The sequence below is a fragment of the Pseudomonas glycinis genome (genome assembly GCF_054871425.1).
Genome location: NZ_JBTYHF010000007.1, coordinates 113,098 through 170,768, shown reverse-complemented (window position 1 = coordinate 170,768; position 57,671 = coordinate 113,098). Strand labels below are relative to the sequence as shown.

At 60.2% G+C, this 57,671-nt stretch carries 46 protein-coding genes, 1 tRNA gene and 2 pseudogenes (2 of these 49 only partly in view); 27 read left to right on the top strand and 22 right to left on the bottom strand.

The features are described from left to right. The 5 genes from ACYSTU_RS18025 to tpx form a co-directional block, all read right to left on the bottom strand. A protein-coding gene (locus ACYSTU_RS18025) for an efflux transporter outer membrane subunit (protein WP_110603396.1) crosses the window boundary here: on the bottom strand, positions 1–183 show its 5' end (the start). Its footprint begins 1,290 nt before the window's first position; only the first 183 of its 1,473 coding nucleotides appear in the window; its start codon is at positions 181–183; its stop codon lies beyond the left edge, outside the window. Then, positions 180–3,287 carry an efflux RND transporter permease subunit gene (locus ACYSTU_RS18020; RefSeq protein WP_125916193.1) on the bottom strand — a complete coding sequence of 1,036 codons (3,108 nt, stop codon included), beginning with the start codon at positions 3,285–3,287 and terminating at the stop codon, positions 180–182. The genes ACYSTU_RS18025 and ACYSTU_RS18020 overlap by 4 nt, the downstream gene beginning before the upstream one ends. A gap of 112 nt (positions 3,288–3,399) precedes the next feature. Then, a complete protein-coding gene (locus ACYSTU_RS18015; protein ID WP_425643467.1) occupies positions 3,400–6,492 on the bottom strand; it encodes an MdtB/MuxB family multidrug efflux RND transporter permease subunit in 3,093 nt (1,030 codons plus the stop codon). Further along, positions 6,489–7,793, bottom strand: a complete 1,305-nt coding sequence (locus tag ACYSTU_RS18010) for an MdtA/MuxA family multidrug efflux RND transporter periplasmic adaptor subunit (protein WP_499000550.1) — start codon at positions 7,791–7,793, stop codon at positions 6,489–6,491. The genes ACYSTU_RS18015 and ACYSTU_RS18010 overlap by 4 nt, the downstream gene beginning before the upstream one ends. A gap of 174 nt (positions 7,794–7,967) precedes the next feature. Beyond that, positions 7,968–8,468, bottom strand: coding sequence for a thiol peroxidase (gene tpx / locus ACYSTU_RS18005; RefSeq protein ID WP_016774621.1), 501 nt, complete (start codon positions 8,466–8,468; stop codon positions 7,968–7,970). Between the two features lie 514 nt (positions 8,469–8,982). On the opposite strand from tpx, the gene ACYSTU_RS18000 reads away from it, so the two are divergent. The 10 genes from ACYSTU_RS18000 to ACYSTU_RS17955 all read left to right on the top strand — a co-directional run bounded on the left by ACYSTU_RS18000 (position 8,983) and on the right by ACYSTU_RS17955 (position 21,845). Beyond that, a complete protein-coding gene (locus ACYSTU_RS18000; protein WP_499000547.1) occupies positions 8,983–9,933 on the top strand; it encodes a SphA family protein in 951 nt (316 codons plus the stop codon). Positions 9,934–9,955: 22 nt separating this feature from the next. Beyond that, positions 9,956–10,936, top strand: coding sequence for an AAA family ATPase (locus ACYSTU_RS17995; RefSeq protein ID WP_262138866.1), 981 nt, complete (start codon positions 9,956–9,958; stop codon positions 10,934–10,936). Next, positions 10,933–11,868 carry a DUF58 domain-containing protein gene (locus ACYSTU_RS17990; RefSeq protein ID WP_206420333.1) on the top strand — a complete coding sequence of 312 codons (936 nt, stop codon included), beginning with the start codon at positions 10,933–10,935 and terminating at the stop codon, positions 11,866–11,868. Before ACYSTU_RS17995 ends, ACYSTU_RS17990 begins: the two co-directional genes overlap by 4 nt. After that, entirely contained in the window at positions 11,865–12,464 is a 600-nt protein-coding gene (locus ACYSTU_RS17985; protein ID WP_499000543.1) for a DUF4381 domain-containing protein, read from the top strand. The genes ACYSTU_RS17990 and ACYSTU_RS17985 overlap by 4 nt, the downstream gene beginning before the upstream one ends. Further along, complete coding sequence (locus tag ACYSTU_RS17980) at positions 12,451–13,443, top strand: vWA domain-containing protein (RefSeq protein ID WP_136493413.1); 993 nt, start codon at positions 12,451–12,453, stop codon at positions 13,441–13,443. The genes ACYSTU_RS17985 and ACYSTU_RS17980 overlap by 14 nt, the downstream gene beginning before the upstream one ends. A gap of 1 nt (position 13,444) precedes the next feature. Next, positions 13,445–15,025, top strand: coding sequence for a VWA domain-containing protein (locus ACYSTU_RS17975; RefSeq protein ID WP_499000540.1), 1,581 nt, complete (start codon positions 13,445–13,447; stop codon positions 15,023–15,025). Further along, entirely contained in the window at positions 15,022–16,428 is a 1,407-nt protein-coding gene (locus ACYSTU_RS17970) for a BatD family protein (RefSeq protein WP_499000537.1), read from the top strand. Before ACYSTU_RS17975 ends, ACYSTU_RS17970 begins: the two co-directional genes overlap by 4 nt. After that, positions 16,425–17,447: an HAD family hydrolase gene (locus tag ACYSTU_RS17965; RefSeq protein ID WP_016774613.1), complete on the top strand. Its 1,023-nt coding sequence runs from the start codon at positions 16,425–16,427 to the stop codon at positions 17,445–17,447. Before ACYSTU_RS17970 ends, ACYSTU_RS17965 begins: the two co-directional genes overlap by 4 nt. Positions 17,448–17,517: 70 nt before the next feature. Then, positions 17,518–19,092 (top strand): arylsulfatase, encoded by a 1,575-nt coding sequence (locus ACYSTU_RS17960; protein ID WP_016774612.1) that lies wholly within the window; start codon positions 17,518–17,520, stop codon positions 19,090–19,092. A 248-nt stretch (positions 19,093–19,340) separates the two neighbouring features. Beyond that, entirely contained in the window at positions 19,341–21,845 is a 2,505-nt protein-coding gene (locus tag ACYSTU_RS17955; RefSeq protein WP_499000532.1) for a spermidine synthase, read from the top strand. Between the two features lie 471 nt (positions 21,846–22,316). Here the strand turns inward: ACYSTU_RS17955 and ACYSTU_RS17950 are convergent, their stop codons facing one another. Next, positions 22,317–22,994 carry a DUF3313 domain-containing protein gene (locus tag ACYSTU_RS17950; RefSeq protein ID WP_024012860.1) on the bottom strand — a complete coding sequence of 226 codons (678 nt, stop codon included), beginning with the start codon at positions 22,992–22,994 and terminating at the stop codon, positions 22,317–22,319. Between the two features lie 211 nt (positions 22,995–23,205). On the opposite strand from ACYSTU_RS17950, the gene ACYSTU_RS17945 reads away from it, so the two are divergent. Further along, complete coding sequence (locus ACYSTU_RS17945; RefSeq protein ID WP_264365315.1) at positions 23,206–25,572, top strand: tetratricopeptide repeat protein; 2,367 nt, start codon at positions 23,206–23,208, stop codon at positions 25,570–25,572. Positions 25,573–25,836: 264 nt separating this feature from the next. On the opposite strand, the gene ACYSTU_RS17940 is transcribed toward ACYSTU_RS17945, so the two are convergent. Together ACYSTU_RS17940 and ACYSTU_RS17935 are read right to left on the bottom strand one after the other, a co-directional pair. Then, complete coding sequence (locus ACYSTU_RS17940; RefSeq protein ID WP_264365316.1) at positions 25,837–26,811, bottom strand: hypothetical protein; 975 nt, start codon at positions 26,809–26,811, stop codon at positions 25,837–25,839. Positions 26,812–27,043: 232 nt separating this feature from the next. Next, a complete protein-coding gene (locus ACYSTU_RS17935) occupies positions 27,044–27,535 on the bottom strand; it encodes a hypothetical protein (RefSeq protein WP_122881014.1) in 492 nt (163 codons plus the stop codon). A 197-nt stretch (positions 27,536–27,732) separates the two neighbouring features. On the opposite strand from ACYSTU_RS17935, the gene ACYSTU_RS17930 reads away from it, so the two are divergent. Further along, complete coding sequence (locus tag ACYSTU_RS17930; protein ID WP_499000527.1) at positions 27,733–28,425, top strand: aspartate/glutamate racemase family protein; 693 nt, start codon at positions 27,733–27,735, stop codon at positions 28,423–28,425. 583 nt (positions 28,426–29,008) lie between these two features. Next, positions 29,009–29,368 carry a DUF6124 family protein gene (locus tag ACYSTU_RS17925; RefSeq protein WP_123442567.1) on the top strand — a complete coding sequence of 120 codons (360 nt, stop codon included), beginning with the start codon at positions 29,009–29,011 and terminating at the stop codon, positions 29,366–29,368. Between the two features lie 1,017 nt (positions 29,369–30,385). Here ACYSTU_RS17925 and ACYSTU_RS17920 read toward each other — a convergent pair. The 10 genes from ACYSTU_RS17920 to ACYSTU_RS17875 form a co-directional block, all read right to left on the bottom strand. Beyond that, positions 30,386–31,366 (bottom strand): substrate-binding domain-containing protein, encoded by a 981-nt coding sequence (locus ACYSTU_RS17920; RefSeq protein ID WP_217878082.1) that lies wholly within the window; start codon positions 31,364–31,366, stop codon positions 30,386–30,388. A gap of 166 nt (positions 31,367–31,532) precedes the next feature. Next, positions 31,533–32,480, bottom strand: coding sequence for a peptidylprolyl isomerase (locus ACYSTU_RS17915; protein ID WP_499000522.1), 948 nt, complete (start codon positions 32,478–32,480; stop codon positions 31,533–31,535). Then, entirely contained in the window at positions 32,477–32,947 is a 471-nt protein-coding gene (locus ACYSTU_RS17910) for a YbjN domain-containing protein (RefSeq protein ID WP_499000520.1), read from the bottom strand. The genes ACYSTU_RS17915 and ACYSTU_RS17910 overlap by 4 nt, the downstream gene beginning before the upstream one ends. A gap of 17 nt (positions 32,948–32,964) precedes the next feature. Then, entirely contained in the window at positions 32,965–33,594 is a 630-nt protein-coding gene (locus ACYSTU_RS17905) for a DNA repair protein (protein ID WP_110599522.1), read from the bottom strand. A gap of 17 nt (positions 33,595–33,611) precedes the next feature. Next, positions 33,612–35,309 (bottom strand): putative porin, encoded by a 1,698-nt coding sequence (locus ACYSTU_RS17900; RefSeq protein WP_499000518.1) that lies wholly within the window; start codon positions 35,307–35,309, stop codon positions 33,612–33,614. 39 nt (positions 35,310–35,348) lie between these two features. Beyond that, positions 35,349–36,053, bottom strand: a complete 705-nt coding sequence (locus ACYSTU_RS17895) for an energy transducer TonB family protein (RefSeq protein WP_499000516.1) — start codon at positions 36,051–36,053, stop codon at positions 35,349–35,351. Positions 36,054–36,056: 3 nt separating this feature from the next. Then, positions 36,057–36,482, bottom strand: a complete 426-nt coding sequence (locus ACYSTU_RS17890) for an ExbD/TolR family protein (RefSeq protein ID WP_003201710.1) — start codon at positions 36,480–36,482, stop codon at positions 36,057–36,059. Positions 36,483–36,493: 11 nt separating this feature from the next. Next, positions 36,494–38,293 (bottom strand): DUF2341 domain-containing protein, encoded by a 1,800-nt coding sequence (locus ACYSTU_RS17885; RefSeq protein ID WP_499000511.1) that lies wholly within the window; start codon positions 38,291–38,293, stop codon positions 36,494–36,496. A 12-nt stretch (positions 38,294–38,305) separates the two neighbouring features. Then, entirely contained in the window at positions 38,306–39,904 is a 1,599-nt protein-coding gene (locus ACYSTU_RS17880; protein ID WP_499000508.1) for a ShlB/FhaC/HecB family hemolysin secretion/activation protein, read from the bottom strand. A 54-nt stretch (positions 39,905–39,958) separates the two neighbouring features. After that, positions 39,959–40,570 (bottom strand): transposase, encoded by a 612-nt coding sequence (locus tag ACYSTU_RS17875; RefSeq protein WP_073474621.1) that lies wholly within the window; start codon positions 40,568–40,570, stop codon positions 39,959–39,961. Positions 40,571–40,947: 377 nt separating this feature from the next. On the opposite strand from ACYSTU_RS17875, the gene ACYSTU_RS17870 reads away from it, so the two are divergent. From ACYSTU_RS17870 to ACYSTU_RS17855, 4 genes are all read left to right on the top strand, one after another. Next, entirely contained in the window at positions 40,948–42,570 is a 1,623-nt protein-coding gene (locus tag ACYSTU_RS17870) for an NADP-dependent glyceraldehyde-3-phosphate dehydrogenase (RefSeq protein WP_499000503.1), read from the top strand. Between the two features lie 103 nt (positions 42,571–42,673). Next, positions 42,674–43,030: a DUF3302 domain-containing protein gene (locus tag ACYSTU_RS17865; RefSeq protein ID WP_110599509.1), complete on the top strand. Its 357-nt coding sequence runs from the start codon at positions 42,674–42,676 to the stop codon at positions 43,028–43,030. Positions 43,031–43,032: 2 nt separating this feature from the next. Continuing rightward, positions 43,033–43,992 (top strand): HlyD family secretion protein, encoded by a 960-nt coding sequence (locus tag ACYSTU_RS17860; protein WP_016774598.1) that lies wholly within the window; start codon positions 43,033–43,035, stop codon positions 43,990–43,992. Positions 43,993–44,049: 57 nt separating this feature from the next. Continuing rightward, a complete protein-coding gene (locus tag ACYSTU_RS17855; RefSeq protein WP_499000911.1) occupies positions 44,050–45,090 on the top strand; it encodes an FUSC family protein in 1,041 nt (346 codons plus the stop codon). 3 nt (positions 45,091–45,093) lie between these two features. Here the strand turns inward: ACYSTU_RS17855 and ACYSTU_RS17850 are convergent, their stop codons facing one another. Further along, positions 45,094–45,987: a DMT family transporter gene (locus tag ACYSTU_RS17850; RefSeq protein ID WP_499000499.1), complete on the bottom strand. Its 894-nt coding sequence runs from the start codon at positions 45,985–45,987 to the stop codon at positions 45,094–45,096. 148 nt (positions 45,988–46,135) lie between these two features. On the opposite strand from ACYSTU_RS17850, the gene ACYSTU_RS17845 reads away from it, so the two are divergent. Together ACYSTU_RS17845 and ACYSTU_RS17840 are read left to right on the top strand one after the other, a co-directional pair. Next, positions 46,136–46,573 carry an Lrp/AsnC family transcriptional regulator gene (locus tag ACYSTU_RS17845; RefSeq protein ID WP_056785725.1) on the top strand — a complete coding sequence of 146 codons (438 nt, stop codon included), beginning with the start codon at positions 46,136–46,138 and terminating at the stop codon, positions 46,571–46,573. Between the two features lie 58 nt (positions 46,574–46,631). Next, positions 46,632–46,961, top strand: a complete 330-nt coding sequence (locus tag ACYSTU_RS17840; protein WP_125916168.1) for a YceK/YidQ family lipoprotein — start codon at positions 46,632–46,634, stop codon at positions 46,959–46,961. A gap of 65 nt (positions 46,962–47,026) precedes the next feature. On the opposite strand, the gene ACYSTU_RS17835 is transcribed toward ACYSTU_RS17840, so the two are convergent. Beyond that, the gene (locus ACYSTU_RS17835; RefSeq protein ID WP_499000494.1) at positions 47,027–47,698 is read right to left on the bottom strand and encodes a Bax inhibitor-1/YccA family protein; all 672 of its coding nucleotides are present in this window, start codon (positions 47,696–47,698) and stop codon (positions 47,027–47,029) included. A gap of 123 nt (positions 47,699–47,821) precedes the next feature. On the opposite strand from ACYSTU_RS17835, the gene ACYSTU_RS17830 reads away from it, so the two are divergent. Both ACYSTU_RS17830 and ACYSTU_RS17825 read left to right on the top strand, forming a co-directional pair. Further along, a tRNA-Ser gene (locus tag ACYSTU_RS17830) sits at positions 47,822–47,909 on the top strand. Positions 47,910–48,281: 372 nt separating this feature from the next. Next, entirely contained in the window at positions 48,282–48,533 is a 252-nt protein-coding gene (locus ACYSTU_RS17825; RefSeq protein WP_425643452.1) for a DUF2790 domain-containing protein, read from the top strand. Positions 48,534–48,609: 76 nt separating this feature from the next. Here the strand turns inward: ACYSTU_RS17825 and ACYSTU_RS17820 are convergent, their stop codons facing one another. Next, positions 48,610–49,536, bottom strand: coding sequence for a LysR family transcriptional regulator (locus ACYSTU_RS17820; protein ID WP_425643451.1), 927 nt, complete (start codon positions 49,534–49,536; stop codon positions 48,610–48,612). A 221-nt stretch (positions 49,537–49,757) separates the two neighbouring features. On the opposite strand from ACYSTU_RS17820, the pseudogene ACYSTU_RS17815 reads away from it, so the two are divergent. The 4 genes and pseudogenes from ACYSTU_RS17815 to ACYSTU_RS17800 all read left to right on the top strand — a co-directional run. Next, positions 49,758–51,194, top strand: a pseudogene (locus tag ACYSTU_RS17815) (NAD-dependent succinate-semialdehyde dehydrogenase). An 11-nt stretch (positions 51,195–51,205) separates the two neighbouring features. Further along, positions 51,206–51,538, top strand: coding sequence for a carboxymuconolactone decarboxylase family protein (locus tag ACYSTU_RS17810; protein ID WP_150649336.1), 333 nt, complete (start codon positions 51,206–51,208; stop codon positions 51,536–51,538). Continuing rightward, a complete protein-coding gene (locus ACYSTU_RS17805) occupies positions 51,539–52,018 on the top strand; it encodes an alcohol dehydrogenase catalytic domain-containing protein (protein ID WP_425643449.1) in 480 nt (159 codons plus the stop codon). It abuts the gene before it with no gap. 18 nt (positions 52,019–52,036) lie between these two features. After that, positions 52,037–52,540: pseudogene (locus ACYSTU_RS17800) on the top strand (zinc-binding dehydrogenase); the annotation flags it as partial. A 192-nt stretch (positions 52,541–52,732) separates the two neighbouring features. Here the strand turns inward: ACYSTU_RS17800 and ACYSTU_RS17795 are convergent. Continuing rightward, positions 52,733–53,629, bottom strand: a complete 897-nt coding sequence (locus ACYSTU_RS17795; RefSeq protein WP_425643448.1) for a LysR family transcriptional regulator — start codon at positions 53,627–53,629, stop codon at positions 52,733–52,735. A gap of 140 nt (positions 53,630–53,769) precedes the next feature. Between ACYSTU_RS17795 and ACYSTU_RS17790 the strand changes: the two genes are divergently transcribed. Both ACYSTU_RS17790 and ACYSTU_RS17785 read left to right on the top strand, forming a co-directional pair. After that, a complete protein-coding gene (locus ACYSTU_RS17790) occupies positions 53,770–54,759 on the top strand; it encodes a zinc-dependent alcohol dehydrogenase family protein (protein ID WP_425643447.1) in 990 nt (329 codons plus the stop codon). 2,077 nt (positions 54,760–56,836) lie between these two features. Beyond that, positions 56,837–57,671 carry the 5' portion of a fimbrial protein gene (locus ACYSTU_RS17785; protein WP_425643446.1) on the top strand. The gene runs 137 nt beyond the window's last position, so the window shows 835 of its 972 coding nt (coding positions 1–835); its start codon is at positions 56,837–56,839; the stop codon falls past the right edge of the window.

Sequence of the window (57,671 nt, the reverse complement as noted above, 5' to 3'; positions counted from 1 at the left end):
CGAGTCGCTGGGATTGGCCTGACGCCAGCCTTCGGCTTCCTTGAACTGAGCGATTTCGGCAGTTTGCGGCCGCTGGTAGTCCGGGCCGACTGCGCAAGCGCTGAGCAGCGCCACGCACAGTGACAGGCTCAACAGGCGCGAGCCGCGAACGGTGGCCAATTGGAGAAGCGAACGGTCAGTCATAGCGGAGTTTCCAGAGCGGCGTCAGTGCGCACGCCACGCCATTTGTTGAAGCGATGGCGCAGCTTGTCGAGATATAGGTAAACCACCGGGGTGGTGTAAAGGGTCAGGACCTGGCTGAACACCAGGCCGCCAATGATGGTCAGTCCCAGCGGCTGGCGCATTTCCGCACCCTCGGCACGGCCGAGCAGCAACGGCAAGGCGCCGAGGATCGCCGCCAGCGTGGTCATCAGAATCGGTCGCAGGCGTTGCAGACAGGCGCTGCGGATCGACTCCAGCGGCGACAGGCCCTGATGACGCTCCAATTGCAGCGCCAGATCGATCATCAGAATGGCGTTCTTTTTCACCACGCCGATCAGCAGGAATATCCCCAGCAGGGAAATCAGGCTGAACTCGCCCCCCAGTGCATAAATCGACAGCAACGCGCCGACCCCGGCCGAGGGCAAAGTCGAAAGAATGGTCAGCGGGTGGATGTAGCTTTCATACAGCACACCGAGCACCAGATACACCGCCAGCAACGCACCGAGGATCATGAACGGCTGGCTCTTCTGCGTGGCCGCGAAGGCGTCAGCGGTGCCGGCCATTTTCGCGATCACATCCTCCGGCAGGCCGACCTTGGCGATCGCCCGTTCAATGGCGGCACTGCCCTGCTCCACGGTCACGCCTTCGGCCATGTCAAAGGAAATGCTTTCGGACGCGAACTGGCCTTCATGACTGACCCGGTCGTTTTCCAGGCTGTTTTCGTAATGGGCGAACGTCGACAGCGGCACCCGCGCACCGTCAGCGGTTATCACCTCGACCTGCTTGAGCGTCACCGGATCCTGGGCGTATTTCGGATTGACCTCCATCACCACCTGGTACTGGTTGAGGCTGTCGTAGATCGTCGAAATCTGCCGCTGGCTGTAGGCGTTATTGAGCACCGCGGTGACCATGTTCATGTCGACCCCCAGGCGTTTGGCCTGATCCCGGTCGACAATCAGCGTCACCTGTTGCGCCCCGGCACCTTCGCGGGCATCGATGGCGGTCAGCTCGGGCAAGGCACGCAACGCGGTGACCACTTTCGGGAACCACTTGCGCAGCTCGGCGAGGTCGCCGCTCTGCAGAATGTAGGTGTATTGCGAACTGGTCTGCTCGCGACCGCCACCAAACTGCAGATCCTGGTCGGCCATCAGCATCAACTGCGCCCCTGGCACCTTGGGCATTTCCTTGCGCAGACGTTCGATGACTTTCTGTGCCGACAGCTGGCGTTGCTTGATCGGTTTCAGGCGCACGATCATGAAGGCGTTGTTGGTGCCGTTGTTGCCGCCGATGAACCCGGCCACGCTTTCCACCGCATCATCCTTGAGTACGGCGCGGCGGAAGGTTTCCATTTTCGGCTGCATGACGTTGAACGACAGACCGTCGTCGCCACGCACGAAACCGATCAACTGGCCGGTGTCCTGTTGCGGCAGGAAGGTTTTCGGCACCACCACATAAAGCGCAATGTTGACGCCAACGGTGAGCAGCAGACTGAACAATGTCAGACGCCGATGACGCAACACCCAGTCGAGGCTGGTGGCGTATTTGCCGACCATCCAGTCGTTGGTCTTGTGGCTCCAGCGTTGCAAGCGGTTTTCCTGGCCCGGCGTGTGCGGCTTGAGCCAGCGCGCGCAGAGCATCGGTGTCAGCGTCAGGGAAACTACCAGCGACACCACGATTGCCGCCGCCAGGGTGATGGAAAATTCGCGAAACAAGCTCTCGACCAGCCCGCCCATGAACAGGATCGACAGGAACACCGCCACCAGCGAGACGTTCATCGACAGCAGGGTAAAGCCGACTTCCTTGGCGCCGAGGTACGCGGCCTGCATCGGCTTGACGCCTTCGTCGATGTGCCGGGAAATGTTTTCCAGCACCACGATGGCGTCGTCCACCACCAGACCTGTGGCGAGAATCAGCGCCATCAGCGACAGGTTGTTCAGCGAGAACCCGTACAGGTACATCACCGCAAAGGTACCGACCAGCGACACCGGCACCGCCAGGGTCGGGATCAGCGAGGCGCGGAAGTTACCCAGAAACAGGTACACCACCAGCACCACCAGGGCGACAGCGATCAGCAAGGTCATCTCGGCTTCATGCAGCGTGGCCTTGATCACTGGCGAGCGATCCATGGCCAGATTGAGTTTGACGCTGGCCGGCAGCACCGCTTGCAGCGCGGGCAACTGCGCCTTGATCTCGTTGACCGTCTCGATGATGTTGGCGCCGGCCTGACGGTTGATCACCAGCAATACCGCCGCGTCGTCGTTGAAGAAACCGCTGTTGTAACGGTCTTCGACGCCATCGCTGACTTTCGCCACATCCCTGAGACGCAATGCGGCGCCGTCGGCGTAGTGAATGATCAGCGACTCATAATCCTTGGCTTTCTCCAACTGGTCGTTGGCCTGGATCTGCCACAGGCGCTCGCCGTCCTCGACCGAACCCTTGGGCCGGCGCACGTTAGCGTCGGCAATGGTCTTGCGCACATCGTCGAGGGCCACGCCGTACTGGTTGAGGGCCTGCGGTTCGAGCTCGATGCGCACCGCCGGCAGCGAACTGCCACCGATCTGCACTTCACCGACGCCCTGCACCTGCGACAGGCTTTGCGAGAGGATGGTCGAGGCCAGATCGTAGAGCTGGCCTTTTTCCAGCACATCCGAAGTCAGCGACAGCACCATGATCGGCGCCTGCGACGGGTTGACCTTTTTATAGGTCGGCATGCTGCGCATCCCGCTTGGCAGCAGATTGCGCGAGGCGTTGATCGCCGCCTGCACTTCCCGCGCCGCGCCGTTGATGTCGCGGTCGAGGTCAAATTGCAGAATCACCCGCGTCGAACCCTGACTGGAACGGCTGCTCATGGTATTGACGCCGGCAATTGCACCGAACGACCGCTCCAGCGGCGTCGCCACCGTCGAAGCCATCACCTCGGGACTGGCGCCCGGCAGACTGGCCTGGACGACGATCACCGGGAAGTCCATCTGCGGCAGCGGCGATACCGGCAACAGACCGAAGCTGACCCCGCCGAGCAACATGATTGCCAGGGAGAGCAGCATGGTTGCCACGGGGCGTTTGATGAAAGGGCCGGAGAGGTTCATAGCGTCGAGCTCCAAGCTGCAAGCTGCGAGCTACAAGCTGTTCCTGCGCGCGCAGGCTGCTGTTTTCTTGCAGCTTGAAGCTTGCAGCTTGCAGCTGCTTTCACCACGCCGCTCACACCACCTCTCCCGCGACAGGCTTGGTCCAACGCCGCCCCAACCGATCAAAAGCCAGGTAAATCACCGGCGTGGTGAACAGCGTCAACACCTGGCTCACCAGCAAACCGCCGACCATCACCAGACCCAACGGCTGACGCAGTTCCGCGCCAGACCCCGTGGCCAGCATCAGCGGCACTGCGCCGAACAACGCCGCCAGCGTGGTCATCAGAATCGGCCGGAAGCGCAGCAGCGCCGCTTGATAGATCGCCTCCGCCGGGGCCATGCCCTGGGTGCGTTCAGCGTCGAGGGCGAAGTCGATCATCATGATCGCGTTCTTCTTGACGATACCGATCAGCAGGATGATGCCGATAATCGCGATCATGCCCAGGTCGTTGCCACTGAGCAGCAACGCTAGCAAGGCACCGACTGCGGCGGACGGCAAGGTCGAAAGAATAGTGATCGGGTGGATGTAGCTCTCGTAAAGCACGCCCAGCACGATGTACATGGTCACCACCGCCGCCAGAATCAGCAGCAAGGTACTCGACAGCGAAGCCTGGAACGCTTGCGCCGCGCCCTGGAACTGAGTCTGCACGCCGACCGGCATGCCGATGTCCTGCTGCACCTGCTCAATGATGTCCACGGCATGCCCCAACGCCACGCCCGGCGCGAGGTTGAACGACATCATCACCGCCGGGAACTGGCCGATGTGGGTGATCGCCAATTGCGCCTGACGCTCTTCGACATGCGCCAGACTCGACAAACGCACCTGCGCGCCGTCGGTAGTCTTGACGTGAATCTGATCCAGCGCCTGCGGGCCGATCTTCTCCCCGGCCTGGGCTTGCAGCACCACGCGGTACTGGCTGGCCTGGGTGTAAATGGTCGAAATCTGCCGCTGGCCGAACGCGTCGTACAGCGCATCGGTGATATTCGCCACCGACACGCCAAGGCGCGATGCGGCGTCACGGTCGATCACCAGATAGACCTGCAAGCCTTTGTCCTGCAGATCACTGGCCACGTCGGTCAACTCCGGACGCTGCGCCAGGGCTTCGACCAGACGGCCGCTCCACTGGCTGAGCAATTCGGAGTCCGGCGAAGACATGCTGAACTGATACTGGGTGCGACTGACCCGATCCTCGATGGTCAGGTCCTGCACCGGCTGCATGAACAGCCGAATGCCGACCAGTTTGTCCAGTTGCGGTTGCAGGCGGGAAATCACTTCGCTGGCGGTCAGATCGCGCTCGCCGTGGGGCTTGAGGTTGATCAGCAAGCGGCCGCTGTTGAGCGTGGCGTTGTCGCCGTCGACGCCAATGTAGGACGACAGGCTCTGCACCGCCGGATCTTCGAGAATGATCTTCGCCAGTTGCTGCTGCCGATCTCCCATCGCCGCGAAGGAGATCGACTGCGGCGCTTCGGAAATTCCCTGAATCACCCCGGTGTCCTGCACCGGAAAGAAACCCTTCGGCACGATCACGTACAGGAACACGGTCAACGCCAGTGTGCCGATGGCGACCAGCAAGGTCAGCGGCTGATGCTTGAGCACCCAGCGCAGCATCCGCCCGTATTCGTTGATCATCCAGTCGATGAACGCACCGCTGGCGCGGTAGAAACGGCCTTGCTCGTGTTCCTGCGGTTCACGCTTGAGCAGACGCGCGCACATCATCGGCGTCAGGGTCAGCGACACCACCAGGGAAATCAGGATCGCCACCGCCAGGGTGATGGCGAACTCGCGGAACAGGCGCCCTACCACGTCGGCCATGAACAGCAACGGAATCAGTACGGCGATCAGCGACAGGGTCAGGGAAATCAGGGTGAAGCCGATCTGTTTCGCGCCCTTGAGCGCGGCCTGCATCGGGCTGTCACCCTCTTCGATGAAGCGTGAAATGTTCTCGAGCATGACGATGGCATCGTCGACCACGAAGCCGGTGGCAATGGTCAGCGCCATCAACGTCAGGTTGTTCACCGAGAAACCGGCGAGGTACATCACGCCGAAGGTGCCGATCAGCGACAGCGGCACGGCAACCGAGGGAATGATCGTCGCACTGGCGCGGCGCAGAAACAGGAACGTGACCATGACCACCAGCGCGATGGCGATCAGCAGTTCGTGTTGCACGTCGGTGACCGAGGCGCGGATGGTCTGGGTGCGGTCTGTCAGCACAGTGACGTCGAGGCCGGCCGGCAGGTTGTCGGTGATGCTTGGCAGCAAGGCCTTGATGCGGTCGACCACTTCGATAACGTTGGCGCCTGGCTGACGCTGGATATTCAGCAACACCGCCTGATTCTGGTTGGCCCACGCGGCGAGACGCTCGTTCTCGGCGCCATCGACGATTTCCGCGACGTCCTTGAGGCGCAACGGCGCGCCGTTCTTGTAGGTCAGGATCAGATTGGCGTAGTCCTCGGGCGAGGTCAGTTGGTCGTTGGCATCGAGCATCGACACCCGGGTCGGGCCATCGAAGTTGCCTTTCGGCTGGTTGACGTTGGAGGCGCCGATCAGCGTGCGCACGTCCGACAGGTTGAGGCTGTTGGCCGCGAGCGCTTCGGGATTGACCTTGATTCGTACCGCCTGACGCTGGCCACCGGCGATGCTGACCATGCCGACGCCGCTGATCTGGGCGATCTTCTGCGCCATGCGCGTATCGACCAAGTCATTGAGCTTGGGTAGCAGCATGGTTTTCGAAGTGATGGCCAGGGTCAGCACCGGGGTGTCCGCCGGGTTGACCTTGTTGTACACCGGCGGCGCCGGCAGGTCGGTCGGCAGCAGGTTGGTCGCGGCGTTGATCGCGGCCTGCACCTGCTGTTCGGCGACGTCCATGTTGATGTCGAGGCTGAAACGCAGGGTCAGCACCGAAGCGCCGCCGGAGCTGGTCGAAGCCATTTGCGTCAGGCCCGGCATCTGCCCGAACTGGCGCTCAAGCGGCGCGGTGACGGCGCTGGTCATTACGTCCGGACTGGCGCCGGGGTACAGGGTCATGACGCGGATGGTCGGGTAATCGACCTGCGGCAAGGCCGAAACCGGCAGCAGGCGATAAGCGATCAGGCCGGCCAGGACAATGGCCAGCATGCTCAGGGTGGTGGCTACCGGACGGAGGATGAACAGCCGCGAAATGTTCATGCGCCCTTCTTGGCCTTTTCAGCGATGGTCGCATCGGGATTGGCGGCGGATTTGCCTTGCAGGTGTTCGGTCGGCGAGGTCGGCACTTCGCTGCTGTCATTGACCACTTCGACTTCGCTGCCCTCCTTCAGGCGATCGGTGCCTTCAAGCACAACGCGATCACCTGCGGCGAGGCCTTCGGTGACCACGGTGTTGTCACCGTCGCTGGCACCGATTTTCAGTTGGCGAATGGTGACTTTCCTGTCGCCGTCCAGCGCATAGACAAAGGTGCCATTGGTGCCGAACTGGATCGCAGCCGACGGCGCCAGCACTACACCTTTGAGCGTGTCGGCCAGCAAATGGACGTTGACGAACTGGTTGGGAAACAGGGACTGGTCGCGATTGTCGTAGCGGGCCTTGAACTTGAGGGTGCCGGTAGCGACGTCGATCTGGTTGTCGAGGCTTTGCAGCACGCCGGTGGCTTGCAGCTTGGTGTCGCCGCGATCCCACGCTTCGGCAGGCAACTTGGCGCCACTGCGGTAACGGGCCAGCACGGTGTCGAGGCTGTTTTCCGGCAAGGTGAAGGCCACGCTGATCGGTTGCGTTTGGGTGATCACCGCGAGGAACGTGGTGTCATTTGCGGCGACGAGGTTGCCGACGTCGACCTGGCGCAGACCGACGCGACCGGCAATCGGCGCGCGGATCTTGGTGAATTCGAGATTGAGCTTGGCGTCGTTGACCGCTGCCTGATTGGTCTTGACCGTGCCCAGATACTGCCCCACCAGCGCTTCGGCGGTGTCGAGGGTCTGTTTGGCGATGCTGTCTTCTTTATACAGCCCACGATAACGCTCGACGTCGACCTGGGCGTTTTTCAGTTGCGCCTGATTCTGCAGCAACGTGCCTTCGGCCTGGAGCAGAGCATTCTGGTAAGGACGCGGATCGATCTCGGCCAGCAGGTCGCCCGCCTTGACCATCTGCCCTTCTTCGAAATGAATCTTCACCAGTTCGCCGCCCACCCGGCTGCGCACGTTGATGGTATTGAGCGCGGTGACCGTGCCCAGTGCCTTGTAATACAGCGGGAAGTCGCCCTTCACCGCCGGCGCCACACGCACCGGAATCGGCCCGGTACCGCCGCCGAAGCCCGGCCGCATCATTCCCGAGCGCCCGGTATGGCCGGCGGCCGCTTTGTCGCCGCCCGCCTTGTCAGCAGAGCCGGTGGGCCAGAATTTCCAGCACAGGACAGCGATGACCAACAGGACCAGCAGGCTGATCAGCCAGCGACGGGATTTGCGGGGGGACGATTGCATGGAGTTATTGACCATTGGGCGCGTGGGCTTCTATTACGGGAGGCTGAACGATAAGCACTGAGTGGATTTAAGCAAAGCAGCTTTACCGGCAATTTACCTTCCACTTACGTTTCAAGGTGTGAGGCAAAACCCTGATACACAAATGAAAACGGCCTGGACAGGGCCAGGCCGTTAACAATTGTAAAAGCCTTACTTGAGAACGGACAGTGCCGCTTCGTAGTTAGGCTCTTCGGCGATTTCCTTGACCAGTTCGCTGTGCAGGACGGTGTCATTTTCGTCCAGCACCACAACCGCGCGAGCGGTCAGGCCTTTCAGCGGGCCGTCAGCAATGGCCACGCCGTAGTTTTCGATGAACTCGCTGCCCCGCAGGGTCGACAGGTTCTGTACGTTTTCCAGGCCTTCGGCGCCGCAGAAGCGCGCCTGGGCGAACGGCAGGTCAGCGGAGATGCACAGCACCACGGTGTTGCTGATGTCGTTGGCCTGGGCGTTGAACTTGCGCACGGAGGTGGCGCAGGTCGGGGTGTCGACGCTTGGGAAAATGTTCAGGACTTTGCGCTTGCCGGCGAAGTCTTTCAGGGTGACGTCGGACAGATTGCCGGCTACCAGGGAAAAGGCTGGCGCCTTGGAACCGGCTTGTGGCAACTGGCCGTTGACTTGAACCGGATTGCCTTTGAGGGTGACTTGAGCCATGACTTGAGTCCTTCTGTTTTTTGATTGGAAAGCATGCAAGAGGCGGAAGTTAACCACGAAATCGGCTGGCGACCTATGCCCCGTTGGAAATTGTTGGGCGCTCCACGGCGAGATTGTATACAAGTCCTGTGGGAGCGAGCCTGCTCGCGAAATCGGGTATCGATATCAGAAACGTGTGTCAACTGGACTACCGCTTTCGCGAGCAGGCTCGCTTCCACAGAAGTTTGCAGTGCCGCCCCAACCACCTTCGATTAAGCCCGGCTCCGACGATTAGAGGTGTGATATGTGCACCGCGTCCCCCGCACCAACGAATTAATTCCTTCGACTGGCTAACCCCCGATTAGCTGCTAGTTTCAGAAGGACGTGTCCTACAGGCTTGATAAGCAAAGGGATAACGCAGTAGCGGCGCGACAGTGCTCAGTTGTCCGGAAAAACACCATGGAATCGGGAAATGATCTGCAGTCGAGCCGGGAATAGAGGATTTCTGCCGCGGCCGGGTGGCGCGGCGTTCGCCATGCTCAAGCCACGGAGCGGGCGTCTCCTCCTCTTGCTGTGCCTGGGCGTCAGTCCATCGCTGTTCGCCGCAGAAGGTGGCGTCGGCCGGCCGATCACGGGCCAGCAAGTGTTCGCCAATGCTGGCATCGTGCCGCCGGAGCCGGGCTGGGTAATGTCGTTGACCAGCATCTGGTACGACGGCTCGCTCAAGGGCAGCGACGGCGCACCGATTTCCGGCGCGATCAGTGGCGGGATCGACGTGAAAGTCTCCTACACCATGGCCAACTTCACCCATGTCTGGAACACCGGCAAGGGCCGCTGGAATTTCGCCTCGGCAATGGGCCTGCCGGTGCAATACACCGACATCAAGGCGAGCATCACCGGCCCGCGCGGGCGCACTTTGGGTGACAGTGATTCCGGCACGCAGTTTGCCGATGCGCTGATCACCCCGCTCGCCGCTGGTTATCACTTCGACGAACTCAATCATCTCTCGCTGTCGCTACCGATCTACGTGCCGACCGGCGCCTATAACAAGGATCGCCTGGCCAATCCCGGACAGAACAATTACACGTTCATGCCAACCGTGGCCTTTACCCACCTCGACGGCAAGGGCGGCGAGTTCACTTTGTCCAGCGGGCTGGAGTTCTACACCGAGAACGACGCTACCGACTATCGCAACGGCAACATCTTCACCCTCGACGCCCTCTGGACTCACGGCTTGGGCAATGGCTGGAACGCCGGACTTGCCGCCGGCTACGTGCAGCAACTGACCGACGACAAAGGCCAGACCGCCGATGTCTTCAATGGCTATCGCGGCCGTTCGGTCGGCGCCGGCCCGGTGATTGGCTGGGCCGGAAAGTTCGCCGATGCCCAGGCCAATATCAGCGCGCGCTGGGTGCCGGAGTTCGACACCAAAAACCGCCCCGAGGGCAACGGCTTCAGCGTCAATCTGACCCTGGCGTTTTTCTAGACCCGGACACAAAGGACTGCCCATGACAGCGCTCACCGACCTCAACGCCCTGCAAGCCAGCATCGCCGAAGCGGTGCTCGGCCAGGATCAAGTCATCCGGCAGATTCTGCTCGGGCTGTTGGCCAATGGTCATTTGCTCCTGGAGAGTCTGCCCGGGCTGGCCAAGACACGCACGGTCAAGGCACTGGCCAAACACCTTGATGCCAAGATGAGCCGAATCCAGTTCACCCCCGACCTGTTGCCCTCGGACATCACTGGCGCCGAGGTGCTGCACCAGGTCGACGGCAAAAACGAAATCCGATTCCAGCCAGGCCCGCTGTTCGGCAATCTGATCCTCGCCGACGAAATCAACCGCGCCCCGGCCAAGGTCCAGGCGGCGCTGCTCGAAGCCATGGAGGAACGCCAGATCACCGTCGCCGGCAACAGCCATGCGCTACCGGAGCTGTTCATCGTGGTGGCGACGCAGAACCCGATCGAGCAGGAAGGCACCTACCCACTGCCGGAAGCGCAGATGGACCGTTTTCTGATGAAGGTGCTGCTCGATTACCCCAGCGCCGAAAACGAAAGCCAGGTGCTGCGCCTGCTGCGCAACGAAGAGTTTGCCCAAGGTGCGAGCACCACGCCGGTGAAGAATTTCACTTTGCCGCAAGAGGTGATTTTTGCTGCGCGCAAGGAAGTCAGCGCGGTGCACGTTTCACCGGCCATCGACACTTACCTGATTGACCTGATCAACGCCACCCGCCACCCCGCCGACTACGACGAAGACCTCGCACGCTGGATCGCCATTGGTGCCAGTCCCCGTGGCGGCATTGGCCTGGACCGCTGCGCCCGCGCCGATGCGTGGCTGCAGGGGCAGGATTTCGTTTCGCCGGACAACGTCCGCGCCGTGGTCCATCCGGTGTTGCGCCATCGTTTGCAGCTGAGTTACGACGCGGTTGCCGATGGCGTCAGCGCCGATCAGGTGCTCGACCGGATTCTCGACAAAGTGGCGATTCCCGCATGAACGACGAAGGCTTGGTCTACGTCTCTCTCGCGCAATTGATGGCGCTGGAGTTCAAGGCCCGTGACCTGAGCTTTCTTGCCCGGCAGCCGCAGGGCAGCATCCTCGCCGGCAACCACGCCTCGCGGCTGCGCGGACGCGGGCTGAATTTCGACGAGTTGCGCCGCTATCAACCGGGCGATGATCTGCGCCACCTCGACTGGCGCGCTTCGTTGCGTACCGGCAAACCGGTGGTGCGCACTTTCACCGAAGAACGCGACCGCCCGGCCCTGATCGTGGTCGACCAGCGCATGTCGATGTTCTTCGGCTCGCAGCGCAGCTTCAAATCGGCAGTCGCCGCCGAACTCGCCGCGCTGGCGGCGTGGATGGTTTTTCACGCCGGGGATCGGGTCGGCGGTCTGGTCTTCAACGACCAGCGTATCGACAGCATCGCGCCGTTGCGCAGTCGCAAGCGTGTCGAAGCGCTGCTCAGCCGCGTAGTGCAGCAAAACCGCGCGCTGAACGCCGGTAATCCCGACGCCGAAGATGAGGACCAACTGGACAAAGCCTTGCAGCGCTGCCTCGGTGTGGCCGGGCACGACCACTTGATCTGCATCGTCAGCGACTTTGCCGGTGCCGGTGAACGCACCTTGCAATTGATGCGGCAGCTGTCGGCGCACAACGATGTGATTGCCTTGCAGGTCTATGATCCGCTGGCGCTGAAACTGCCGAACAACGGTCGACTGCTGGTCACCCAGGGCGAGTTGCAGGTCGAACTGGCGATCGAGAAACGTAACGTGCAGCAGCCGCTGGGGGATTTTCTCAGCGGGCGGCTCAAGGACGTCGCCACCCTGCTGCGCCGCAGTCAGGTGCCGCTGATGATGATCAGCACCGCCGAGGACGCCCATGGGCAACTGCGCGCCGAACTCGGCAAAAGCGCAGGGGGCGCGCGATGAACCCGAACATCCCCAGCATCGATCAGCTAAAGGAGCTGGCCCTGCCCGCGCCCGTCAGCTATGCGCCGCAAACCTGGGGCTGGTGGCTGTTGCTGGCGGTGCTGATATTCGCCGCGCTGTTGCTCGGCCTGCGCAGATACTGGCAATGGCGCCGCGACCGCTATCGCCGTGAAGCGCTTGCCCGACTGGCACAGTTGCGCGGCCGCAGCGACGACCTCAACGCCCTGCGCGAATTGCCTGAGCTGCTCAAACGCGTAGCCCTGTCCATGCCCACTCGATCGCGGCGCTGGAATGCATTCCCTGTGGGAGCGAGCCTGCTCGCGAAGACGTCAGCGCATGCAATACCTCGACCCACTGACACAGCGCTTTCGCCAGCAGGTTCGCTCCAACAAGGGCCGGCGGCGCTTGGCAGAGATGACTGGCAGGATTTTCTGCAACGGCACTGCAAAAACAGAATGCCTGCCGACTTCAGCACGCAACTGGCCCAACTCGCCTACGCGCCGGACCCCGTATTGCGCGCCATCCCCGCAGCGCAACGGCAAATGCTCTTCGACAGCTGCCAATACTGGGTGGAGCATCACCATGTGGCAGCTTGATTACCCCTGGTTGTTACTCCTGCTGCCGCTGCCCTGGCTGGCTTACCGTTTTTTGCCCGCCTACAACGAAGCCCGCAGTGCCGTGCGCGTACCGTTTTTCGGCGCGATGAGCCGCGCGGTCGGCGAAGCGCCAGGCACCGCGGGCAGTCGGCACAATCGCTGGCAACTGCTGCTGAATGTGCTGGTGTGGGCGCTGATTCTGCTGGCCGTGTCACGTCCGGTGTATGTCGAAAAGCCAATCGAACGCCAGCAACCGGTGCGCGACCTGATGCTCGCCATCGACCTTTCGCAGTCGATGGAAACCGAGGATTTCACTAACGCCCAAGGCGAAAAAATCAATCGCCTGGCGGCGGTCAAAGGCGTGGTGCAAGGCTTCATCGACAAACGCAAGGACGACCGCATCGGCCTGATCGTATTTGGCAGCGGTGCCTATCCACAGGCTCCACTGACCCTCGATCACGCCAGCCTGTCGTTGTTGCTGGCCGATACCGGGATCGGCATGGCCGGCCCCAACACAGCGATCGGCGATGCGATCGGGCTCAGCCTGAAATTGCTCGATAAGGCCCATGAGCAGGAAAAAGTCCTGATTCTGCTGACCGATGGCAACGACACCAGCAGCGCGATCACTCCGGATCACGCCGCCGAAATGGCGGCCAACAAAGGCGTGGTCATTCATACCATCGGCATCGGCGACCCCGACGCTTCCGGCGAAGCGAAGGTCAATCTGCAAGGTCTCGAACAGATCGCCAATACCACCGGCGGCCGCTTCTTTCGCGCCGAAGATCGCGCGGCACTGGATCAGGTCTACACCACCCTCGACCAGCTCACCCCGCATCAGGTGAAAACCCTCAGCCATCAGCCGCAACGGGAATTGTTCTACTGGCCGCTGGGCGCAGCATTGCTGTTGTTGGCGCTGTATCAGCTCGGCGCGTTGTTGCACCCGCGTCTGATGGATGCGCGGCAACGGCAGGAAGCCTGAGATGGAAATCAACCTCAGCGATTTCCACTTTCTGCGCCCGCTGTGGCTGTTGCTTGCGCTGTTCGGCGCAATGCTGCCACTGATCTGGCGTCGCAGCCGCGACCTGCAAAAACGCCTGCGCGGCAATATCGCCGAACACTTGCTGCCGCACTTGTTGATCACCCCGCAGGATCACCAGCGCTGGCGCCCGGTGCACCTGCTCTGTGCGCTGCTGATCCTCGGTGCACTCGCCGCGGCCGGGCCGACGTGGGAACAGGATCGCCCGGACTTTCTCGAGAACCGCGCACCACTGATCGTTGCCGTCGACCTTTCGCCGTCGATGGACGCCAACGACGTGCAGCCGACGCGGCTGGAGGCGGTCAAGCACAAGCTGCATGATCTGCTGCAACGTCGCGCCGCTGCGCGGACCGCACTGATCGCCTATGCCGGCAGCGCGCATCTGGTGTTGCCACCGACCGACGATCCGGCGCTGCTCGACAGTTTCATCCAGGCCCTGGGCACGGGCTTGATCGACAAACCGGGCAAGAACGTCGCCGCCGTGATCGATCAAGCGAAACGCTTGCTCAGCGCCGAGAACACCCCGGGCAGTCTGCTGCTGATGACTGATGGGGCCGATACCACGCAAATCGATGATCTGCAAAAACACCTCGACGGCAGTGCCTTGCAGGTTCTGGTTCTGGCGGTGGGCAGCGAAGACGCGGGCGTCATCACTACCGCCAGCGGCCAACCGAAAATCGACAGTAACGGGCGACCGGTGCTCGGCAGCTTCGATCAAGCGGCCCTCAAGCAATTGGCCTCGGCCGTCGACGCGCCGCTCGGCAGCCTGACCCTCAATAACGATGATCTGGAGTGGATCGAGTTGCACGCCCGCCAACACTTCCAGAGCGCCAGCGCCGAACAGCGCGAATTGCACTGGAAGGACGCCGGTTACTGGCTCTGCTGGCCGTTGCTGTTACTGGCGCTGTTCAGCGTACGCAAAGGCTGGAGCGTCAACTGGATGCCGGCGCTGTTTTTGGCCGTAGGGTTGGGCTGGCCTGCGGCGCCGGCGCAGGCCAACGCCCTCACCGATGCGTTTTTTACCCGCGACCAACAAGGCCGCTGGGCGTTTGAGCATGATCGTCTGCCCGAGGCGGCGGCGCTGTTCGTCGACCCGTACTGGAAAGGCGTCGCGGCCTATCACGCTGCCGATTACGACTTGGCAATGGCGACCTTCGCCCGCCTGGACACGCCGCAGGCGTACTTCTACCTGGGCAACATTTACGTGCGCCGCTTCAAGTTCGATCAGGCGATTGCCGCCTACAGCCAGGCGTTGAAACTGCAGCCGCAATTTCCCGAAGCGAGCGCCAATCTGGCCTTGGCTCAGGCACTGCTCAAGGACACCGAAAGCGCAGAGAAAAACGCTCCGCAAACCAAACCCGATGAAGTCAAATTCGACAAGGCACCCGGTAAAGGTCAGAGCAAAAAGGTCGAGACCCAGCAAGCGGCGTCCGACGCGCTGTGGCTGGAGAACCTGACCACCTCGCCGGCGAAGTTTCTAAGGCAGAAGTTCAGCTTGCAGGATCAGCAGGGAGATCGGCCATGAACCGTATTGCCGCCTTGGCGAGCAGGCTCGCTCCCACAGGAAAATCGTGGACTCCAAGTGGGAGCGAGCCTGCTCGCGAAGAGGTCCGGACGCTCAGCGCAAAGCTCAGCGCCCTGCTGCTAACCAGCCTGCTCTCTCTGAATGTTTTTGCCGCCCCAGCGCAACTGAAGGTCGAGGCTCACCTCAACCCCAGCGAAGGCGCGATGGTCGGCGGGCTGGTCGAACTGCAACTCGACGTGCTCACCGATACCTGGTTCACCAGCGCCGCCGCCCTGCCCGATCTGCAACTCGACGGTGCGCTGGTGATGCCGCCGAACGGCCAGGCGCAGCATCTGAACCAGACCATCGATGGCAAATCGTTCAATGGCTTGCGCTATAGCTATCTGATCACGCCCAGCGTCGCGCGCAGTTTCGATATCCCGGCGCTGACCGTACGCGCCAGACTGGGCCAGGCCACTGAAGAAATCAGCGCACAAAGCCAGCCGCTGAGTTTCAGCGCCGCCCAGCCGCCCGGTTTCGCGCCCGGGGAGACGCCTTTGGTCGCCAGTGGGTTGCGCTTGAAACAGATCATTACCAATTCGGCCACGCCGCTGAAAGTTGGCGACAGCGTCACCCGTGAGCTCACCCTGCAAGCCGATGGCGCGCTGGCGATGGCCCTGCCGATTCCGACCTTCAGTGATGTCGACGGCTTGAGTCGCTACGCGAAGACGCCACAAGTCACTGCGCTGGATGACGGTCGCGGCAATATCCTCGGCGGCCAACGTGTCGACAGCGCCAGCTATCGCATCGACAGCGCCGGCACTTACACGCTGCCAGCCATCCGCGTGAAATGGTGGGATTCCGCTGCGAAGCAGATCCGCAGCGCTGAAGTGCCGGCCGTGAGCTTCGAGGCCGCGGCCAACAACGCCTATAAACCGGTGTTTTCGCTCGCCGAAGACCTCAGGCAACTGCAGCAGAATCAATTGCACTTCTCCAGCCGCTGGCTGCTCTGGCTGGCGCTGGCGGTCGGCCTCGCCGTCGGTGTGTACTTGCTGCGGCCCATCGCCGTTCACGCCCATCAACGCTGGCTCGCACATAAACGGGCGAAGCAATTGGCCTGGCAGCATTCGCCCGCTTTCGCCTGGCAACAAATCGCCCCGCAACTGCAAGCCAGGCCGGCGCAACTGACCGCGCTGTACCTGTGGCTGCGGCGTAGTCGTCTGGGCTTGAAACTCACGGGCGCCGGGCCACGTTTGCAGGGATTGTTACGCGGGCTTTACGGCCGTCAGTCTGCCGCCGATCAAACACTTGTTCAGCTTCGCCAATCGTTGTCTACGCTTCAAAGTCAGGTCGCCCGCCAACAGGCGAAACCCGCACCGGCCCTGCGCCCGCTCAATCCTGTGCATGAGAAGGATTTCACATGATCAACCCGTTGCTGCGTCGCCAACGTTTCGGTCTCGCCCTGCTGTTGACACTGGTTCTGCCCCTGCTGGCACAGGCGAATGAACCGCTGCCGTCATGGAACGACGGCCCGGCCAAAAAGAGCATTATCGAGTTCGTCCAGGCCGTGACCGACCAGAGCAGCAAGGACTTCGTCAAACCGGCCGATCGCATCGCTGTGTTCGACAATGACGGCACCTTGTGGAGCGAACAACCGGCGTACTTCGAATTGCTGTTTGCCTTCGACGAGGTCAAGCGCACCGCCGCACAACACCCCGAATGGAAAACCACCCAGCCGTTCAAGGCGGTGCTGGAAAATGATCACAAAGCCCTCGCCGCGTCGGGCATGGAGGGTTTGCTGCAGATCGTCGGCGCCACTCACGGCGGCATGACCACCGAAGCCTTCGATGACTACGCGAAAACCTGGTTCAGCCAGGCACGCCACCCGAAAACCGGCAAGCCCTACACGGAAATGATCTTCCAGCCGATGCTGGAAATGCTCGACTACCTGCGCAGCCAGAACTTCAAGACTTACATCGTTTCCGGCGGCGATACCGGCTTCATGCGCGCCTTCGCCGAGAAGGTCTACGGCATCCCGCCGGAACAGGTGATCGGTACCACGTTCGTCACCTCTTACCAGTTCAAGGACGGCAAAGCTTCCATCGTGCGCACCCCGAAAGTCGCGCACAACGACGACGGGCCGGGCAAACCGGTCAGCATCGATGCGGTCATCGGTCGGCGGCCGATCCTCGCCTTTGGCAACTCCGACGGCGACCTGCAGATGCTGCAGTGGACCGCCGCCGGGCCGGGCAAGCGCCTGATGGGGCTGGTGCACCACACCGATGCCAAGCGCGAGTGGGCTTATGACCGGCAATCGAATATCGGCCGACTCGACAAGGCCCTCGACGAAGCGAATTCCCGTGGCTGGACGGTGGTGGACATGGCGTCGGAATGGCGCCGGATCTATCCGTTCGATCCGCCGGCAACCGAGCAGGTGCAATAAAAAGCGTAATGCAGGAGAGCAGTAAACGTTTGTCGCAAAAAACGACCCCCGTGCAAAAGGAGCAAGTCAGATGACTCGCATACGCAAGTGGCTACCGAAACTCGCCCTGGTGGCAACCTCGGTGATGGCGCTGTCGGCAACCGCCACAGCGGCTGAAAAACCCAACATTCTCGTGATCTTCGGCGACGACATCGGCCAGACCAACATCAGTGCCTATTCCATGGGCGTGGTCGGATACAAGACGCCGAATATCGACCGTATTGCCAAAGAAGGCATGATCTTCACCGATTACTATGCCGAAAACAGTTGCACGGCCGGACGCTCGTCGTTCATCACCGGGCAGACGCCATTGCGGACCGGCTTGTCCAAAGTCGGCATGCCCGGGGTCCCGGTGGGCTTGCAGCCACGCGATGTGACCATTGCCCAAGCGCTGAAAGCCCAGGGCTATGCCACGGGTCAATTCGGCAAGAACCACTTGGGCGACAAAGACGAATATCTGCCGACCAATCATGGTTTCGACGAGTTCTTCGGCAACCTGTATCACCTCAACGCCGAAGAGGAACCGGAGCGTCCGTACTGGCCCAAGGATGATGCCGAGTTCGTCAAGGCCGCCTCGCCTCGTGGCGTGATCCACAGTTTTGCCGACGGCAAGATTGAAGACACCGGCGCGCTGACCAAGAAACGCATGGAGACCATCGACGACGAAACCACTGCGGCAGCGCAAGCGTTCATCGAGAAACAGGCCAAGGCGGACAAACCGTTCTTTGTCTGGATGAACACCACACGCATGCATGCCTTCACTCACGTGCGCGAATCCATGCAAGGCCAAAGCGGCATGGTCGGCAACGAATATGCCGATGGCATGCTCGAGCATGACGGCGACGTCGGCAAGCTGCTCAAGACACTGGATGACTTGAAGCTGACCGAGAACACCATCGTCGTCTACACCACCGACAACGGCCCGAACCAATGGTCGTGGCCCGACGCTGCAACGACGCCGTTCCGCAACGAGAAAAACTCGAACTGGGAAGGCGCGTACCGTGTACCGGCGATGATTCGCTGGCCGGGCAAAGTCAAGGCAGGCGAAGTCTCCACGCAGATGTTCTCCGGTCTGGACTGGTTCCCGACACTGTTGGCCGCCGTGGGCGACACCGACATCAAGGACCGCTTGCTCAAGGGCGCCGACATCGGCGGCAAGAACTTCAAAGTGCACCTGGACGGCTATAACCAGCTGGACTACCTGACGGGTAAAACCGACAAGAGCGCGCGCAAGGAGTTCTACTACTTCAACGATGACGGTGCGTTGGTCAGCATGCGTTTCAATGATTGGAAACTGGTGTTCTGTGAGCAGCGCGCGCCCGGCGGACTGCAGGTGTGGAGCGAACCGTTCACCTGCCTGCGTGTGCCGAAAATGTTCAACCTGCGCATGGACCCGTACGAACGCGCCGATGTCGTATCTGACCAGTACTATGACTGGCTGACGAAAAACGACTATCTGATTTTCGACGGTACCCGCCGCGCGGCGAAGTTCCTGCAGACCTTCGTCGACTATCCACCTAGCCAGCGTCCGGCGAGCTTCAGCATCGACCAGATCCGCGAGGACGTGGACCGCCGTATCGAAGAAAAAATGAAGAAAGCCCAGTAACACCGCTGTACCGCCGCTCGCCTTCATCGGCGGGCGGCCCTGTTTTCAACAAGCGACCGGGTCGGTTTCGTTCGCGAGCAGGCTCGCTCCCGCAAGGTTTTCTGCGATCGTTCCCACGCTCTGCGTGGTAACGCAGCCCGGGACGCTCTGCGTCCAATGCCGAAGCGGACGCGGAGCGTCCAGTGAGGCATTCCCACGCAGAGCGTGGGAACGATCAACATCAGCCAATCCATAACAAGGCTCACCGCATGTCCTCACGTATCGCCAGCAAGCCGTCGGCCATACCCGTTCCGCAAGCCGCATCCACCACCTCAATGATCCCTGCCCTGCTGCTATGCATCTCCGGCGCGGCAGCGTTGGTCTATCAGGTGTTGTGGATCAAACAGCTGTCGCTGGTGGTCGGCGTCGAGGTCTACGCAATCACCACCGGCATCAGCGCGTTTTTCGCCGGGCTCGCGCTCGGCGGCTGGCTGTTCGGGCGCTGGGCCGATCGCTTGCAACAGCCGGTTCTGCTCTACGCCGGGCTGGAAGTACTGGTGGCGATACTCGGCGTTGGCGCGACAGTGGCAATGAGTCTGGCGGCCGGTGCGTTTGCCTGGTTGCAAGGTCATGTCGGCGTGCTTGGGTGGTTGCTGCCGTTTGCGCTGGTGGGCATTCCGGCGGTGTTGATGGGCGGGACGCTGCCGGTGCTGGTGCGCTCACTGGCGGCTGAGCCGGGCAAGGCCGGCGGTCAGTTGTATGCGGCGAATACGCTGGGCGCGATCGTTGGCACTTTGCTCGCCGCGTTCGTACTGATCGCCAGCCTCGGCGTGCGCGGCAGTGCGCTGTTCGCCGCGATGCTCAACCTGCTCGCCGCGGCCGGTGCGCTGTGGTTGCAGCGCCAGCAGCCAGTAGCGCTGGCCACACCGGTCAAACACGGCAACGCCAAAGCGCCCGACCGCACTGCATTGTGGCTTTACGCGATCGCCGGGGGCGTGGCGTTGGGCTATGAGGTGGTCTGGTCACAATCGATCGTGCAATTCATGAGCACGCGCACCTACGCGTTCGCCGTGGTGCTGGCGACTTACCTGACCGGGCTGTTTATCGGCAGCGCCCTGCTCGCCCGTCGCGTCGAGCGCATTCGCGACCCATGGGGCGTATTTGGCTTGTTGATTGCCGGTGCAGGTCTGATTGCGCTGCTGGAGATCGCCGTGCTGGGTCGTTGGCTGGTGCTCGCGCAGAGCCATGCGGAAACCTGGCTGCTGAGTCTGGGCGTCAGCGAGCTGGCCGGTATGAGCGCGCGCTTTGCCGTGGCGGCGCTGAGCATCGTGTTTGTGCCGACCCTGCTGCTCGGCGCGGCGTTTCCTCTGGCGTTGCGCCTGAGTGTCGGCAGCGAACGTGTGGGCCGCGATGTCGGCGCCGTTGTCGCGTTCAACACCCTGGGCGGGATCATCGGTGTGATGCTTTGCGGCTTCGTATTGATTCCCTTGCTGGGCCTTGTGCGCACCCTCGGCCTACTGGCGCTCGTCGCAGCGACAATCGGTTATCTGGCGGTGCGCAAGGGCCATGGCGTGGCGAAAGGTCGGCGCCAGGCCGTGGTCGCACTAGGTCTGGTTTGCGTTGCAGTGGCGGTACTGACACCCGTCGACAAACTGGCCAGCCTGTTGCCCAGCGCACGCAACGGCACGCTGGCCTTCTACGAGGAAGGACGCGGCGGCACGGTCGCGGTGGTCACTCAGGGACGTGGCGAAAACACCTTCCACCGTTTGTACATCCAGGGCGTGTCGAACACCGGCGATGCCATGCCGTCGCTGCGCTACATGCGCATTCAGGCACTGCTGCCGCTGCTGATCCACAACGGTGAACCGCGCTCGACCCTGGTGATCGGCTTCGGCACCGGCATCACCGCAGGCGCCATGCTGCGCTATCCGGGTCTGGAACATCGCGTGGTTGCCGAGTTGCTGCCATCGGTGGTGAAAGCAGCGCCGTTGTTCAAGGGCAACTTCAATGCCGCCAGCGATCCCGGCGTCGACGTACGCCTGCGCGACGGTCGCCAGGAACTGCTGCGCAGTGCACAGACCTACGACGTGATCACCCTGGAACCGCCACCGCCCTCCGCCGCCGGCGTGGTCAATCTGTATTCGCGGGACTTCTACCAGCTGGCCGCCAGTCGCTTGCAGGACCAGGGCATCGTTGCGCAGTGGCTGCCGCTGCCGACGCAGAATATCGACGACTCGCGCTCACTGGTGCGCAGCTTCCTCGACGTGTTCCCGCATGCCTCGCTATGGACCAGCGAGTTCCACGAAATGCTGCTGGTTGGCTCAATGAAACCGATGCAACTGGACGCCGCGAAAATCACCGCGCGCTTCCAACAGGACAGCGTACGCAACACCTTGCAGGACGTCGGCATCGGCTCGGCGGCGGCGCTGCTGGCCACCTGGGTCACCGATCGCACCGGCCTGGAGCGCTTCGCCGCCGATGCACCGGCAGTGACTGATGATCAGCCGCGCATCGAATACGCGCCGTGGGTACGCAGCAAGGAAATCACCCGCGTGCTACCGGCGCTGCTTGACTTGTATCAGCCACCTACACTGGTCAATGCCGATGCCGGGTTCAGTGAACGCATGGAAACGCATCGGCAGCGGTTGATGCAGTTTTATCGGGCAAGCCTGCACGCCTACGACGGCGATCGGGACGCCTGGGGGCGGGATATCCGGGAAGTGATGCAAGGGGATCGGGCGAACCCATATTTTCGCTGGTTTGTCGGGCAGTAACGCGGGGGCTGACAGAATGCCTTCGCGAGCAGGCTCGCTCACACAAAAGCAAAGCAGCGCAGCTGCCGCGGCGAAGCCGCCCCACTCAACAATGAGCGTTAGCTCGAGTGCTCTTGATCTTGATCCACCGGCGACGTCGGAAGGCTGAGCGGAGGGATTGATCCGGGGGTGGGAGCGTAGCGACCGTTCGACGCAGTCGAACACAGCGGAAGGAGGTGCAGCGAAGCAAACCGGAGCCGCTGCGCCCGGATCGATCCCGCAGCGAAGGAACCCGAGCCTGCGAGGGCCGAACGTAGGAGCAAGCCTTTTTGGGTACTTTTTCGGCGTTTGGAAAAAGTGCCTCGCCGTAAGGGCGAAACCGTAATCAGCAACACCCGCAGCAACGGATATGTACCCAAAAAACCAGCAGACAAGCCCCCACCAAAATAGCGGGAGCCAGCCTGCTCACAAAGAGGCCCAAGCCTCACGACATCACTTGGCCTCGGACTTGAGCTTCAGATACGTCTGATGCATGTCACTCGCCCAACCATCGATCACCGCTTTGACATCAGTGGCTTTCATCACCTGCGAGGAATTTTCCAGCGGCTGCCCGGTGCCCTTGCGCACCACTTGAGCCACCACCTTGTTACTGCTGCCGTCGAGGAACACCGCCTCAGTGGCCAACGTGGTTTCCTGATCGCGAATACCGGTGGCCGTACTCACCGCAGCAGCAACCAGCGCAATCGGAATCACCTCATACACATGCAGGCCCTCGGTCTTGCTGCTCACCGCAGTGATCGCCGGCCGGATCACGATGACGCCAGGCCCCGGGCCGGTGGCCAGCGGCAGCGACTTGCTCAGCTCACGCTTGAGCGCCTGATCGTAATAACTGGTGATGCCATTGAGGGTCTGCTGGGGGATTTTTTCCGTCGCTTGCGGCTTCGGATACAACTGGCTCGGTTCGACATAGACGCTGCTGAATTTGTTGATGTCGAGTTTCGGGTCCATCCAGCGCATCACCTCGGCACCCGACGGTGATTTGGTCTCCTTCAGTTGACTGTAATCCTTGAGAAAACCGGAGTACTGGTCTGGCTCGACGGTTTTGCTGGAACAACCCACCACACCCAGGGTGGCGATGCACAGCGTGCCCATCATTGCGGCTAGCTTCATGCTGTAACTCCTGTCAGAAGGCCAAATCGTTTGCATAGGGGGAGTTACAGGTATAGCTAAAACCGCAGCAATTGCGATTGCAAATTACAAAATTCACACGGCGCTGCGCAGCAAGTCACAGCCCTTATTTGACAGACGCGCTGCATGCGGCAAAGCTGCATCCAGATGTATGCACGCCAGAAGGCCAACGCACCGGACTACGGAAGTCGCAATGCCCAAGCACAAAAACAAAGCGGTGCAACCTGAGCCTGACGCGTCACCCTCCTCTTTTTCACGTTACCTGTTTCCAATCACCATCGGCGTGCTGCTCGCGGCCGTGGCGGGCATTGGCTGGTTCCTGTTCAGCCCGGCGCCCGCCCCCGTCAAACCCGCGGCGATCAGCACGCCTGTAGCACCGCCAGCCAAGCCGCAACCGACTGTGGCAAACAAACCGGCCAGCATGGTCGATGAGCAGCAATGCCAGGGCTGCCACAGCGAACAGGTCAAGGACTGGCAAGGCTCGCATCACCAATTGGCCATGCAGCCGGCGACCGCCGAAACCACCCTCGGCGACTTCAACAACGTGACCTTCAAGGCCGAGAACGAGACCACACGGTTCACCCGCAAGGGCGATGAATTCTGGGTCAATGCGCCCGGCGTCGACGGCAAGAATGCCGACTTCAAAGTGGCCTACACCTTCGGCATCGCGCCGCTCCAGCAATATCTGATCGAGGTGGGTCAGGGGCGTCTGCAAGCCCTCGGCGTGGCGTGGGATACCGAGAAAAATCGCTGGTTTCATCTGTACGCCGGCCAGGGCGTGAACTTCAAGAATCCGCTGCACTGGAGCAAACCGAGCCAGAACGCCAATTTCATGTGCGTCGAATGCCACACCACCGGTTTCAAGCGCAATTTCGATGCAGCGAGCAACAGCTTCAACAGTCAATGGAACAGCCTCGGAGTCGGCTGTCAGGCCTGTCATGGCCCGGCGTCGAATCACCTGGAGTGGGCGCAGAAAAAAGACGATTTGATCCATAAGGGCTTCGACGTCGATCTCAAGGACAGGAACGCCACGGTAGAAATCGAAACCTGCGCGCGCTGCCATTCCCGCCGCGCACCGCTGGGCGATGGCTTCACCGTCGGCAAGCGGCTGATGGACGATTACCTGCCCAGCGCCCTGACCCGCGAACTCTATGCGCTGGACGGCAAGATCAAGGACGAAGTGTTCGAACACGGCTCCTTCCTGCAAAGCAAGATGTTCGACAAGGGCGTGCGTTGCAGCAATTGCCATAACCCGCACAGCAACGAACTGAAGGCACCGGGCAACGCCGTGTGCATGCAATGCCACAACACGGCGGGCAAGACCTCGGTCGCCGGCGTCGACGGCAAGGGTCTGCAAGCGAAGAATTACGACTCCATCGAACACACCCGCCACGCCATGGGCCAGCCCGGCTCGCAGTGCGTCGATTGCCACATGCCTGGCAAGTTCTACATGGGCAACGACTTTCGGCACGACCACAGTTTCAGCATTCCCAACCCGGAGCGTGCGCAAAAACTCGGCACCCCAGACGCCTGCCTGACCTGTCACCAGGGCAAGGCCGGCGACAAGGTCACTGCGCAGTTCAAATTGTGGAACGCCACCGCCTCCCCGGCTCAGCAGGCGCCACGTTATGACGAGAGCCTGTGGCTGATCCGCAATGGCCAGCCCGGAGCCGCCGACGCGCTGTACCAACAATTGCAGCGCAGCAACCTGCCGGCGATCCAGCGCGCAACGTTGCTGGCGGAATTGCCGCTGTACCCGAGCGAACAGGCGCTGAAACTGGCCACTCAGGATCTCAAACATCCAGAGCCACAGGTGCGTGACAGTGCGGTGCGGGCGATCAGCGCATTCCTGCCGCCGCCCGAGCGTGCGCCGTTATTGGCGCCGTTGCTCAATGATCCAGTGAAAGCCGTGCGCATCGTCGCCGCGCGGGATCTGCTCGGTGCCTCGCGCAACAATGGTCTGGGGGCGGCGCAAGCCAGTTGGAACGCGGCGATTGGCGAGTATGAAGCGGTGCAGAAAAGCCTGCTGGAACGTGCCGAGGCCAATCTCAATCTGGCGATGCTGTACCAGGCCAGCGGGCGCAGTGCCGAGGTCGAACCGTTGCTGCGCAGCGCCCTGCAACGGGACCCGGACTTCTACCCGGCGCTGGTCACGCTGGCACAGTGGCTGGAAGCGAATGGTCGCGCCACCGAAGCGCAGAAACTGTTGGATGACAGCCTCAAGCAGCATCCGGATGCGGCGCTGTTGCAGCACACGCGCGGGTTGTCACTGATCCGTGCCGGCCAGTCCGCCGACGCCATGTCCTACCTGCGCAAAGCCGCGCAACTGGAACCGGAGAATGCGCAGTACGGCTATGTACTGGCGGTGGCGCTGCATGAGAGCGGCAAGGTTGATGAGGCGTGCGCGATTCTGGAAAGTTTGCTCAAGGTACAACCGGCCAACCGCAATGCGCGGCTGTCGCTGATTCAGTACTACCTCGATAGCGGCCAGGAACCGAAGGCGCAGGTGCTGTTGCAGGGCTGGAAGAAAATGAATATGGGGGATCCGGCGCTCAAGTGATCGGCTGGAGATCGGTGGCCCCTCACCCTAGCCCTCTCCCAAGGGAGAGGGGAATATTCAAGGATTGCACCGACTTGAGCGATCGGCTTTGAATCCGTAATCGACTCGGTCTGTCACTTCGATGTATCACCCAAGACACCCCGGTCAGTCCCCTCTCCCTCCGGGAGAGGGTGTTAGGGTGAGGGGCTGCCAAACCAGTCCCCTCTCCCTCCGGGAGAGGGTTAGGGTGAGGGGCTTTCGATCTTGGCTTTCAGAATCGAACAATCACCACGAAGACGTTTCGCCACTGCGCAACGCCATTTCCCGCCGGCTATTAGCACGCATCGCCTTGATCAGCGATACCGTTCCCACCAGCAAAATCGCCGCACCAAACAAGAAGTCGATGTTGTATAGCTGGAAATCTTCCACCGGCCCGAACAGCAATGTGCGCACCACCGCAATCCCCACCAGCGTCGCGAGGAAGTCGATCCCCGGTTCATCGCGGTAAAACACCAGCATCAGCGGCAGGCACAGCACCAGCAGAAGCAACAGCACCACCACCTTGAACGAGCCTTTGCGCTCGACGCTGAACGCGCACTCATGCGCCCCGTACGGCTTGTAGTCCTCATCGCGGATCATCGAGTTTTTCTCGTTGATGTAGTCGGCGCGGTTGTACTTCTGGATCGGCGTAAAGGTGTTGGACATCTCCATCAGCGTGGTGATGTTCTTGAAGCGCAGGTCGATGCGCTCGCTGCCCTTGAGGTAATACAGCACCGGTTTGTAGCCGTAGCGATAGGTATCGAACGGGAACGCCGCGGTCTGGGCGTGCACGCCGATCGGCCGTGGTTCGAGTTCAGCGAAGGCGCTTTTGTTGGTCGACGAGAGGTTGCGGCTCAGCGGCAGCACCTTGATCTGCTCGAGGAAGATCGGCGTCACGCCGAAAGACCACTGCAACGGTTCCAGGCGCAGGCGCAGTTCGTTGCGGCCCAGGTCGTAGCGGTTGAAGGTACGTTCGGAAACCACCAGCGAACCGCCGACCATGAACTCGCCGCGCAGGTTGTTGGTGACGCGCAAGGTCAGTTGATCCTTGCCCAGCAACGCCGCTTCCGTGGTCGGTGGCGTGCCGCACCACGCGTTGCTCTCGCCGACACCGCCAAGCTGGCCGTCGCGGTTTTCCTTGAATACGTAAAAGTAACTGGCCCACAGCGTCAGCAGCAAAAGCGACGCCGTGAGACCGAGGATTTTTTTGCCCGGACTCACTGATCAGACTCCCTTCTTCGGTTCCATCGTCCAGCCGAAAACCCGCTGGCGACGGCGACTCTACCAAAAGGCCATCAGTGACCCAAGGGAAAATGCCGGATTGGCAACGAACCTAAGGGTTTCCCCGGTACTCGCCTCACCCCCCCAAGGAGCGAGCCTGCTCGCGATAGCGGTGTTTGATCGTTCCCACGCTCTGCGTGGGAATGCAGCCCGGGACGCTCTACGTCCCAATCTAGGTGCGATCGCGAGGAATCAGGCTTTGCAGTTGCTGCGCCAGAAAATTAGCATCAAACGCAAACGTATCCGGATCCTTCAAACCATTGGTCTTGCGCCACTGCCACGCACCATCCGCCAGGCCAACCAGCGAAATGCTCCCATACCGGGCCGCCGTCAGCCCCATCACTGCCAGGGAAATCTGCCCGCCGCTGCCCATCACATCCGGCACAAACTCCACCGGTTTGCCGGCAATCACGATGCTCAATTTTTCCGTCTTGAACGTCGAGGTCTCCACCGGCACGCTCGGCCCGGACGCGACATACGCCTCGCGACTCACCTCCAGCAGATTCGGCGCCTTGACCGGTTCAAGCCATTGCTCGATCTGGTCGAACAGCGCGCCAATCCGTGTTGCCCATTCAGCTGATTGCGTAGTGAACAGTTGCTTCTTGTGCGCTTCGCTTTCGGCATAGTGGCGAAGCATTTCGCCCAGTTGCTGTACGTCGTTCATTGCGGTGTTCCTCGGAAAGGACCTGCGAAGGGTGATAGTGGCAGATCCCCGGCGCGGCGTACGTTTAGTTCTTGCAGATGCACAGTTGCGGGAAAGATCGGCGGTACAGTCAGTCGGTACTGGCGTCGAGTCTCGAACAGAAGGTAACTTCGGGCAGACCTGAATGCTCGACACTGACATTTACTTGAGGAAATCCAATGCGCACCATCGGCCTTATCGGCGGCATGAGCTGGGAGTCCAGCGCCGAATACTATCGCCTGATCAACCAACAGGTCCGCGAGCGCCTCGGCCCTTTGCGTTCGGCGCAGTTGCTGATGTACAGCGTCGATTTCGGCCCGGTCGAACAGGCCCAGCACGCCGGGCGCTGGGACGATGCAGCGGCGATTCTGGTGGATGCCGCACGCCGGCTTGAAGCTGGCGGCGCCGAGTGTGTGGTGCTGTGTACTAACACCATGCACAAGGTCGCCGAGCAGATCCAAGGCGCCATCAGCATTCCGTTCCTGCACATCGCCGAACCCGCCGCTCAGGCCGCACTGGAAATCGACGCGCGCACGGTCGGGTTGCTCGGCACCGCGTTCACCATGGAGCAGGACTTCCTCAAGCAGCGTCTGATCGCCCAAGGCCTGACCGTACTGGTGCCGGATGATGCCGAGCGCAAAGAGGTGCACCGGATCATCTACGACGAACTTTGCGTGGGCGTGATCAGCGAACAATCGCGAGAAATCTACCAACGCGTCATCGAATCCCTGACCGCCCGTGGCGCCCAGGCGATCATCCTCGGCTGCACCGAAATCGGCCTGCTGATCAAACCCGAACACAGCGCCCTGCCTCTGCTCGACACCACCGAGCTGCATGCGCAGTCAGCGGTGGCGTTCGCACTGGGCGACTGACTCAGGGTTTCGGGCTATTGCGTAGACGGGCCATGCTCAGGGTGTCGACCCACTGCCCGTCGCGCATTGAAGCGTCGAGGGGCAGATTGCATTCGCGAGCAGGCTCGCTCCCACATTTTGATCCAGCCCGGGCACAACCCCTGTGAGCACTGAAGATTCATGTGGGAGCGAGCCTGCTCGCGAAAGCGACCTCACAGCCAACACCTGCTTCCCGGCAAAAAACATCTACCGTGCTGTCGCCAACTTTTGCCTTTTAAACGCCGCTGTTTAAAAGACACCTCCAGACACGCCTTCCAAGCTACAAATTCTTGCGCCATTGCCTACAGCTACGCCAGAATCCGCCGGCTTGTGCGCTTAGGGGGCGGATTCTATTGTGGTGCGGTCGCTGACGAATCAGCGATCGGGTCTCGCAGCCCGTCGATCTCTGGACGCACAACACCCGCTGTTTTTATGGCGGCTGTACGTGGGAGGCCTTCGGGTCTGCCGGTTCTAGAGTCCCGGTCTGCGACCCGCGTATAGCTGCCACCAACCATTTCGTATCGCAGCGAAAGTTGGCAGCTCCGTCGACTCTAGGAGCTTCACCATGATCAAACCAACACCCAACCCACCCGAAACCGACCCCACCTCCCCCTACGAATCCCTCGACTCGAAAAAACTCCACCAAGCCGCCGACCGCGCCCTCGACCACTACCTCTGCCCACCCGGCTCTACTCCACCGCCGTTCAGCCCCCGCGCCATGTACGCCGTCACCGCCGACACCAAAAACGAAGACCTGCTGGCCAACGCCTGCGAAACCCTCGCCTCGGCTAAAACCATCGCCCAGGAATTTGCCGGGCTGGTAAAGCCATCGCAACGCCGCACGCTGATGGGGATTGCGCAGCTGATCATGCTCGCCGAACTGGCGGTGAATCGGGTGCTGGATAATCTGGAGTTGCCGCAGTAGCGGGCCTTTGATGATCGTTCCCACGCTCTGCGTGGGAATGCCTCAAGGGACGCTCCGCGTTCCAGCTCTGGGGGACGCAGAGCGTCCCGGACTGCATTCCCACGCGGAGCGTGGGAACGATCAACGCGTAAGCAGGGAAGACTCGTGTGGGAGCGAGCCTGCTCGCGAATGCGGTGGGTCAGTCACTGAAGTTTCGACTGGCGGATTGCTTTCGCGAGCAGGCTCACTCCTACATGGGGCGGGTCAAGGCTGGAACCATTCGTGGCGTTCGTTGAAGGTTTTGATGATCGTTCCCACGCTCTGCGTGGGAATGCCTCAAGGGACGCTCCGCGTTCCAGCTCTGGGGGGGACGCAGAGCGTCCCGGGCTGCATTCCCACGCGGAGCGTGGGAACGATCAACGTGTAAGCAATGAAGATTCCTGTGGGAGCGAGCCTGCTGGCGAAAGCGGTTTGTCAGTCACTGTGGCTTCGACTGGCGGGTTGCTTTCGCGAGCAGGCTTGCTCCCACTGTTGATGCGGTACGGGTGCAGTTGATGATCGTCCCCACGCTCTGCGTGGGAATGCCTCAAGGGACGCTCCGCGTTCCAGCTCTGGGGGGACGCAGAGCGTCCCGGGCTGAATTCCCACGCGGAGCGTGGGAACGATCAACGCGTAAGCAGTGAAGATTCTTGTGGGAGCGAGCCTGCTCGCGAATGCGGTTTGTCAGTCACTGTGGCTTCGACTGGCGGATTGCTTTCGCGAGCAGGCTCGCTCCGACTGTTGATGCGGTACGGGTGCAGTTGATGATCGTTCCCACGCTCTGCGTGGGAATGCCTCAAGGGACGCTCCGCGTTCCAGCTCTGGGGGGACGCAGAGCGTCCCGGGCTGCATTCCCACGCGGAGCTTGGGAACGATCAACGCGTAAGCAATGAAGATTCTTGTGGGAGCGAGCCTGCTCGCGAAAGCGGTTTGTCAGTCACTGTGGCTTCGACTGGCGGATTGCTTTCGCGAGCAGGCTCACTCCTACAGGGGGGCGGGTCAAGGCTGGAACCATTCGTGGCGTTCGTTGAAGGTTTGCTGGATGAGGTCGATGAGGGCTTGGATTTCGGGAGAGTTTTGCGAGTCGGTGTTGACGGCGAGCCAAGCATGGAGCTGCATCGGTTCGGCGAATAATCCGGGCAGTGCGATGAGGCCTCGGTCGAAGCGGCTCATGTATGCCGGCAGCAATCCGATGCAAGCGCTGCACCGGATCATCTCCAGCATCAATTCATAAGATTGAATCTGTACTACGCCAGCCAAGCGCCGCTCGACCAACTCATTCCAAGGGCGAAAGCTCTCAACCTGCCGATCGCACTGCCACTGCACCAGCATGAAGTCCGCCAGATCATCCGGCGTTTCCGGTCGCGCTGTCACCCGCGAATAGCGCTTGGCGATGTGCGGCAGATATTCAATTCGCGCGAGGTGTTGCGGTGCGCTTGTGGCGAAGGTGGGACCAGGGTTTGAAGCATCGCTGGGCGCCAGCCAGAGGACAATGTCGGCGCTGACCGCACGCAAGGCCAGTTCGCTATCCAGAGCAATAATTTCCAGACGCAGGCTGGCATTGCGGCGCAGCAATGCGATGAGGTCGCGGCCGAGGATGTCGTGGAGGATGGATTCGGCGATGGCGAGGCGGATCAGCGGTTGTTCGATGACCGGGAGTTTGCGTTGGTGGGCCAGGGTGCTGAGTCGGGCCTGCAACTGTTGGCCTTCGCGGGTGAGCGTTAGGGCGCTGCCCTGGAAGCTGAACAGGCTGTGTTGGAGTTGTTGTTCGAGTTGCGCGAGTTGTTTGCGCAGCAGCGTCGAGCGCACATTGAGGCTGCGCGCGGCTTGCATGAAGCAACCGCAGCGGGCGCTGACGAGGAAGTATTGGGCGACTTCGCTGTCGATGGTCGCGGCCTGGTTGAGCCAGGGTTCGGGGCTGGTTTGGGACGATTGGTAATCAACGGCGCCCGGGCGTCCTGCGGGTTCGGTGAATGACATTGATGACTCCCTGTCGATCTAATGTGGTTGCTCTGAATACACCGGATCTCATTGTGGGAGCGAGCCTGCTCGCGAAAGCGTTGGCACATTCAACATCTTCGCTGACTGACCCACCGCATTCGCGAGCAGGCTCGCTCCCACAGGGGTGATTGGTGTTTGGCTGACGTCAGTGTTTTTCCTCGAGGATTTTGTTCAGTTCAGCCCCGTCGATGCTCAGGGTGGCGGTATTAAGCATGCCGTCCAGATAAGCCTGGGCGATCTGTTCCTGGCGTTGTGCGCGCAGGGCCTGGGTCAGTTGGTCGCGCAGTTCCTCCAGCGTCGCGGTGCGGGCCGGTTGTTGTTCGGTGAGTTTGATCACGTGGAAGCCGGCGGCGCTTTGCACCGGATCAGACACGGCGCCCACCTTGAGCCGCGCTACAGCGCCACGTACTTCCGGCACCAGCTGTTGCAACGGTTGCAGGCCGGTATCACCGCCCCGCTCTGCCGTGACGCGATCCTGCGAATATTGCGTAGCGAGCGCCGCAAAATCAGCCGGTGCTGATTGCGCCTTCTTGCTCAATTCAGCGGCTTGTTTGCGCACGGTTTCCACATTCGCTGCGTCACTGACGCCAAGGAAAATCTGACTGACCCGATACAGCGCCGGGGTCTGCCAATTGGCCTTGCCGGCGTCGTACGCCTGCTGCAATTCAGCTGCGCTTGGATACTCCGCCGGCACCTGACTCACCGAGCGCAGATAATCACGAAACACGATTTGCTCAGTCGCCGCGCGAGTTTGCCGGGCGACGTCCGGCCGCTGCGCCCAACCCTGCGCATCGGCCTGTTCCAGCACGGCTTTTTCCGCCAGTCGCGAGCGAATCCAGCGCTCCAGCGCCTCACGGTTGCCGCGCAATTGCTCGCGGGTTTGCGCCGGGACAGTGGCCAGCAGCGCCTGCAATTCCTCTGGCGAAACCTGCTGATTGCCCAACCGTGCGACCGCTGGCCCGGCTGCAACCGGCATCACCGGCGACGGCTGCTGAGCGGCAACCGGATCACTGCCCGGCCGCAGCACCAATGCCACGGCCCCCACCAACAACGCCAGCGCTCCGGCGCCGATCACCATGGCAGGCTTTTTCACAGCGCGACTTCCTCTTGTTCGGCGATAGCTGGTTTGGCGGTTTGCACACCAGTGGCCTGACTGAAGTCGCGCAGGTAAACGATGAATTCCTGCAACAGGCGATCCCACAATTCCAGATTGCCGCGCAGGTGCCCGTTGCTCACGCCAGCAGCCACGACCACGTCCATCTCCATGACCAGAAACTCACCCTGCAACGACAACCGTGCAAAACGTCGAGTAGCATTCCACTGCTCTGCGACTCCCTCAGGCAACTCACCCTGCACGCGCAGCGCACAGCTGAAAGTGAAATCAACGAACCCGCCCTGCTCCAGCGCCGGGTTGCCGAACCGCACGGCGTAGCCGATGCCCTGACTGGCGCTGAGCAACTGGACGATGCCGTTCTGTTCGCTCTGGTTGACGCGGTAACCGGCGGCTTGCAGAACGTCGGTCAGCGATTGCGGGGAAACGTGGGTGATCAATTGAGTCATGGCTTTCTTCCTTGCTATCAGTGAGCGATCGCCGCTTGCGGCGCGTCGAATTGGGTTTTGTACAGCTCGTCGCCGAAGCCCTGGGCCAGTTCATCGAACTTGACCCGGGCGCTGCCAGCGAAGGGCTGGCGGATCTTCATCACTTCGGCGACGTCGATGTTTTCGTAGGCCGTGAGGATCTGTTTGGCGACGCCGTACATTTGCTGATTCTTGGCTGAACATTGCTGCACTTGTGTGTCACGTTCCGCCAGTTGCGCTTGCAGCTTCGTGCGTTCGGCTTCTTTGCCACGAGCGAGGACCAGCAATTCGTCATAGGCTTTTTTGAACTTGCCGGTCTGCTCGGCACTGGCCGCGACTTGCGCCTGCGCCTGGCTGTGCAGGCTCTGTTGTTGTCCGGCCAGTTGCTCGGCAAGGCCTTTGGCTTTGGCCAATTCGGCCGTTAGTTGCTTGATCTGCGCTTGGGCAGCCTTGGCTTCGTTCTGCGCCGCCAGTTGCGCGGCGCTGGCCTGGGCCTGTTGGCTTTGCAGGGCCTGCAATTGTTGGGTGGTGCTGCGCAGTTGCGTGCGCAAGCGTTCTTCCATGCCTTCGCCGTTCGCCCCGGTGGCAATCAACAAACCCAGGCCCAGCGCGAGAAAACGCGTGTTCATAAAGCTCTCCCGGCGCCTTAGAAGCGCGTGTTGATCTCAAGCTGCAAGACGTCGATGTCGAACGGCGCGCCGTACACCGCTTCGGTGCTCATCCAGCGACCCGTGGCGGAAACGTTCTTCGCCAGGCCGTAGTTGCCGCCCATGAAATAGCCCTTGGGGTTGGTGCCGCCGAGGTGGAACGACGAGTCGTTGAAGCCGTCCGGCAAGGCGTCCGGCTGGATGTACTTGTAGCCGGCGAACAGGTTCCAGTCGCCCTTGCGCTTGAGGTCCAGCGCGTTGCCGAGGGTGAACTGCACCATCCATGCATTGGCGCCGCTTTCGATCTCGCCGTTGCTGTCGAGGTTGTTGACGATCTGCCCGGCGGAGCGCTTGCGCATGTCGCCTTCGTCGTAGCTGAGGTTGTGGATGTAATTGCCCTGGCTGCGCAGTTTGAAGTCCTGCGGCAGGTCGGCGTCCCACACGACGTTGAGATCGAGCAGGTTGAACTCGGAGGCGAGACCGACGAATTGCGGCTGCGGCGTGGCGCTCGGGTTGAGCGGGTTCGGCGTGATGTCACGCAGCAGGAACACGCTGTTGCCCTTCTGCATGAACGCCGCGCGGGTGCCATCGCTGTCGCAGCCCGGCGCGCCGGCCCACGGTTCACAGGGGCTGGAGCGCTGGCCCTGTATGTCGTCGAAGCGGTAATAGGCCAGCGCACCTTTGAGGCGGTTGTTGCTGTTGATCGCCCATTTCGCGCCGAGCTGCGCGCCGTACAGCCATTTGTTGTCGCTCTCTTCCTTATCGAAACCGTTGCTGCTGGAAGTGTCGTTGGTGTAGTCCACCGGGAACGCGCCGACGGTGCCGAACACGCCCCAATCGCGGTTGAGCTTGTGATCGAAAATCGCCGCCACACCATCGAAATTCAGGTCGTTGGAATAGAGCATGTCGGTGGACATGAACGGATTGGCGAAGCGCCCGCCGGTCAGGGTCAATTCGTCCATTGGCTTCCAGGTCAGGTAGCCCTGATCGAGCCAGATGTCCTTCTTGGCGAAGCCGCCGCCGAGGTTCTGCGTGGTCGATACCGGGTTGTTGTCCGAACCGGTGCCGATGCGAATGCCGGCGGTCCATTCCTCCGAAATCACCGCTTTCATGCCCAGGCGTGCGCGCAGGCGAAAGAGGTTTTCGCGGTCTTCGCGGGTGTTGAGCAACGGCGGCAGGCTGGTGCTGCTGTTGGGATTTACGTCGTACGGGCCATTGTTGTTGAGCTTGGCGAAGTCGACAATTTCGTTGCTGTTGTTGCCCGAGTAGTAACGCGATTCGTCACGCAGGCGAATGTCGCCGTCGAAACTGATGCGCGAGGCCCAGTCCGGGAAGGTATTCGGCGCGGCCCAGTTTTCCTGTTTGGCGGTGGCCATGACCTCGGCTTTGACCTGATCGCGGATCTGGTCACGCACCGCTGCCGGCACGTACTGCACACGCACATCGCCCGGCGCGGCGACCGGCCCGGCCGCGACCGCGGTGGACGCGGCGGCCTGTTTCGCCTGCGCCGCTTCGTTCTGCGCCTGGGCGATCAGCGCGTCAGCCTTGTCCTGTTTGAGAATGCCCTGCTCGACCAGCAAGCGGATCAGATTGATCGTGGCGTTCTCCGACGGCGCAGGCGCTGCCACGGCCTGACCGACCAGGGTCGCAATGACCATGCCGACCGCCAGGGACAATCGATTCACGTTGGAAATCATCTGCACACAACTCCTTTTGCCGAAGCTTGAATAAGTGAATTAACCCGGACGCCGCCCTTGCAGGGACAGGCGCACGGGCAAGGTGATGGAGGCCGGAGGCCGTTCGCTGAGGGCTGGCGCACCGCGTAAAGCGGCCAGCACCTGGGTATCGATTTGCGGGTTGCCACTGGACTTGATCAGCTCGACACGGGTGATCTCGCCGACGCTGCTCAGCCAGACATCGGCCTGCAGCGAGAATGCGAGGTTGCGCAGCTCGGAGTTCTCGCGCAGCAAACGCTGGAAGGTGAACGCGAGAAACTGGCTGTACGTGCCCGTACCCAAACGCCCGCCGCCGGCGCCGGCCATGCCGCCACCCTTGCCCGCGCCGATGTTGAAAGCGTCGCTGCCGGCCTGCGCGTCGCCGTCCATTTGCATCGGGTTGGCCAGATCGTCCGCCGGCGATGGCGGCGCCTCCTCTTCAGGCTTGACCTCCTCCGGCTCCGGCGTTGGCTCGGGCTCGACGACTTTTTCTTCCACCGGCGTTTCCGGCTCTGGCGGTTTCTCCGGCGGCGGTGGTGGCGGTGGCGGCAACGGAATGATCGTCGGCACTTTCGGCGCTTCGCGGCGCACGCCGGCCATGTCGTTGGCCCACTGCCAGAGGAACCACGCGGCGAGCGCGCCGACCAGCAATCCGGCGCCCCACTTCACATAGCGCAACGGCGACTTTTTCACGGGCGGCGGTTCGATCGGGAGTTGTGCGGTCATGACTCAGCCCTGACTCGGTTTGCCGGTGACGAGACCGACCTGGGACAGTTCGAGCCGACGCAGCAGGTCGAGCACTTCGATGACTTTCTGGTACTGCACCGTCGCATCGCCGCGCACGATCACCGGAAAATCCGGGCTCTGTGCTTTCTCGATGCGCAGGCGCTCTTCCAGCTCGGCCAAAGTGACCGGATAGGCATCGAGGAACACCTGGCCGCCGTCGTTGACCGAGATCGCCTTGGTCTTGGCTTCCGACAGCGACACCGAAGCGCTGGCCTTGGGCAGGTTGATCTGGATCCCGGAGACCTGCGCGGTGGCGGTGAGGATGAACATCACCAGCACCACCATCAGCACATCGACCAGCGGAGTGATGTTGATGCTATCGACCGCGGCATCGTCATCATCGTCGTGGGAGGCATTTACGGACGCCATGGCAGTGCTCCTCAGGCCGGTACGGAGTGGTTGGCGTGATGGCCGCGCTGGTGCGACGCCTCACTGAACTGGCTCTCGCCGTGCATTTCCGCCAGCCGGGTGATGAACTCGTCGACGAATACGCGCATGTCGGCGCTGACTTCCTTGTTGCGGGTGATCAGGCGGTTGTAGCCAAACAGCGCGGGGATCGCGACGAACAGGCCCATCGCCGTGGCCAACAGCGCGGCGGCCATACCGGGAGCGATGGCGTTGATGTTGACGTCGCCGGCCATCGCCGTGCCGAGGAACACCACCATGATCCCCAGCACCGTGCCTAGCAGGCCGATATATGGCCCGCCGGCGATAGCGTTGGAGAGGGTCGAGAGTTTCGAACTCAGTTGCTGGTTCTCGCGGGTGCGCACGCCATCCATCGAGCAGCGGATGGCTTCGATGGTCGCCGCTGAAACCGAGGAGGTATCGGCGCCCTGCTCACGACGGGTACGGATCTCTTTGACCGCCACCAGGTACAGGCGCCACAGCGACGAATGCTGCAGACGCTGAGCCAGTTGCGCATCGTCGGCGAACATTTCCAGACGCGTGCCGACCTTGGCGAATTGCACGCGAAAGTCTTCGTTGGCAGCGGTGACGCGACTGAGGCTGCGGTTCTTGCGCAACATGATGATCCACGACTGGAACATCATCAGCACCAGCACGGCGATGATCACCCAGGCGTCGACTGGCACCGCGTTGAGCAGGAAGCCGAGGCTACCGAAGCCAAACCCGGATTGTTCTTCATCGACGCCGTAAGCGACCAGTTTCGACTCGGCGCCTTGCGAGGTGGCATCGGCCAGCAACAGCGCGGCCGGACGGGCGACTTTCGACAGGCGCAGCTCATCAATTGCGCCAGCGAATGGCTGGAACGCGCCTTCCTGCAGATCGGCACCGATGGCCATGACCGAGTTGAACGCCGGCATCGCTTGGGCCAGTGCAGCGCTTTCGCGACCGTTGATGTACAGGGTGACTTTCGAACCCTCGGCGGTCAGTGCGAGGTGTTGCCATTGCCCCGGCGCCAGCGCTTGGGTGGCAGCGGCGCGCTGGCCGTCGATTTCTACGAACGGCAGGCCTTGGCTGACGCCAATCAGCAGACTTTGCGTGCCTTCGCGCCGAGCCAGGATCAGTTGCTCGCCAGAGGCCTGATCCAGACGCAGCCAGGCACTGAAGGTGAACGCGCTGCCGGCGTTGTGTTGCAGCGACGGACTGGCCGGCAGCAACAACGGCTGGCCGCTGAACTGCAAGGCGCGCCCGACGACGCCATCGATCGCTGTGCCGGTCGCGCTTTGCGCGGTGTTGCCGTACGCCGTGGTGTCTTTCGCCGGGGTGCCGGTGGCGCCGTCGAAGTGATACAGCGCGGTGTAATTCGGATCGAAAGTGAGTTGGCCGTTGCCAGTGGCCGGGGCTTTCTGGTTGCCGTAGTACATCCAGATGTCCTGACGCTGACCGCCCTCTACATTCGGCACATCAACCCAGATCAGCGCCATGCCCATCAGCGCATCGAAACTTTCGATCTGGTGGTTGAGCACGGTTTTGTCATCCGCCGCGACGAAGCGCAGATCGGAGCCGTCCTCTTTCACGCCATCGAAGGTGAAGTTGCCGGTGTGCAGGCGCACCAGCAGCGCGGTGCGGCCGAGGGCCTGATTGATCGCCGCGCCTTGTGGCGTGGTGTCGACGGCGATCTGTTTGCGGTAATGCCAGTCGTCCTGCCACCAGGCCTGAGCCGTGGCCGGGAGCACGAAGCCCAGGCAGATCAACAACGAAAGGAAGAGGCGTTGCATGGACGTGCTCCGTTAGAAAGTGGCTTGGAGGTTGAAGTGCAGGCGCGATTCCTGCTTTGAGGTGTTCGGCCCTTCGAGTAGCGGGAAGCCCCAGTCGAGGCTGCCGGACAGCCATTTACTGAGGCTGGCGCGGGTGCCGAGACCGACGCTGGCCAGGGCGTAATTGGCGTCCTGGTCCGGCAGTTCGTCGCGCAGGTAAAGTTGCGCACCCTCGGCGAAGGCGTAGAAGCGCCAGTCCTGCATCCACGTGCCGGCGAATTTCGCCAGCGACGGAGTGCGCAATTCCTGGCTGAGCAGGTAGCCGTCATCAGCTGTGCGCTCAGCCGCGAGATAGCCGCGCACGGATGTGGCGCCACCGGCGGAGAATTGTTCGTTGGAAACCAGCGGCCCCGAGGCGAGTTGGAATGCGGCTTTGCTTGCGCTCTGCCAGTCGCTGTCGAAGGTCCAGGTGTAGTTGGTGTCGCCCTTGAGCACGGCGAAACTCGGTTTGGCGCGATAGCGTTTGTAGTCGAAGTCTTCGTCGTCGCTGCCGTAGCCGAACACGCTGCGCGTGGCGGCAACCAGACTCAGGCCGAGGCCGAGCTGGCTTTTTTCGCTGTAGCGAAAGCCGTTGTAGGCGAAGGTGAACGGTGCGTATTTGAGCGGCACCTTGTCGCTTTCGCCGGACAGGCTCAGGCGCTCGTCGAAGTCCTTGAAGTCGATGCCGGCCGACAGCGAGTTCGACCAGTTGCTGCTCGAGGGCAGCGTGTAAATCGCCGAGACACCGTAAGAATGACCCTTGCCGAGCACGTTGCTGCCGCCGATGGTGGCGACGTTGCTGTCGGACTGGTAACCGGAGAACTGCACGCTCCAGCGCTCGCTCAGCGGCGCGGTGTAGGACCCCGACCAGACCTTGGCGTTGTCGGTTTCCTGCGGCGCGGTGAAGAACGTCAGGTTGACGCTGTGGCCGAGCTGCCAAAGGTTGTTGTAACCGAGACTGGCGACGCTGCGCAGCTTTTCGGTGTCAGCGCTGTAGTCGTTATTGAGGCCGACGCTGGCAGTCCACGGGTTCTGGTCTTCGACCTGCAAATCGACATCCATGGTGCCGGGGCGCTGCCCTTCGCGCACCAGCGGCATGACCTGGCGACCGGGGGTCTTGTTGAGCTGCGCGAGTTCGCCCTGGACTTTGGCAAAGTCCGGCACCTCGCCTTCTTTCAGCGCCGGGACGTTGTCGCGGATATCCAGCGGCGAATAGTGTTTGGCGCCGACCACGCGCACCCGGCCGACCTTGGTTTCGCTGACTTGCAGATAGACGATGCCATCGGCCACGGCCTGCTCGGGCAGCTCGACAAACACCGATTGATAGCCGCGTTCCTGATAGGCCTTCTGCAGCGCATCGCGGGCGCCTTCGATGTCGCTCAAGGCTTTCTGCGGGCCGAGAAACGGGTACACCGCTTCTTCGATCGCCCGCGCATCGAGCACGGTATTGCCGCGCACGAAGTATTCGTTGACGTCGACCAGTCGCTGCGCGGCGGGCGCTTCTGTGCCCTCCTCGGCCAGCGCCGGCTGCGCGCCCGCCGTCACCAGCAGCCAGCCCCACAGCGCCAGCCGTGACGTGAAAATCCGTTCCACATTACCCCCTGAAATTCGCGATGACCTGTGGGCGTTAGCGCCCGGTGTGCTGCGTCAATTGCTGATCGTTGTGGCGCAGGCGTGCTTGCCAAGCCAGGTGTGCAACAGCGCAAAGTTCAGCGAGAACTCGGGCATTTGCAGCAAGGCACCGCAGAACACTTCGCCGATGATTTTCTGAATCAGCAGCACCGCGCGCGGCTCGTTGAGCAGCGTGGCGATGTCACGGCTGAGGGCGGTGAAACTCCAGACTTTCTGGTTCAGGCCAAGGCCGACGAACCAGCGGAACAGCAGGTTGTAATTGAGCTGTTCATAGAGCTGCTGTTCGCTGGGCACCGAATACAGCAATTGCAGGAGCAGGATGTGCATCACCGTCTGCGCGGGAATGAGCATGCCGGGTGCGGCGTTGAGGTCGTGCAGCAGGTCCTGGTGGGCGTCGAGCAGATCGTCGATCTGCGGGCGCAGCAACACCAGCGAATGGCCCGGCGGAATGTAGCTGGACACTTCTTTCAGAGCGCCCTGCCAGTCCTCCTGCGAGACGATCCAGACCCACGGCGCGCCGTAGCGATACACCGAAACCGGCTTCTTGCGCGCCGCTTCGACGATCTTCGACAGGCGTTGATCGAGCTCCTGCATGCCCACTTTCGAATAGCGTTCCATAGTCCCCATTGCCTCACTCCCGGCGTCCCGCCCCGACTCGCAAAGTGCGCCCCGAAAGGCTCCTCAAGCGCGTTACACAGGCATGACCGGACTGGCAAAGGGCTACCGAACTTTTGTCATAAAAGCTTCATTACCGAAGACAGACTGACTGATTTACACGATCGACCGTGGGAGCGAGCCTGCTCGCGAAAGCGCTGTGTCAGGCAATGAGGATGTTGAATGCGCCGCCGCCTTCGCGAGCAGGCTCGCTCCCACAGGGGTGGACTGTGGTTGCACCGTTGCGTGACATTCGCGTGACATTCACAGGGTTAAATCCCGGCCCATTCAGGCGTATAACCTTCACAAGACTTTCAATCGGCACGCCGACTTCAACACAGGGTAGTGACATGACAGCAAACATCCTTGGCAACCTGTTCCCTTCGGTCAGCGACATCCCCGAAAAATATCGCCTCGACGCTCAGGTCGAGCAGCGCGAATACCTGGTCGATGGTCAATTGCGCCGCTGGGACGGCCCGCTCGCGCAGGTGCGCAGCCCGGTTTATCTGAAAAGCGAAAACGGCGAAGAACAGGTGATCCTCGGCAGCACGCCGCTGCTGGATGCCGACACCGCGCTCACCGCTCTCGACGCTGCCGTTCGCGCTTACGATAGAGGTCAGGGCCTGTGGCCGACCATGCGCGTGGCCGAGCGCATCCAGCACGTCGAAGCATTCCTCGGCCGCATGCGCGAGCAGCGCGAGGCGGTGGTCAAGCTGCTGATGTGGGAGATCGGCAAGAACCTCAAGGACTCGGAAAAAGAGTTCGACCGCACCTGCGATTACATCGTCGACACCATCAATGCATTGAAAGAACTCGACCGCCGTTCCAGCCGCTTCGAGCTGGAGCAGGACACCCTCGGCCAGATCCGCCGCGTGCCGCTCGGCGTCGCCTTGTGCATGGGGCCTTACAACTACCCGCTGAACGAAACCTTCACCACGCTGATTCCGGCACTGATCATGGGCAACACCGTGGTGTTCAAACCGGCCAAGCTCGGCGTGCTGCTGATTCGCCCGTTGCTCGAAGCCTTCCGCGACAGCTTCCCGAGCGGCGTCATCAACGTCATCTACGGTAGCGGCCGCGAGACCGTCAGCGCTTTGATGGCCAGCGGCAAGATCGACATCTTTGCCTTCATCGGCACCAACAAGGCTGCCAGTGACCTGAAAAAGCTGCACCCGAAACCACACCGTTTGCGCGCGGCTCTGGGTCTGGACGCCAAGAACCCGGGTATCGTCCTGCCCGAAGTCGATCTCGACAACGCCGTCAGCGAAGCGGTCACCGGTTCGCTGTCGTTCAACGGTCAGCGCTGCACCGCACTGAAAATTCTTTTCGTGCATGAAGACGTGGTCGACAGCTTCATCGAGAAATTCAACGCCAGACTGGCCACGCTCAAACCGGGCATGCCGTGGGACAGCGGCGTGGCGCTGACGCCGCTGCCGGAGTCGGGCAAGGTCGATTATCTGCATGGTCTGGTCGCGGATGCGCAAAGCAAAGGCGCCCACGTGGTCAACCCGAATGGTGGCGAGTCCCACGCCTCGTTCTTCTACCCGGCAGTGCTCTATCCGGTGAACCCGCAGATGCGTGTGTATCAGGAAGAACAGTTCGGCCCGGTCGTGCCCATCGTGCCGTACCGCCACCTCGATACCGTGATCGACTACGTGCTGGAATCCGATTTCGGCCAGCAGTTGAGCATCTTCGGCACCAACCCGGTGGCGGTCGGCCGGCTGGTTGACACCTTTGCCAATCAGGTCGGGCGGATCAACCTCAACGCCCAGTGCCAGCGCGGCCCGGACACTTACCCGTTCAATGGCCGCAAAAACTCCGCCGAAGGCACGCTCTCGGTTCACGATGCCTTGCGGGTGTTTTCGATCCGTACGCTGGTGGCGACCAAGTTCCAGGAGAGCAACAAGGACCTGATCAGCGAGATCATTCGCGGGCGTGATTCGAGTTTCCTGACCACCGATTACATCTTTTGACGGGTGATCGGCAGGATTGAATGATCCTGCCGATCCGTCAGCCCCCCCGGCCATTCAGTGACTACACTGAGGCCAGCATTGCTGGATGCCCGGGAGGCTGACCATGCTCGATTACTTCGCATTGGGTCTGTTGGTTTTTGTCGGTCTCGTGCTGTTTTACGGGATCATCGTGCTGCATGACATTCCGTACGAAATCGCCGTTCATCGCAACCACCCGCACCAGGACGCGATCCATGCCACGGGCTGGGTCAGTCTGTTCACTTTGCATGCACTCTGGCCGTTTCTGTGGATCTGGGCGATGGCTTATCGCGAGGACCGCGGTTGGGGGTTCGGCGATGGCAAACCCATTCAGAATCACGTCAATCAACTGGAGCAGCAGGTCGTCGAGCTGCAAGCCCGGATCGAGCGGCTCGAAGCGCAGTCGCCGGTTGCGCCTCACTCTGACAGCCGGGGGATCTGAGCATGGATCTGTTGCTCATCCTCACGTACGCCGCACTCTGCGTCGCCATCTTCAAGATCTTCCGCATTCCGCTGAATAAATGGACGGTGCCCACCGCTGTCCTGGGTGGCGTGCTGATCATCGGCGCGCTGATTTTCACCATGAACTACAACCATCCCTATTCCGAGGTGGCGCGCTCCTACTTTGTCTCGGTCCCGGTCATTCCGATCATCAGTGGCCAGGTGATCGACGTGCCGGTTAAGGGCAACGAACCCCTGGAAAAAGGCGACGTGCTGTTCCGCATCGATCCCACGCCTTTCCAGAACCGCTTGAAATCGCTCAAGGCGCAACTGGTTGCAGCCAAGGGCGACCGCTACCGCATCACCGAACTGATACGCCGCAACTTCGGCACCCAGCGTGAACTGGACGCGGCCATCGCCCGCACCGACGATCTGCAGGCGCAACTGGACAACGCTCAATTTGAACTGGACAACACTGTGGTTCGAGCGCCGAGCAAAGGCTTCGTCACCCACGTTTCCCTGCGCCCTGGAATGATGGCGAGCAAGCTGCCGCTGCGCCCGTCGATGGTGTTTATTCCGCAGGAAGGTCAGTACTTCGCCGCTTGGATGCGTCAGAACAGCCTGCTGCGTCTGACCGTGGGCGACGAGGCCGAAGTCGCCTTCGATGGCATACCCGGCAAAGTCTTCGCGGGGCGAGTGAAAAGCGTGATCGGGGTGATCGCCGAGGGCCAGGTGCAACCTTCCGGCACGCTGATCAGCTACACCGGCTCACCACCGGCCGGACGGGTGCCGGTGATCATTGAAATCACTGACCCGGCGTTCGCCGAATACAGCGCGCTCATGCCGGGCGGCGCCTACGGGCAAGCGGCGCTTTACAGTCAGCACTTTCATCACATCGGCGCGATGCGCAAAATCCTGCTGCGCATGTCCGCCTGGATGAATTACATTTTCCCCTTCCATTGATTTGATTGACGTACGAGGTTCGCACTGACTACTTACAGCACCCACCGCCTGCCACCGCTGTTGCGCCGTATCCTGCGTCCGTTACTGGACCCGTATCGGCGCTACCGTCACGCCCGCCTGATCCATTCCGTGCGGGTGGCGTTGGGGTTGCTGGCGACGATTCTGCTGACCACCGGCATCAACCTGCCCCACGGCGAATGGGCGTCAGTGACCATGCTGGTGGTGATCGGCGGTTTGCAGCATCACGGCAACATTGGCAAAAAAGCCGCCGAGCGCGCCATCGGCACCCTGATCGGTGCAGGGGTCGGATTGGCCTTGGTGGCGAAGCACGCCTGGCTGGGCATGCCGTGGCTGACCTATTTTTCCATGGCCGTGGTCTGTGGGTTTTTCTCTTATCACGCGATTGGCAAGGGCGGCTACACCGCCCTGCTCTCGGCGATCACGGTGTTCATCGTCGCCGGGCATGGCGACAACCCGATCACCGATGGTCTGTGGCGCGGCGTCGACATCCTGATCGGCATCGCCCTCGCCCTGGCGTTTTCCTTCGCCCTGCCGCTGTACGCGGTCTACTCGTGGCGTTACAACCTCGCCGATGCCTTGCGCGATTGCGCCACGGTGTACGGGCGCATCATCAACGGTGAAGCGGTCAGCGCCGACGAGCATGTGCGGCTGATGAGCAAGGTGAGTGCGGTGATGGTGCAGTTGCGCTCGCTAATGCCGTCGGTGTCCAAGGAAGTGAAAATTTCCATGACCGAGCTCGACGCGATTCAGCGCAACCTGCGCATGTGCATCAGCACGCTGGAGATCCTCGGCAATATCCGCCCCAACGCAAGTGACCCGCAGGCCACGGCACATCTGCAAACGGCACTGAAGGCTGAGCACCGGCAGATTCGTGTGCAGCTGATCGGCATGGCTCGCGCGTTGAAAACCGGGGCCTCGCAACGGCTGGAGCGACCGATGGAGCTGCCAGCAGCGGACCTTGATGCGCCAGTCGCCAATACGCTCGACGGCTATCGGATGCTGACCCGGCAACTGGCGGCCAATATCAGCGAGATGCGCCAGCGCTTGGCAGCAACCGCACCGCGCTGGAACATCTGATCCTTACTGCGCCGCCAGCCGCCGGGATTTCCAGCCCCAACCTTGTTGCATGCCGGCGGCCGCCAGCAGGATCGCTGCGACGCCTATCCATTGCAGCAATTCGAGGCGATGGCCGAAGGCGAACCAGTCAACGAAGATCGCAGCGATCGGATAGATAAAGGACAGCGCGCCGGTCAATGCCGTCGGCAGCTTTTGAATCGCGCCGTACAGCAAAACGTACATCAGACCGGTGTGCACGATCCCGAGAGTCAGCAGACTCGCCCAGGCATCGACGCCTTGCGGCAACGCATCGAAATGCGCAAAAGGCGCGAGCAACAAGACCCCGGTGCAGACTTGAATCAGCGCGATCAGATGCGGCGGCGTGCCGGTCAGGCGCTTGATGATCAGTGCCGCGATCGCATACAGAAACGCCGCGCCCAACGCCAGGGCAATCCCCATCAAGTAATCGTTACCCTCCTCGCCTTGCGTGCCATGGGCGCTGACGATCGCCAGCATGCCCATGAACGAAATCGCCAGCCAGAACAGTTTCTGCAGGGTAATTTTCTCGCCGAGGAACAACGCTGCCAAACCGACCAGCATGAACGGCTGCACGTTATAGACTGCGGTGCCGATGGCAATCGAGGCGCGGGAATAGGATGCGAACAGCAGCACCCAATTGCCGACAATCGCCATTCCACTGAGCACCGCCAGCAGAAACGTTGTACGGGTCAGCATCCCCGGACGCAGGAAGCCGAACGCGGCGCAGACCAACAGCAACGTACCGGCGCCGAACACGCAGCGCCAGAACACCACGTCGAGCACCGGTTGCCCGGACACCAGCACAAACCAGCCGATCGTCCCCGATATCAGCATGGCGGCGGTCATTTCCAGCGAGCCGCGGCGAATTGCGTTGTCCATTATTGTTCTCCTGAGGCTGTGAGCGAAGCATGGCAAAAGTATGCCAAGCGCACCTCGGGCTGCTCCAGCGCATAAAGCAGGCTAAACTTGGTTTTCGCCTTTTTTATCGAGGGTGATTTGCGCCCTTCGCCTAATCCGGAGTTTGAATGTGACTGACGATATCGATCAGATCCTCATCAGCGCGCTGATGGAAGACTCGCGGCGCTCGCTCAAAGCGCTGGCGCAGATCAGCGGCTTGTCATCGCCCAGCGTGGCCGAGCGGTTGCGGCGGCTGGAAGAACGCGGCGTGCTCAAGGGCTACACGGTGGAGATTGATCCGAAATGCTTCGGCTATCAGTTGCAGGCGATCGTTCGCGTACGGCCGCTGCCAGGGCAACTGCAGGAGGTTGAGCGGCAGATCATGTCGATTCCGGAGTTCACCGAGTGCGACAAGGTCACCGGTGACGACTGCTTTATCGCCCGCCTGCACGTGCGCTCGATGGAGCAGCTCGATACCCTGCTCGACCGACTGAATACGTTGGCCGAAACCAACACCGCGATCGTCAAGAAGACCCCGGTCAAGCGACGCCTGCCACCGATGGCGTAGGTGTCTTTTACCAATGAACAGGGTAGATTGGGGTTTTTCGCGGCTAAGGAATGGCGCTATGAAAACTCAGGCTATGCTGCTGGCGGCCCTGCTGCTCGGCGGTTGTGGCACGATTCAAACGGTGGCGCGCGACGACCAGGCTGCCATTGACGGGCTCAAGCAGCAGAAAAGTTATTGCGGCGCGGTGCCGAGAATCTACAGCGGCCTCGCTTATGACTTCTGCACGCTGAACGCTCCGCTGGCCTCAGGCATCGATCCCGATGATCACCGCAACGCGGCCATTCCGGTGGTGCTGGTGGACGCCGTGGTCTCCGGCGCGCTCGACACCTTGCTCCTGCCCTACACGATCTACCGTCAGCAAGTGGACGGCAGCATCGTCATCAACTGAGCAGACACTTTTCTCCAGACGATAAAAAACCCGCCGAAGCGGGTTTTTTATTGCAGCCATTACGATCAGTCGTCGCGGCTCATGATGCCGAACAGTTGCAGCAGGCTGACGAACAGGTTGTAGATCGATACATACAGGCTGATGGTCGCCATGATGTAGTTGCGCTCGCCGCCGTGGATGATCGCGCTGGTCTGGAACAGAATGCAGACCGACGAGAACAGCACGAAGCCGGCGCTGATCGCCAGTTGCAGGCCGCTGATCTGGAAGAAGAAGCTCGCCAGTGTAGCGCCCAGCAGGACAAAGAAACCTGCGGTGATGAAGCCACCGAGGAAGCTCATGTCCTTGCGGGTGATCAGCACGTAGGCCGACAGACCACCGAACACCAGTGCGGTCATGGCGAAAGCCGAGCTGACCACTTCAGCGCCGCCCTGCATGCCCAGGTAACGGTTGAGGATCGGGCCGAGCAGGAAACCCATGAAACCGGTCAACGCGAAGGCGGATACCAGGCCCCACGCGGAATCACGGAGTTTGTTGGTGAGGAAGAACAGCCCGTAGAAGCCGATCAGCACGACGAAAATGTTCGGGTAGCCGACACGCATCTGCTGGGCTACGAAGGCCATCACACCGCTGAATGCGAGGGTCAGAGCCAAGAGACCATAAGTGTTGCGCAGGACGCGGCTAACCTCTAGCTGCTCAGCCTGCAAGCTGTTATTAACTGCGTAATCCTGTTCGCGCATGGCGACACTCCTGTTGGTTTGAAACGTTCAGTCGCAAAGATCATAACAGACGCTCTGTAACAAGCCATGCAGAGAGTTTGACAGTGTGTTTCATTCAGGTATTATGGCGCCCGCAACGCAAACGGAGGTGTGGCCGAGTGGTTTAAGGCAACGGTCTTGAAAACCGTCGACTGTAACAGGTCCATGAGTTCGAATCCCATCGCCTCCGCCATCTTTATACGACAAAGCCCTGATTATTCAGGGCTTTGTCTTTTCTGGGATTCGGGAATTTTCCTACGTCCTCTCTGGATCGTTTCCGCATCTTTTCGGTCATTTCCGCAACTATGCCTCTCTGTCACTGCTGCGCGCCCCCAAAAATTATTTGATTAGACCTCGAAACTCAGGAGTATGTGGCCGCCTTTGATAGGCAGTTTTCGCCCAACAGTGCGACGGCCGCAGATCAAAAAGCGCTAACATCAGACGCCTCAGCATTGTGTTTGGAAATGATAAAAGTCTTTCCCGGATTCGCGCCTGTTTCCGCAAAACCCTCAAGCCTAAAGTTCGTCCTGCCAGCAACATCACACTTACTTTAGGAAACCTCATCATGAAAACGGCAATGATCATCGTCGCACTCTTGGGCTTCAGCTCTGTGGTAGCAGCGCAGGACGGTTCTGCAACGACTAAACAGGTCGAGCAATATCGCTACGGTACCCACCTGGATGTCGCCAAGGTCATCTCTGAAGAACCGGTGCCGGATGTTTGCGCAGTGGTACGGACGCACATGACCTACCAGGATTCGCAAGGCAAAAGCCATGTACTGGCCTATAACGTCATGGGCCGTTGCAGCCAGGGCTAAGTCAGCTGTTCGCCCATCATTGCGCCTCGGAGAGTAGTCTCATCGAGGCGCAAATACCTTTTTGCCCCACAGCGTTTCAATCAATCAGTGCTTGGGCCGTGGCTGCCAGTTGACTGCCAACCCGATCTTTTAGCGTTTCAATAAACCGTGTGATTTTTGCATCGACGAACTGCCGGGAGGTATAGACGGCGTACACGTTGCGCTCATAGGTATGGTAGTCAGGCAAAACCCGCACGAGCCTGCCGGAACGCAAATCGTCGATGGCCGTGAACCCGGCCAGCAAGCCAATCCCCGCACCCTCTCGAATGGCCAGCGCCATTGCATCCATGTCGTTAACGCTGAAACTTGGACCTGTCGGGACAAACGTCGCGTCCCCCGCCTTGCTCTTAAGTTGCCACTCGTCCCGCACATAATCCACGGTGCCCAGCAACAGACACTGGTGATCCCGCAGTTCCTCAGGTGTTTCCGGGGCCGCATGATTGGCCAGGTAGTCTGGCGACGCCACCAACACACAATGGCTGACACCGATTATCTGGCTGACATACGCCGAATCGGGTAGCGCTCGGGCGATCAGAATCGAGACATCCAGTTGGTCTTCCAATAGGTTAGGCATGCGTTGCGAGAGCAGTAAATCCACGGTCACTTCCTGGAACTGCTGGCGGTACTCCAGCACGGCCCCGGTGACCAGATGCCGGGCCAGTCCGGGAACGCAATGCACCCGCAGTGTTCCCCGAGGCTCCAGCGCCGCATTGCTGGCTTCGGCTTCGGCACTCTCCAGATCAGCGAGAATCTTCGTGCAGCGCTCATAGAACCGTCGTCCGGCATCGGTGACCGACAGGCGTCGGGTCGAGCGTTGCAACAGACGTGCGTCGAGCACGTTTTCCAGCGCAGAGACAGCACGCGATACGTTACCGACCGTTGAGTCCAGGTGATTGGCCACGGCCGTGAAACTGCCCATCTCAACAACCTTTATGTACACCGACATGTTCGAAAGCTTATCCATCGCGACCTTCCTGCAGATCTGACGCTCACCCGTGATAACGCGCACTTTTTCTGGATCCTACACGTTCGGACTGCGACTCGATATTACCTCTGGCGACAACAATGATTCCCTTTGGCCCGTCTAAATCAATGGGCCCTCCTTCCATAGACTTGGTTGCACAGGCCGCCTGAACAGGCGCCGGGTTTCATCCGAATCTCCGACAACCAACTGAAGGGCACATCATGAAAACCTCCTACGACCCGCTTCATCTTTTCATCGGTGGTGAATGGATCAGTGCGGAAGGGCGCGATACTGCCGCCGTCGTCAACCCAGCAACCGGCCGGGAAATCGGCCGCGTCCCGCTCGCCACCTCAGGCGACCTTGATCACGCCCTGGACGTGACTCGCCTGAGCTTCGAGCAATGGCGCCAGACCGTGCCTGACAAACGCGCCAAGATCCTCAAGCGTGCCGCCGACCTGATCCTCGAACGTGCGCCGCAGATTGCCGCGCAGATGACCCTGGAGGAAGGCAAGCCGCTAAATGAAAGCCTGGATGAGGTGACCCGCGCGGCGGAGTATTTCGAATAGTTTGCCGAAAGCGCCCGGCGTATCGATGGCCGTGTGGTCCCGGCTAACCGGCCAGGCGTGATGCAACTGGTCAAACGTCAGGCCATCGGCCCGGTGGCCGCATTTACACCGTGGAATTTCCCGGCCATCACCCCGGCACGCAAGCTCTCGGCAGCGCTGGCCGCCGGTTGCAGCGTCATTCTCAAACCGGGTGAGGAAAGCCCCTCCACAGCGTTGGCCCTGGCGCGTGCACTCGACGATGCAGGATTGCCCAAGGGGGTTTTGCAAGTGGTCTTCGGCGTACCGGATCAAGTGTCCAGCCATCTGATCGATTCGCCGATCATTCGCAAAGTGACCTTCACCGGCTCAGTACCTATCGGTCGCCTGCTGTCTGCACGCGCTGCCGAAGGCGTGAAGCCCATCACCCTTGAACTGGGTGGGCACGGACCGGTGCTGGTGTTCGAAGATGCCGACATTGAAAAAGCCGCCGTAGAAGGTGTCGCCAACCGCTTTCGCGGCACCGGACAGGTGTGCATTTCATCCACTCGGTTTCTGATCCAGCGTGGCGCCTATCAAGCCTTTGTCGATCACTTTGTCGCGGCGACCCAAGCCCTGAGAATCGGTGACGGCCTGCATCCGGATACTCAGGTCGGACCGTTGGCAAACCCAAGGCAATTGGCAAAAATGGAAGAACTGGTCGCCGATGCCGTCGAGAAAGGTGCACGGGTATTGGTCGGTGGTGAAGCCTTGTCCGGCGAAGGCTACTTCTTCCAGCCCACCGTTCTGGCGGATGTGCCGATGAACGCTCGCGTCATGCACGAAGAACCCTTCGGCCCCATCGCCGTACTGATGCCGTTCGATGAGCTGGCAGATGGACTGCAAGAAGCCAACCGCCTGCCCTACGGACTCTCGGCCTACGCGTTCACCTCCAGCGCGCGCATGGCCATTGATGTCGCTGACGGATTGGAGGCCGGGATGATCGGCATCAATCAATACCGCATCATCGCGACCGAGCTCCCGTTCGGCGGCATGAAAGAAAGCGGTCACGGCTCCGAAGGCGGCATTGAAGGCATCGAGCACTATCTCACCCACAAATTCATCAGCCAGGTTTAAGGAACTCGCCCATGTCCAAGCTCAATTTCAGCAGTCCTCGCGAAGCCGCGCGCGCGTTCACGCCAAAGCTGTCGCAATTCGTCGACTCGACGCTTTATCCGCAGATCTGGAGTGACCCGGCGCTGTCCCCACGCGACCGTAGCCTGATCACCGTGGCGGCATTGATAGCTGCTGGTCACTCGGAAGAGTTGCCTGCCCACCTACGCCGGGCGGCTGACAACGGTGTGACCCAGGATGAACTGGCGGCAGCAATCACGCACCTGGCTTTCTACGTGGGCTTCCCTGGCGCGATCACCGCATCGGCTATTGCCAACGCCACGTTCAGCGAAACGGAGAACAACTGAATGAAAGCCATCAACATCAGAGAATTTGGTGCGCCAGACGTCCTCGAACTCGTCGAGGTCGCCGATCCTGAAGTGCGTCCTGACGACCTGCTGGTGCGTGTCTATGCCGCCGGGGTGAACCGTGCGGATCTGACTCACCGGACCGGCGGGTACGGCCATCCGAATTTCGGTGACTCGCTGATCATCGGTCTGGAAATTGCCGGCGAAGTGATCGGCAAAGGTAGCGCGGTGACCGGGTTCGAGGTCGGAGATCGAGTCATGGGCGTGGTCGGCGGCGGTGCCTACGCCGAGCTGGCCCGCATTGATTACCGCATGACCATGCACATCCCTGCGCAGCTTGATTATGTACACGCGGCAGCCATTCCCGAGGTCTTCGTCACGGCTCATGAGGCGATGATGTACCTGGCTCGGCTCAAGGCCGGCGATTCGGTGCTGATTCACGCGGCCGCCGGCGGCGTCGGCTCTGCCGCGGTGCAGTAGGCTTACGCCACCGGCACCACGGTGTATGCGACCACCGAAGGCAGCAAGTTGGCGCGTGTCGAGCATTTGGGCGCTGACGTGGCGATCGATTACAAGACGCAGGACTTCGTTGCAGTGATCGCCGACAAAACTCAGGGTCGCGGCGTCGATGTGATCATCGACTTTATCGGCGAGCCCTACTTCGCGCGCAACATCGCGTCCCTTGCTCGCGGTGGTCGCCTGGTTCAGGTGGGGATTCTCGGCGGTGGCGGCAACGTCACGGTGGCGCTGGAGGACATTCTTTACCGCCACTTGCAAATCATCGGTACGGTCATGAAGTCGCGCACGCAACCGGAGAAGCACGCCATGATCAAGCGTTTCCGCGAGCACTGGCTTGATCGCTTCGAGGGGGCCGGCAGCCTTGAGCCGGTTGTCGATAGCACGTTTGCGCTAGCACGGGCTGCTGATGCGCATCGCCGGATTGAGTCTTCCGGGAACGTCGGGAAAATCATTTTGACCATGCAGCCTAATGACCTAGTTTAGTGCTGGTTTTCTTTAGATAAAACTGAAAAGGTGCCTTTCGTGGGCACCTTCAACGGTATGGGGAACACTCTGGGCAGTGCGCTCTTAATTGGCTGATCGCCACAACCAGGCACATCGTGACAGGCGATTGGCCGAAAGTGGTCCTGCGTTAGCGGCAGCTAACCGCCAGTAGCGGCCATAATTCTCTTACGGTCAGAGAGCCCTCCGTGGCCCAAACGCCTCACGTGCGAACTCCAAAAAGCTGCGCAGCTTTGGGGTCATTCTTTGGTCAGGGGCGTAGAGCATATGCATTGAGGTAGTCGGAACCGGGTACTGCGGTAGCAGACGCACCAAAGTCCCATCACGCAACGCATCGCTAACCAGCTCTATCGGCTGTAGAACTACACCCAGACCCGCTACTGCTGCTGCAAGCAGTGGATCACCCTGATTAATCGTCAACTTGCTTGTAATTGGAACATCGATACGCCCCTCTCGGCTATCGAAGCTCCAGTGCGAGCGACCATCAGAATAGGTAAAACCCAGGCACTCCTGCTGCTGTAGATCCCAGGGATTCGTAATGGGAGGGCGACGTGCGAGGTAGGACGGTGCAGCGCACAAAACCATTTCATAGGGCTCTAGCGGCATCGCCTTCAACCCACTGCTCACCAACTCGCCGATGCGAAAGACCACGTCGTAACCATGATCGACGATATCGACCAGCTCGTTCGATAGGGTCAGGTCGATAGACACCTGTGGGTACCGAACCATGTATTCCAACAGGCGCGGAGAAAGCGCGCGAATTCCGAACGTAACCGGTGCGTTGATTCGAAGTCGACCGATTGGTGTGCCACGAGTAAGGGCAGCCAGGCTCTCGGCGGACTGCATGTCTGCAAGGATCAGTTTCGCGCGCTGGTAAAACGTCCTGCCGAAGTCAGTAAGGCTTTGCCTGCGAGTAGTCCGTAGCAATAGGGAGACGCCGAGGTGTTGTTCGAGCATTTTCACCTGCTTCCCTACGAGTTGAGGGGACAAGTTCAGATCGTCCGCAGCGGCGCTGAAAGAACCCAGTTCAACCGTTTTAACGAACGTAGCCATCTGCGTTAGGCGATCCATTACAAACACCATGTTTCTAGTGATAAGCCATCGTAGGCCTTTATCCGCTGGTCACCAAGGTCTAAATTCTCGTCACCCTTCGAGTGGCCGGAGACATTCCGGATTTACATCGAGGCCCATTAACAAACGAGGTACCCAACATGGCACGCATTGTAAGAATCCACGAATATGGTGATGCCAGCGTTCTGAAGCTGGAAGATTTGGAGGTTTCGGCACCGGCACCAAATGAGGTGCAAATTGGCGTTAAAGCTATTGGCTTGAACCGGGCAGAAGTGATGTTTCGCAATCACGCCTATCTACAGGAGGCCGAGTTCCCTAGCCGCTTGGGATACGAGGCCGCAGGCGTCGTGGTTGCAATCGGTAGCGAAGTAACGGAAATCAAGATTGGTGATGAGGTCGCTGTAATCCCGCCCTTGGATATCGCTCGATGGGGCACTTACGGCGAGCTGGCCAATGTACCGGCTCACCTAGTGGTTAAGAGTCCTGAGAACTTATCCTTTGAAGAGGCTGCTGCGTCTTGGATGCAGTACGTCACCGCTTGGGGTGCATTGATCGAACAAGCGAAGCTGCGGCAGGACGACTTTGTCATCGTCACCGCTGCTTCAAGCAGTGTTGGCCTTGCCGCCTTCCAACTTGCTCGTATGGTCGGAGCTACGTCAATTGCGATCACTCGAACCCGCGCGAAGAAGCAAGCCCTACTTGATGCTGGCGCTGCGCACGTCATCGTCAGTGATGAAGAGGACATCGTCGAGCGTGTTATGGCGATAACTGCCGGTCAAGGCGCGCGCGTGGTGTTCGATCCCGTAGGCGGGCCGTCCTTTGAACCCCTCACGCAGAGCATGGCGCGAGGCGGAATCTTGCTGGAATACGGCGCACTTAGCTCTGAGCCGACGCCATTCCCGCTGTTTACCGTACTAGGCAAAAGCTTGACCTTGAAGGGATATCTCTACGCAGAGATTGTGGCCGACCTTGAAGCCTTGGAAAGAGCGAAGGCATTTATTCTGCAAGGGCTGAAGTCTGGTGCGTTGCGCCCGGTCATCGCCAAGACATTCGCGCTTAGCGACATCCAGGATGCTCACCGTTTCCTTGAGGCCAATCAACAAATCGGCAAAATCGTGGTAACTGTCTGACCGGCTTTTATGGGCTGAGAGCGTAACTCTCGGCCCCGCCTCAATCCGATCCAGATGACCGCTTCTGGCCGACAGGAACTGCTCACGAACGACTGCATCCGGGCCAAAAAGCGATTAGTCAGTATCGATGAAGAAAGTAGACGACTTCAATACCAAGTGAATAGCGGGAATATACAGTTCGATCTCGGGTTGAATGAATTAAGGCGAAAAAACCCCTGTCCCTCGTTCCGGAATTCTATTAGCACTGGCAATGGATTCTTTCTTAGCACATTTGTGCTCGGGCAAAGAGCAGCAACCACCAGTTCTGCACCGACGATATTTAGATTTAAATCCGAGAGTGCACCGAATTTATTGCCTACCCTCCGCTTGCCGAGCCGCTCGACTCGAGAAGTTGTCATCACCAGTTCCGAACAGAGCGCGCTAGGACCATGTCGTTATTTAGCAAAACGGCTGATGACCTATAACCATGTTAAGTTCACCTTCACGTGAACGTTGATGCTTGGAGCGGTACCCGCGCGCCTACAAATGATGACGCCGGGTAATCACTTGACTCGTCTGGAGAGCCGCCGCGACTCACAATATCATCACCAGCGCGATAATGTGTTTTTAGTACCGAAGCGGACTCCAACGGATAACTCCCGAACTGAAGGTACTTAGTTGAGTCAGAACTATTGTTTGCTCGATGAAACAGGTATCATTCGGTCGAAAGTAGGCGTGCGGTTAACATGCTGAAGTAAAGGTGCGAGGCAGGGCCATCGCTTTGAGCGCACGGCGCAACAAGCAGTGTTTAACCTGACTGAAGAGATTTGCGCAGCCAAGCCAGACAGCATGCGAAAGCTATAAGTGCAGATATAACAACTAAGAATGCAACCAAATCAACCTCCCGGATAAAATATTTGCTTTCACGCAGCTCAGCCATATATTCAAATCGCCGCACCAAATGATAGATGAAGCAGGTAAATCATCGCTGACTTAGCACAAACAACACAAACAAACTTTAAAGAACAATTTTTTTGCAAGACTTATGAGCCTTAAGCTTGCCATCCCAGCTCTCATTATTTAACACCCTAAACCCCCAACCTTGATACTGGCTGGTCATCATATCTGCTTATGGCGGCAGCAACCATGCTTACTTCATGAACTTACCGCCATTGAAGTACAGCTCAGTACCTGTGACTCCAGCACCCAACTATAGCCAACTACCGAGAAACTTAGTGCAAAGCGTCGCTAATAACTTATCGTAATCATTGGCGCACTTAGAACGTAATGTGGTTTGCATTAATACTCTGGCGGCCAAACTCAACCCAGTCCGCGATCCGCAATGATATGATATACCCACAGCTAGCCGTGATGTCACGTCACCAATTTCGCCCTCGCCCCTGCACTAGCGACTATCAATGGTACCAGAAGCCGCACAAATTTTTTCCTTGTTGCTCACCATTACGCCGTAGTCACTGATTTGTGAATTCTTGATAGAGTTTGAACAATCCGAGATTGCCGCTTTTCAGCAATGAGATTGCCGACACCGTGACATTGGCGCGTGCCTTATTGGTCAGCGGGATCATCCTTCAAAAAGGCCAGCGACAAAAAAGGTTTTATCAATTTCATCCGAACATGCCTTAAGCTGGTCCTTCATTCACCACTATGACGAAATCAGAGACCAATAATCTACGGATTAATTTCGTCAGTTGATTTAGGAAAATCCTTAAAGCGTTGACCATAAAAGGTTCTACGCCCTTTTTCCGTACCGTCAGTCGATCACCAACGATCCCTAAATCGGCAACAACCCTACGTTAAGGATCCTAATATCTTAGGCTGATGCCTGCGAACACATATCAGCAATGTTCGGTCGACAAGGATATAAAGACATCTCAAAAAAAAATTGGTGACGGCTTGCCCTCGCTCTCGCTCTCGCTCTCGCTCTCGCTCTCGCTCTAAATATTATCCACAAACCGGCCGTTTTTTATCATCTTTTAGAAATAAGGATTGTCTGATACCCATGGCGCGCCGAGTAACGCACACTCTCAATGCTCTCTCCCGCAGACTAAAAAATCGTATTTGAAGCAAAGGCACAGCAATGAAAAAATCAATACTGATAATATACCTATCGTTTCTATTATTACCTTTGCACGCTGCTGCGGAAAATTGCTCATTTTATCCGGGGCACAGCCTAACAACCTTCGACATAGCCATCCCAGCTACTATATCCATTCCCCGCGACACTCCAAACGGAACGATCATATATGAAAGCCCACCTAAAACTTTAGACAACATAAACAGTTCTTTTATTTGTATAAGCGAGGCTAACGCCGGCATTCGCAATAACGTGGGGGGAGCAACTGCTCTTGAGTGGAATGCGCTGCCGATCGGGGATACTGGGCTTGCATGGCAATGGAAAAATGTATGGGGACCTCTAGATATTTATCCTTCAGGTAAACAAGAAGCCGGCGGTTTCGGCTTTAACGGCAGCGTTTATCAACTCGCAATAATAAAAGTGGCAGACATTAGCAAAAACCCAATTATACCGGCAGGTGTACTTGGCTACATGCAGCGCGACGAAATCACCACTCTCGGAATGTCGACCAGGGGCACGAGAATATTGGCGCAGTCCTGTGAAACTCCTGACATTACAGTAGATATGGGAGAGCATGACATCAGCTCCTTCCCCACTAACGGCTCATTCTCCAATTCCATTAAATTTAACATCGCCTTAAATAACTGCCCACCTGGCATCAATAAAGTCTCATACTATCTAAGCCCCTCTTCGACTAGCCCGGTACAGAATTCGCTGCGAGGCATAATAAAATTAAGCCCTGATTCAACAGCGAGAGGTATCGCACTACAAATACTTGATGCCGACGGCAATCCTTTCGTCATACATAAAGATCACATACTCACAGACTACTCTTCAA

Coding starts and splice junctions, on each gene's coding strand:
- ACYSTU_RS17910 (WP_499000520.1), bottom strand. CDS start 32,947: ATGACTCAATTGATCACCCACGTTTCCCCGCAATCGCTGACCGACGTT.
- ACYSTU_RS17860 (WP_016774598.1), top strand. CDS start 43,033: ATGGATCTGTTGCTCATCCTCACGTACGCCGCACTCTGCGTCGCCATC.
- ACYSTU_RS17965 (WP_016774613.1), top strand. CDS start 16,425: ATGATCAACCCGTTGCTGCGTCGCCAACGTTTCGGTCTCGCCCTGCTG.
- ACYSTU_RS17865 (WP_110599509.1), top strand. CDS start 42,674: ATGCTCGATTACTTCGCATTGGGTCTGTTGGTTTTTGTCGGTCTCGTG.
- ACYSTU_RS18000 (WP_499000547.1), top strand. CDS start 8,983: ATGCTCAAGCCACGGAGCGGGCGTCTCCTCCTCTTGCTGTGCCTGGGC.
- ACYSTU_RS17980 (WP_136493413.1), top strand. CDS start 12,451: ATGTGGCAGCTTGATTACCCCTGGTTGTTACTCCTGCTGCCGCTGCCC.
- ACYSTU_RS17960 (WP_016774612.1), top strand. CDS start 17,518: ATGACTCGCATACGCAAGTGGCTACCGAAACTCGCCCTGGTGGCAACC.
- ACYSTU_RS17995 (WP_262138866.1), top strand. CDS start 9,956: ATGACAGCGCTCACCGACCTCAACGCCCTGCAAGCCAGCATCGCCGAA.
- ACYSTU_RS17850 (WP_499000499.1), bottom strand. CDS start 45,987: ATGGACAACGCAATTCGCCGCGGCTCGCTGGAAATGACCGCCGCCATG.
- ACYSTU_RS17805 (WP_425643449.1), top strand. CDS start 51,539: ATGAAAGCCATCAACATCAGAGAATTTGGTGCGCCAGACGTCCTCGAA.
- ACYSTU_RS17925 (WP_123442567.1), top strand. CDS start 29,009: ATGATCAAACCAACACCCAACCCACCCGAAACCGACCCCACCTCCCCC.
- ACYSTU_RS17950 (WP_024012860.1), bottom strand. CDS start 22,994: ATGAAGCTAGCCGCAATGATGGGCACGCTGTGCATCGCCACCCTGGGT.
- ACYSTU_RS17990 (WP_206420333.1), top strand. CDS start 10,933: ATGAACGACGAAGGCTTGGTCTACGTCTCTCTCGCGCAATTGATGGCG.
- ACYSTU_RS17790 (WP_425643447.1), top strand. CDS start 53,770: ATGGCACGCATTGTAAGAATCCACGAATATGGTGATGCCAGCGTTCTG.
- ACYSTU_RS17835 (WP_499000494.1), bottom strand. CDS start 47,698: ATGCGCGAACAGGATTACGCAGTTAATAACAGCTTGCAGGCTGAGCAG.
- ACYSTU_RS17875 (WP_073474621.1), bottom strand. CDS start 40,570: ATGGGGACTATGGAACGCTATTCGAAAGTGGGCATGCAGGAGCTCGAT.
- ACYSTU_RS17820 (WP_425643451.1), bottom strand. CDS start 49,536: ATGGATAAGCTTTCGAACATGTCGGTGTACATAAAGGTTGTTGAGATG.
- ACYSTU_RS17840 (WP_125916168.1), top strand. CDS start 46,632: ATGAAAACTCAGGCTATGCTGCTGGCGGCCCTGCTGCTCGGCGGTTGT.
- ACYSTU_RS17955 (WP_499000532.1), top strand. CDS start 19,341: ATGTCCTCACGTATCGCCAGCAAGCCGTCGGCCATACCCGTTCCGCAA.
- ACYSTU_RS17905 (WP_110599522.1), bottom strand. CDS start 33,594: ATGAACACGCGTTTTCTCGCGCTGGGCCTGGGTTTGTTGATTGCCACC.
- ACYSTU_RS17870 (WP_499000503.1), top strand. CDS start 40,948: ATGACAGCAAACATCCTTGGCAACCTGTTCCCTTCGGTCAGCGACATC.
- ACYSTU_RS17945 (WP_264365315.1), top strand. CDS start 23,206: ATGCCCAAGCACAAAAACAAAGCGGTGCAACCTGAGCCTGACGCGTCA.
- ACYSTU_RS17825 (WP_425643452.1), top strand. CDS start 48,282: ATGAAAACGGCAATGATCATCGTCGCACTCTTGGGCTTCAGCTCTGTG.
- tpx (WP_016774621.1), bottom strand. CDS start 8,468: ATGGCTCAAGTCACCCTCAAAGGCAATCCGGTTCAAGTCAACGGCCAG.
- ACYSTU_RS17930 (WP_499000527.1), top strand. CDS start 27,733: ATGCGCACCATCGGCCTTATCGGCGGCATGAGCTGGGAGTCCAGCGCC.
- ACYSTU_RS17885 (WP_499000511.1), bottom strand. CDS start 38,293: ATGCAACGCCTCTTCCTTTCGTTGTTGATCTGCCTGGGCTTCGTGCTC.
- ACYSTU_RS17795 (WP_425643448.1), bottom strand. CDS start 53,629: ATGGATCGCCTAACGCAGATGGCTACGTTCGTTAAAACGGTTGAACTG.
- ACYSTU_RS17935 (WP_122881014.1), bottom strand. CDS start 27,535: ATGAACGACGTACAGCAACTGGGCGAAATGCTTCGCCACTATGCCGAA.
- ACYSTU_RS17810 (WP_150649336.1), top strand. CDS start 51,206: ATGTCCAAGCTCAATTTCAGCAGTCCTCGCGAAGCCGCGCGCGCGTTC.
- ACYSTU_RS17975 (WP_499000540.1), top strand. CDS start 13,445: ATGGAAATCAACCTCAGCGATTTCCACTTTCTGCGCCCGCTGTGGCTG.
- ACYSTU_RS18015 (WP_425643467.1), bottom strand. CDS start 6,492: ATGAACATTTCGCGGCTGTTCATCCTCCGTCCGGTAGCCACCACCCTG.
- ACYSTU_RS17920 (WP_217878082.1), bottom strand. CDS start 31,366: ATGTCATTCACCGAACCCGCAGGACGCCCGGGCGCCGTTGATTACCAA.
- ACYSTU_RS17890 (WP_003201710.1), bottom strand. CDS start 36,482: ATGGCGTCCGTAAATGCCTCCCACGACGATGATGACGATGCCGCGGTC.
- ACYSTU_RS18010 (WP_499000550.1), bottom strand. CDS start 7,793: ATGGTCAATAACTCCATGCAATCGTCCCCCCGCAAATCCCGTCGCTGG.
- ACYSTU_RS18020 (WP_125916193.1), bottom strand. CDS start 3,287: ATGAACCTCTCCGGCCCTTTCATCAAACGCCCCGTGGCAACCATGCTG.
- ACYSTU_RS17970 (WP_499000537.1), top strand. CDS start 15,022: ATGAACCGTATTGCCGCCTTGGCGAGCAGGCTCGCTCCCACAGGAAAA.
- ACYSTU_RS17895 (WP_499000516.1), bottom strand. CDS start 36,053: ATGACCGCACAACTCCCGATCGAACCGCCGCCCGTGAAAAAGTCGCCG.
- ACYSTU_RS17985 (WP_499000543.1), top strand. CDS start 11,865: ATGAACCCGAACATCCCCAGCATCGATCAGCTAAAGGAGCTGGCCCTG.
- ACYSTU_RS17900 (WP_499000518.1), bottom strand. CDS start 35,309: ATGATTTCCAACGTGAATCGATTGTCCCTGGCGGTCGGCATGGTCATT.